This window comes from Kitasatospora sp. NPDC048365 (assembly GCF_043200835.1).
Classification (GTDB): domain Bacteria; phylum Actinomycetota; class Actinomycetes; order Streptomycetales; family Streptomycetaceae; genus Kitasatospora; species Kitasatospora terrestris.
The window spans coordinates 1-57,671 of the sequence record NZ_JBICYJ010000049.1 but is presented as its reverse complement, the minus strand read 5'-3'; the positions used below and the strand labels follow the sequence as shown (position 1 = coordinate 57,671).

Sequence of the window (57,671 nt, the reverse complement as noted above, 5' to 3'; positions counted from 1 at the left end):
GCGTGGATACGATCAGTACGGAAGTACCGCTTTCGGGCCGACCGAACCCCGGCCCGGCCCCGACGCCCTGGAAGGGGGTGCCCCGTGGGAGTCCTGAAGAAGTTCGAGCAGCGGCTCGAGGGTCTCGTGAACGGCACCTTCGCCAAGGTGTTCAAGTCCGAGGTCCAGCCGGTGGAGATCGCGGGCGCGCTGCAGCGCGAGTGCGACAACAACGCCACCATCTGGAACCGCGACCGCACGGTCGTCCCCAACGACTTCATCGTCGAGCTCAGCCCGCACGACCACGAGCGGCTGAGCCCCTACTCGAGCCAGCTCGGCACCGAGCTGGCCGGGATGGTGCGCGAGTACGCCGAGGCGCAGCGCTACAGCTTCATGGGCCCGCTCCAGGTCACCCTGGAGAAGGCGGACGACCTGGACACCGGCCTGTACCGGGTGCGCAGCCGCACCCTGGCCGCCGAGCAGGCGCCGCAGCCCCCCGCCCCGCCGGCCGCGCCCCCGGGGTACGGGCGCCAGCCCACCCCGCCCGCGCCCGGCGCACCGTGGCAGCAGCAGGGCGCGGCGCCGTACGGCGCGCCGCCGCCGCCGGCCGCGCCCCCCGCGATGCCGCCGGCCCCGCCGGCCGCCGCGGGCAACGTCCGGCCGTTCCCGGGTGCCGGGCACTCCGGCGCGGCCACCCGGCGCTGGATCGAGGTCAACGGCACCCGGCACCAGATCACCGGGAACGCCGTGGTCCTGGGCCGTTCCACGGAGGCGGACATCCGGATCGACGACCCCGGGGTGTCCCGCAAGCACGCGGAGATCCGCCCCGGGACGCCGGCGATGGTGCTCGATCTCGGGTCGACCAACGGCATCGTGGTGGACGGACAGCACACCACCCGCGCTACGCTCCGCGACGGCTCCCGAATCGTCCTCGGGTCCACCACCATCGTCTACCGACAGGTCGAAGGGTAGAGCGGGCACCGATGTCAGATTTGACCCTGACGGTCATGCGGCTGGGATTCCTCGCCGTGCTGTGGCTGTTCGTCATCGTCGCGGTGCAGGTCATCCGCAGTGACCTGTTCGGCACGCGGGTGAACCCGCGGAGCGGGCGGGCAGCGGCCCCGGCCGCCGCCGGCACCCCGGCCGCGCGGCCGTCCCAGGAGCGGCCCGCCCCGGCGCAGCAACAGCAGCAGCCGCGGCAGCGCCGCGGGGCCCCCACGCACCTCGTGGTGACGGCCGGCTCGCTGCAGGGCACCACGGTCGCCCTGCAGGGCCAGACCATCACCCTGGGCCGGGCCCACGACTCCACCATCGTGCTCGACGACGACTACGCGTCCTCCCGGCATGCCAGGATCTACCCCGACCAGACTGGGCAGTGGACGGTCGAGGATCTAGGCTCCACCAACGGCACCTACCTGGACCGGCAGCGGCTCACCACGCCGACGCCGCTCCAGGTCGGGATGCCGATCCGCATCGGCAGGACCGTCATCGAGCTACGGAAGTAGTCAGCGCATGAGGACCAGCACCCCGTCCACCCAGAGGAGGGTACGGACCGCATGACTCTCGTGCTGCGCTTCGCCGCCGGCTCGCACAAGGGCCTGATCCGGGAGGGGAACGAGGACTCCGGCTACGCCGGTCCCCGGCTGCTGGCCGTCGCCGACGGCATGGGCGGCGCGGCCGCCGGCGAGGTGGCCTCCTCCGAGGTGCTCGGCTCGATCGTCCGCCTGGACGAGGACGTGCCCGGCGCCGACCTGCTGACCCTGCTGAACGACGCGGTCCAGACCGCCAACGACCGGCTGCGGCAGATGGTCGAGGAGGACCCCCAACTCGAGGGCATGGGCTGCACCCTGACCGCGATGCTGTGGACCGGCCAGCGGATGGGCCTGGTGCACATCGGCGACTCCCGGGCGTACCTGCTGCGGGACGGCTCGCTGATGCAGATCACCCAGGACCACACCTGGGTGCAGCGGCTGGTCGACGAGGGGCGGATCACCCCCGAGGAGGCCGAGACCCACCCGCAGCGCTCGCTGCTGATGCGTGCCCTGGACGGCCGCGGCCAGGTCGAGCCCGACCTGTCGATCCGCGAGGTCCGGGCCGGCGACCGCTACCTGATCTGCTCCGACGGCCTCTCCGGCCCGGTCAGCCACGAGACCCTGGAGGCCACGCTCGGGAGCTTCTACGCCCCGCAGCAGACCGTCCAGGAGCTGATCCAGCTGGCGCTGCGCGGCGGCGGCCCGGACAACATCACCTGCATCGTCGCCGACGTGATCGACGTCGGCGCCACCGACACCCTCAGCGGTCAGCTGGTGGACATCCCGGTGGTGGTCGGCGCGGTCGCCGACGCCCCGCCTCACCCGCTGGCCGACCCGAGCGTGCTGGACACCCCCGCCGGGCGGGCGGCCGGCCTCGGCCGTCCGCAGACCCCGCAGGGCGCCTTCGGCCCCGCCGAGGGCTACGGCGAGGGCGCGGCCGGGTACGGCGCCGGCTTCGGCCCGGCGCAGGGCTACGACGAGAGCCCGGCCGGCTCGTTCGGCGACGCCGACTACGAGGACTACGAGCCGCGGGCGCCACGCAGGCGCCGCCGCCGGCGCGGCCTCAAGCTCACCGTGTCCGCGCTGGTCGCCCTCGGCCTGCTCGGCGCGGCCGGCTGGTTCGGCTACCAGTGGACGCAGGACCAGTACTACGTGGGCGCCGACGGCGAGTCCGTCGCGGTGTACCGCGGGGTCAACCAGAACCTGGCCGGCTTCGGGCTCTCCTCGGTCTTCGAGAAGCACGCCGACGTCGAGCTGAAGTTCCTGCCCGCCTACCAGCGCACCCAGGTGACCAACACCATCCAGGCCAAGAGCCTGAGCGACGCCAAGGACCAGGTCCGCAAGCTCGGCGAGCAGGCGGCCGTGTGCAAGAAGGTGGCCGCCGCCAAGGAGGCCTCCGCCCAGGCCGCCGCGGGCACCGCCGGCACCGCACCCAGCCCCGCCCCGCTGACCGAGGCGGAGCAGCAGCTGGCCGCCTCCTGCCCGGGCCAGTAGGCCGCACCAGCCGTCGGGGAGCGGCCACAGACGTGAGCACTTTTGACTTGAACGCCCAGAGCAGCAGCACCGGCCGACGCGCCAACACCACGATCACGCCGCAGGCGGCGCCGAACCGGCGCAACACCGAGCTGGCGATGCTGGGCTTCGCCGTCGCCATCCCGGTGCTGGCCTACGCCAACGTGGGCCTGGCGATGGACGGCACCCTGCCCGCCGGCATGCTCGGCTACGGCCTGGGCATGGCCGTGCTGGCCCTGCTCGCCCACCTCGCGGTGCGCCGCTTCGCGCCGTACGCCGACCCGCTGCTGCTGCCGCTGGCCACCCTGCTCAACGGGCTCGGGGTGGTGATGATCTGGCGCCTGGACAAGGCCGGCAAGCTGCTGCGCAACAACTTCCCGGCGGCCAGCAACCAGCTGATGTGGTCGGGCCTGGGCGTGCTGCTGTTCATCGGCGTGGTCTGGCTGCTCAAGGACCACCGGATCCTGCAGCGCTACACCTACATCTCGATGGTGGTCGCGCTGGTGCTGCTGGCGGCACCGGCCTTCTTCCCCTCGCGGGACGAGGACTTCGGCGCCAAGATCTGGATCCGCTTCGGCAGCTTCTCGATCCAGCCCGGCGAGTTCGCCAAGATCATCATCACGGTGTTCTTCGCGGGCTTCCTGATGGTCAAGAAGGACGCGCTGGCGCTGGCCAGCCGGCGCTTCATGGGCATGCTGCTGCCGCGCGGGCGCGACCTCGGCCCGATCCTGCTGGTCTGGCTGCTGTCGATCCTGATCCTCGTCTTCGAGACCGACCTCGGCACCTCGTTCCTGTTCTTCGGCCTCTTCGTGGTGATGCTCTACGTCGCCACCGAGCGGACCAGCTGGATCATCTTCGGCCTGGTGATGTCGATCGGCGGCGCGGCCGTGGTCGCCACCGTGGAGCCGCACGTCAAGACCCGCATCAACGCCTGGCTGGACCCGATGGCGGCGTTCGGGCCGCACCCGCCCAAGCAGTCCAGCGAGCAGATCGGCCAGACCCTGATGGCGCTGGGCTCCGGCGGCACCACCGGCACCGGCCTCGGCCAGGGCCGGTCCTGGCTGATCCAGTTCGCCGCCAAGAGCGACTTCATCCTCGGCTCCTTCGGCGAGGAGCTCGGCCTGACCGGGCTGATGGCGATCTTCCTGGTGTACGGGCTGATCGTGCAGCGCGGCCTGCGCACCGCGCTGGCCGCCCGCGACGCCTTCGGCAAGCTGCTCGCCACCGGCCTGACCTCGGCCTTCGCGCTGCAGGTCTTCGTGGTGGCCGGCGGCGTCACCGGTCTGATCCCGCTGACCGGCATGACCATGCCGTTCCTGGCGCAGGGCGGATCCTCACTGGTCGCCAACTGGGCGCTGATCGCGATCCTGCTGAAGATCAGCGACATCGCGCGGCGCCCCACCGCCGAGCCGGCCGCCGCCATCCCGGAACCGACCAGGGGACCCGTCTCGTGAACAAGCCCATCCGCCGCGTCGCGATCTTCTGCCTGGTGCTGATCCTGGCCCTGATGGTGCGGGTCAACTGGGTGCAGGGCGTCCAGGCCACCGCCTGGGCGACCAATACGCACAACGACCGCAACAAGTACGACCGCTACGCCTACCCGCGCGGCAACATCATCGTCGGCGGCCAGGCGGTCACCAGCTCGGACAAGGTCAACGGCCTGCGCTACAAGTTCAAGCGCTCCTGGGTCGACGGCCCGATGTACGCGCCGGTGACCGGGTGGTCCTCGCAGTCCTTCGACGCCAGCCAGCTGGAGAAGCTCGAGGACGGCATCCTCTCGGGCAACGACTCCCGACTGTTCTTCCGCAACACCCTGGACATGCTCACCGGCAAGCCCAAGCAGGGCGGCGACGTGGTGACCACGATCAACCCGAAGGCGCAGAAGGCCGCCTTCGAGGGCCTGGGCAACCGCAAGGGCGCCGCGGTCGCCATCGACCCGCGCACCGGGGCGATCCTGGCGCTGGTCTCCACCCCCTCGTACGACCCGGGCAGCTTCTCCGGCAGCTCCGACGCGGACTCCAAGGCCTGGACCGACCTCAACGCGGACCCCAACAAGCCCATGCTCAACCGGGCGCTGCGCGAGACCTATCCGCCCGGCTCGACCTTCAAGCTGGTCACCGCGGCCGCCGCGTTCGAGAACGGCAAGTTCCAGTCGGTCGACGACAAGACCGACACCCCGGACCCGTACGTCCTGCCGAACACCAAGACCGAGCTGAAGAACTCCAGCGCCGACGAGCCCTGCGAGAACGCCACCCTCAAGGTCGCCATGGACTACTCGTGCAACACGGTCTACGGCAAGATCGGCGCGGACCTGGGCAAGGACAAGATGCGCGCCCAGGCGGAGAAGTTCGGCTTCAACAACGACAAGCTGGACGTCCCGATCCGGCCGGTCACCAGCGTCTTCCCCAAGGCGTCCGACCCGGCCGGCACCGCGATGGACTCCATCGGCCAGCACGACACCCGGGCCACCCCGCTGCAGATGGCGATGGTCGCCGCCGCGATCGCCAACAACGGCACCCTGATGCAGCCGTACCTGGTGCAGCAGGAGCGCTCGGCCACCGACGTGATCTCCAACCACACCGAGCACCAGCTCGGCCAGGCCGTCTCGCCCGCCACCGCGCAGAAGCTCCAGCAGCTGATGGAGAGCGTGGTGCAGAACGGAACCGGCAAGAAGGCCAAGATCGACGGCGCCACGGTGGGCGGCAAGACCGGTACCGCCCAGCACGGCCAGGACAACGTGGGCCTGCCCTTCGCCTGGTTCATGTCGTACGCCAAGGGCGGCGACGGCTCCCAGGTCGCGGTCGCGGTGGTGGTCGAGGACGGTTCGCAGGAGCGCAACGAGATCAGCGGCGGGGCCCTGGCCGCGCCGATCGCCAAGGCCGTGATGCAGGCCGTGCTGAACAAGTAAGCACTGGTCGTATACGTCACAAAACGGTGGATCCGCTCCGCTCCCCGGCCGGAATTGTCACAATGGACCGGTTCCGGTCGGTACCGGTCTGGTCTCAGCTGGCAGCCTGTTCGGGCTCCATCGGACAGGGCCGGTAGCGTATCCGCCAACAGTGCGTGCGGGGAACCTACGTCACATCCTCACCGACCGGTGGGGGAGAGGGTCGGAGATATGGAAGAGCCTCGTCGCCTCGGCGGCAGGTACGAGCTCGGCGGCGTCCTAGGACGCGGCGGCATGGCCGAGGTCTACCTCGGCCATGACACCCGGCTCGGCCGCTCGGTCGCCGTGAAGACCCTCCGCGCCGACATGGCCCGCGACCCCTCCTTCCAGGCCCGCTTCCGCCGCGAGGCCCAGTCCGCGGCGTCCCTCAACCACCCCGCCATCGTCGCCGTGTACGACACCGGCGAGGACTACATCGACGGCATCTCCATCCCGTACATCGTGATGGAGTACGTCGAGGGCTCCACCCTGCGCGAACTGCTCCACTCCGGCCGCCGGCTGCTGCCCGAGCGCGCCCTGGAGATGACCATCGGCATCCTCCAGGCCCTGGAGTACTCGCACCGGGCCGGCATCGTCCACCGCGACATCAAGCCCGCCAACGTCATGCTCACCCGCCAGGGCAACGTCAAGGTCATGGACTTCGGCATCGCCCGCGCCATGGGCGACGCCGGCATGACGATGACCCAGACCTCCGCGGTCATCGGCACCGCCCAGTACCTCTCCCCCGAGCAGGCCAAGGGCGAGACCGTCGACGCCCGCTCCGACCTGTACTCCACCGGCTGCCTGCTCTACGAGCTGCTCACCGTGCGCCCGCCGTTCGTCGGCGACTCCCCGGTGGCGGTGGCCTACCAGCATGTCCGCGAGGAGGCCCAGCCGCCGTCCGCGTACGACCCCGAGGTCCGCCCCGAGGTCGACGCGATCGTGCTCAAGGCCCTCGCCAAGGAGCGCGACTACCGGTACCAGTCCGCCGACGAGATGCGCGACGACATCGAGCGCTTCCTCGACGGCCTCCCGGTCGCCGCCGCCCAGCAGGCCGCCTACGGCATGGGCGCGGCCGGCTACGGCTACGACCAGAACGGCGGCCAGTACGACCCGTACGGCCAGACCAACGTGCTGCCCCAGCAGGGCGCGGCCGGCCCGACCACCATGCTCCCGCAGGTCGGCAACCAGCAGCAGGGCTACGGCTACGAGACCGCCAACCACGGCTCGGGCGGCTCCGGCGGCGGGTACGACGACGGCTACGGCGGGGGCGGCGGCGGCCGCCGCCGCGACGACCAGCCGAAGAAGAACAACACCTCCTGGATCATCCTGGCGGTCGCCGCCGTCCTGGTCGTGGTCGGCGCCTTCTTCGTGGTCCAGGCGATGGTCAAGACCGGCGACTCGGCCGGTGGCAAGACCACCGTGCCCAACCTGGTCGGCAAGACCCTCTCCGAGGCCCAGACCGCCGCCCGCGCGCAGAACGCGAGCCTCAAGGTCGAGGCCGGCGACCCGACTGCCTGCCCCGACGCCAAGATCCAGAAGGACCAGGTCTGCACCCAGGAGCAGGCCGCCGGCACCCAGGTCTCCGTCAGCTCCACCATCAAGGTGCACCTGTCCTCCGGCCCGGCCGAGGCCACCGTCCCGGACGTCACCGGGCAGACCAAGGACGCCGCCACCGCCACCCTGCAGAAGGCCGGCTTCACCGTCACCACGACCTACCAGAACGACGACAAGGTCGACCAGGAGAAGGTCGTCTCGCAGAGCCCGACCGGCAAGGCCGCGGCAGGCGCCACCATCAACCTGGTCATCTCCTCCGGCCAGCAGAAGGTCGCCGTCCCCAACGTCGTCGGCCAGCAGCAGGACGCCGCCAGCCAGGCCCTCACCGACGCCGGCTTCACCCCCCAGGTGAAGACCGCCCCGGTCGCCGACGCCGCCAAGATCGGCCAGGTCATCGACCAGACGCCGAAGAACGCCACGGCGAAGAAGGGCACCACGGTCACCATCACCGTCGGCAAGCAGGCCGACAAGGTGCAGGTCCCCGACCTCAAGGGCAAGACCGTCAAGGAGGCCACCGCCCAGCTCAAGGCCCTCGGCCTGACCTGGACCTTCGGCGGCGCCGGCGGCAGCGACAACAACGTCGTCATCAACACCGCCCCCGGCCCGAACAACCTGGTCGACGCCAACTCGAGCGTCCAGCTGTTCACCAGCTTCGGGAAGCCCGGCGACGCCACCACGCCGCCGAACTGACCCGGCGCCGACGCCCGAGGGGCCCGCACCGACCCGGTGCGGGCCCCTCCGCGTTCTCCCCGCCGACGGGATCAGCGCAGCTCGGCCGGGAGACTGCGCCGGGCGTCCACCGGCTCCTCCCGGACCAACTCGCCGAAGACCGCCATCCGGTACCGCGAGGTGTACACCGGCGTACAGGTGGTCAGCGTGATGTACCGCCCCGGCCCGGTGAACGGCGACCCCTTCGGCACCGGCGCGACGATCCCGGTGTCGTACTTCGAGGTCTGCTCCAGCGTCCCCGCCACCCGGTACACGAACCAGCGGTCCACCGTCTCCACCACCACCGCGTCACCCGGCCCCAGCCGGTCCAGGTCGTGGAACTTCGCGCCGTGCCCGTCCCGGTGCGCCGCCAACGCGAAGTTGCCGCTCGCCGCCCAGGGCATCGCCGCCCGGTACGGCTCCTCGTACACCCCGGCCGCGCCCGCGTCGAGGGTCTCCGGCCCGGTGCCCATCCGGATCAGCACCTCGAAGTCCCTGCCCAGCGCCGGCACCCGCAGGAAGCCGATCCCCGACCCCGGCGTGAAGCTCCGGGCCTCCGGCAGCGGGCGGCCGGGCTCCGGCGGCCCGGGCGGCGGCTGCGCCGCCCAGCCCTGCCGCAGCTGCTCCCCCGCCTTCCCGGCGGCGCCCTCGGCCACCACGTCGGTCCACCACAGCGAGTACCCGACGAAGAGCGCCAGCACCAGGCCGAAGGTGATCAGCAGCTCGCCGACCGCCCCGACCGCCCCGGCGAACCTCCGCCGGCCGACCCGCCCGTCCCCGACCGATCCCATGGCGACACGCCCCTCACCGGCCGGACGGAGCGATCACTGACGGCCGGTCAGCGCGTCCGGCTGTCCCTGACTCCTCGGCCGTTCCTCGGCCATACTGCCAAAGACGATCAGCCGACCCCGGGCACTGAACTCCGGCGTGCATGTCGTCAACGTGATGTACCGACCCGGTTGGGTGAACGGCGACCCCTTCGGCACCGGCTGGATCACCCCGACGTTGGTCGGCGGCGTCTCCGGGATCCCGCCCGCCACCTTGTACGTGTAGTACGCCGTCGCGGTCTCCACCACGATCAGGTCCCCCGGCGCCAACTGGCCGATCTTGCGGAACGGCTGACCGTGCGTCGTCCGGTGCGCGGCCACCGCGAAGTTCCCCGCCGCGTCGGCCGGCATCGCGGTCCCCGTGTAGTGGCCCACCAGGCCCTTGTCGAGCACCTGCTGCTTCTGGGTGCCCTCCGCGACCGGGTACTTCAGCCCCAGTTTCGGGATGTGGATGATGGCGAAACCCTGGCCCGGCTCGAACGTCCCGGCCGGCTTGGCGCCGGGCGCGCCCGGCGCCGCGGTCGGCTGCTGCTGGCCGTTCCACTGCTGCTCCAGCTGCTGCCCCGCCGCGTCGGCCTGCTGATCGGCCTGCACGTTGGTCCACCAGAGCTGGTACGAGACGAACAGCAGCATCACCACGCCCAGCGTGATGAACAGCTCGCCCACCAGCCGGGCGGCCACCACCCGCCCGCGTTCCTTGGGACGCACCCGCGCCGGGGCACCGCGACCGGCGGCCCGGCGGCGGCCCGGGCCCGGGCCCAGCGCCCGGGCCTTCTCCGCCCGGCGCCGCTCCGCCCTGCTGTCCGGCGGCTCCTGAGCCGTGGCCGGTGCGGGCAGCCGCAGCCGCATCGTCCGGTCGTCCGGCTCCGGCTCGGCCGGCTCGTACACGCCCCAGCCGTCGCGGTCGCCGGTACCGCCCTGCGCGCCCCCCTCGGGCCGTACCGCCGTCACCGGTCAGCCCCGCCCGATCACCGGGGCCAGGCCGGCCGACCGGCCCACCGCCTCCGGGAAGCCGCACTCGGCCAGCCAGTTGGCCAGCATCCGGTGCCCGCCCTCGGTCAGCACCGACTCCGGGTGGAACTGCACGCCCTCCACCGGGAGCTCCCGGTGCCGCAGGCCCATGATCACGCCACTGCCCTCGGTCCGGGCGGTGACCACCAGCTCCTCGGGCACGGTCGCCGGGTCGACGGCCAGCGAGTGGTACCGGGTCGCGGTCATCGGCGCAGGCAGGCCCGCGAACACCCCGCCGTCCTCGTGCTCGACCAGCGAGGTCTTGCCGTGCAGCAGCTCCGGCGCCCGGCCGACCACCGCGCCGTACGCCACCGCGATCGACTGCAGGCCCAGGCACACCCCGAACACCGGAAGCCCGACCGAGGCGCAGTGGTGGACCATGTCCACGCACACCCCGGCCTCCTCCGGCGTCCCCGGGCCGGGGGAGAGCAGCACCCCGTCGAAGCCGGCCCCGCCGTCGCGAGGCACCGCGTGCTCCACCGTCACCTCGTCGTTGCGCACCACCTCGCAGGTGGCGCCCAGCTGGTACAGGTACTGGACGAGGTTGAAGACGAAGCTGTCGTAGTTGTCGACCACGAGGATCCGGGGCTGGCGGCCGGCGGAGGTCATCGGGCTCTCCTGGTGTGCGGGATCGGGCGGGTGCGGATCGGGGCAGGGGCGGCGGGCGCGGCGACCGGGCTCAGCCGGCGCCGCCCTGGTCCACCGTCACGTCGCCGAAGGGCAGCAGCGGCTCGGCCCACGGGAAGACGTACTGGAACAGGACGTAGACCACCCCGAGCACCAGCAGCAGGCAGATCACGGCCCGTACCGCGGTGTTGCCGGGCAGGTGCCGCCAGATCCAGCCGTACATGGAGCTCCTCAGTGGTTCAGGTCCGCACAAGCGTATTGGGTGCGCGGCGGGCAGCACCGCCACTTTGCTGCGGCTTCACTGGACGGGGGTGGCGTACCTGAGGTCGACCGAGCCCGCGTAGCCGGGGACGGTCAGGTCTCCGCTCTCCTGGACCTTCCAGCCCAGCCCGTAGGCCGTGACGTAGCCCAGGTAGTTCCGGATGGTCGGGTCCGCGTCCACCGCAGCCTTCAGCTGGTCGGTCCGCCCGACCGCCTTGATCACGTACGGCGGGGAGTAGACCCGGCCCTGGAGCAGCAGGGTGTTGCCCACGCAGCGGACCGCGCTGGTGGCGATCAGCCGCTGGTCCATCACCTGGATCCCCTCGGCGCCGCCCCGCCACAGCGCGTTGACCACGGCCTGGATGTCCTGCTGGTGGATGACCAGGTCGTTGACGCCGGGCTCGGGCACCCCGGGGATCCGGGCGGTGGCGTTCGGCGGGGCGTCGTTGAGCGTCACGGTCAGACCGGGGCCGCGCAGCGGGTCCAGCCCGGCGGCCTGCTCCAGCGCGTCCAGCCGGGCGGCCTCCAGCGGGCTCTGCCCCTGCTGCTGGGCCAGCCGGTCGGCCCGTTCCTGGTCCTCGCCGACCTGCTGCTCGAGCTGCTGGTTCTGGGTGGACCGCTGCCGTATCACGTCGCTCAGCTTCAGCAGCGAGTTGTCGGTCCGCAGATCGGTGCCCTTCGCGGTCTGACCGCTGATGTAGAAGAGCAGTCCGGCGAGTGCGAAGACGGCGCAGGTCAGGGCAGGTCCGACAATTCGGATCCTTCGGGGGCGCGAAGGGCCGGGCTGGGGGGGAATCGTGGAATTCGGCACCGTACCCTTATCTCCTTAACACCCGGCGAACCACTACGCTAACGGACGCCGGTGGCATGTGCGGAGTACCGCCCGTACGGACCGGTCCCCACAGCCGCCTCGCCCCGCTGCACACTGCGCGGTCACAGCGCATCGACAGGAGAACCTCTCGTGCCGAAGTCTCGACTCCGCAAGAAGTCCGACTACACCCCGCCGACCGGATCGCCGACGGCGGTGAAGATCAGTTCCGGACGCGGCTGGGTCGCCCCGCTGATGCTGGCGCTGTTCCTGATCGGTCTGGTCTGGATCGTCACCTACTACGTGACCAGTGGCACCTGGCCGGTCCAGGCCTGGGGCAACTGGAACATCCTGGCCGGGTTCGGCTTCATCGCCGCGGGCTTCGGCGTCTCCACCCAGTGGAAGTAGCGGCTCGCCCGCTCCTCACCGCCGCCACACCCGAAGCACCAGTCACAGGCGTTTCACCGGCACCGCTCCGGAACGACCCGGAGCGGTGCTTTCGGCTGCCCTCCACCGAACGTCCCACGGCCTGGCCGAACGTTTATCCACACGGTTATCCACACTGGGGAAAAGTCACTCCAGCCTGTGGATAACTTGGGCTGTCCAGCACCGCGGCCGAACTTCCGAATTCCGGCATTCGCGCAGGATAACGCGCGTAGAACGCGCCCTTTCCGCCCTGTCCCCCGGCGGCCGTGCACCGGCTGTGCACAGCCACACGCGCACTGTGGACAACCGGCACCGGTGCACAGCATGGCGCCCACCACCCGACCGGCCGGTGAGGCGCGCCGCCGACCGCCGCAGACGGCCCAGCCCGGCGTGCCGCAGGGGGGAAGCGGATGCATGATCTCCAATCAGGTGGAAATGTGCATACCGGACACCCGCCGGAATCCGCCGAGGAGGAGAAGCCGTGACCCGTATGGATACAGCGCGCGAGACCGCAGGACGGACGAAGGACGCCATCGCGCCCTACGCCGCCACCGCCAAGGACGCCGCACTGCACTACGCGGACGAGGCCAAGCACCTGATCGGCCCCAAGCTGGAGGCGCTCGGCCCGAAGGCGGCGGCCGCCGGCGCCCAGGCCCGCACCGGCGCCTCCAACGCCGCCCAGGCCGCCCGGGTGCAGTACGTCAAGCACGTCGCCCCGCGCCTGGAGAGCGCCTTCACCAGCCTTCCCCCGGAGACCCAGAAGGCCACCCTGAAGGCCGTGCACCGGGCCCAGGAGGCCGCGCTCGCCGCCAAGCTCTCCGCCACCCAGGCCGCCGGCCAGGCCCGCTCCACCGTGGTCCCCAAGGTCACCGACGCCTACAACGGCGCCGTCGAGTCGGTCACCCCCTACGCCCAGGAGGCGCAGGCCCGCGGCGCCGCCGCCCTGACCGCGCTCCAGGGGCACGTCAGCGCCGCCGAGATCAGCGAGCTGGCCGCCAAGAACATCAAGAAGGAGAACCACCACCGCAGCGGCTGGGCCACCGGCCTCGCGGTGGCCGGCACCATCGCCATCGGCACCGGCGTGCTCGCCTGGCAGTGGTACCGCAAGCAGAACAACCCCGAGTGGCTGGTCGAGCCGCCGGTGCCGGCCGCCGGCTCCGGCTCCGGCGGGCTGAACGGTGGCGGCAGCGGCACCCAGGCCTCCGCCGTGTCCGACTCCCCCGCCGGGAGCGCCACCGGCGCACCGGTCGGCGATGCCGTGATGAACGGCTCCGCCCCGCGCCCCACGGCCGAGGAGGACCCGAAGGACTCCCCCGCCCCCAAGCCCGGCCCCTCCAAGCCCACCGCACCGGCCCCCGACGACCGGCCCAAGCCGCACGACCCGCGCAAGCCGCACTGACCCCGGCCCGGTGCCCGCAACGCGAAAGGGCCGCCGACCCCGTCTACCGGGATCGGCGGCCCTCCGCCGTGTACCGCTGTGGAGCTTAGGAGATTCGAACTCCTGACATCTGCCATGCAAAGACAGCGCTCTACCAACTGAGCTAAAGCCCCGAGTGCCAAGCACCGAGCACTAGAGTACCCGCTCCGGACAGAAATCCTGAGCGGGTTCGGGTCGGCCCCGGCCGACAGCCGGGACCGACCCGCCGAAGATCGTCCGGGACCTCAGCGGCCGGCCGGGACCGGGTCGGTGGCCTCGGTCCACAGGTCCTGCTCGGCCTTGTCCGCCTGGACCTGACGGTAGACAAAGAAGCCGCCGAGGGCGACCAGGGCGACCAGGAGAAGCTTCTTCACCGCGGGACCTCGTCCTTCTTGCTTGCGTGTGGTGTACGAGCACGAACCAGCGGTCAGGCTACAGACCGCCCTGCGGCCGATGATACACACCGGTAACCCAATCAAGAGCGGCCACCACTGCGTCCAACCGGCCGATCCGAACCCGGGATTGACGCCGGCGCCAGCACCACCGCCACGCCCCCGTCCAGATCCACCCTGGTCCGCGGCGGCGCCCCCTCGCCCTCCTCGTCCCGGAGCATCAGCGTGGTCTTCCGCTGCTCGAGCTCGGCCTGCTTGCCGGCCGCGAACTGGGCGTGCAACTGTTCGAACCCGGTCGAGGACACCTGCCCCTCCCGGCCCGTCCCACGCCAGGGGATCCACCGGGCCCTTCGAGCCCCCAGCGCCAGCTGGTCGACGAACGCCAGCACCACCAGCGCGCAGACCAGCCCCGGAAGACTCATCGCCCAGAACACCGCCATGCCCCTCCAACGGCGGCGTCCCCAGCGGCGTTCCCCAGCCTGTGGAAAACCGAGGGCGTTAGAGCGACAGCGTGTCACTCTAACGCCCGGATTTAGAGTGACATCCTGTCACTCTAAAAATTGGTTACTTACGGTGACGGATCCGGGAGCGGATCAGCTCCTGCCGGAGCGCCCTCAGATCGTCGCCGTACTGGCAGACCCGCGCGCCCATCGCCGTGATCACGGCGTCCTGCGCGTCCAGCCGGCGCTCGACCGAACCGATCGAGTCCTCCTCCGGCTCGGCGAACGGGTCCAGCCCGTCGATCCTGCGCTGCCACGCCTCGGCGGCCGGGTCGCGGGTGACCACCTCGTGCTCGTCCCAGCGCAGCTCGTTCCACCGCTTCCACGGCCGCACCGGCGCGACCCTGGGCTCCCGGGCCGCCTCGACCACGTCCAGGACGTGCTGCCGCACCTGCCGGGCGACCGTACTGCCCCGCAGCAGCATCGCCACGTTCAGCACCGCCCTTCGGGTGAACAGGGCCAGCCCGGAACGGGCCTGTGGATAACCTGCGGGAAAGAGTGACATGTTGTCACTCTTAAATTCCTCCAGCTCGGAGCCCCGCAGCACGGCCATGCCGTTGCCGGTGAGCTCGGCGCGGTGGCGCTCGACGACCTTGCGGACGATCGGCTCGCTCACCTCGAAGTAGTCGGCGACCATCCGGGTGGTGATGTGCACGCCGTCCGGGAGGAGGGCGAGCGCCTTGACCTTGTCGAGGGCGTCGGTGCGCCCGGCGAGTTGCCGACGGAAGGTCGGCGATTCGAGGATGACGGCTTCCATGGACATGGGGATGCCTCACACGGTTGAAGTGATCTCTGTGAAGCGCCCTGTATCCCCAGGCGAACGGGACCGGTCTTCCGCCGGCAAGAGCAGAGGTCGCGCTACGTCCACAGATCCCATGACCGGTACTGACGCCCGGCTATCCCACCCACATGTCACCCCTGCGCACCCGGCACAACGACCACGCCCCGCCCGGGGTTACGCCGGAACGTCGAAGGGCCCGATCACCAGGTGATCGGGCCCTTCAACTTCGGTGGGGCTAACAGGACTTGAACCTGTGGCCTCTTCCTTATCAGGGAAGCGCTCTAACCGTCTGAGCTATAGCCCCTTGCCGCACTGAAAGATTAGCGGACCGATGGCCGATCTCCCAAATCCGTATCGGCGGGGTCCACCGAGCGGTGCAGTTCAGCGGGGGCGGCGAGCCACTGGGCGCGGGTGGCGGGCAGCCCGCTGGCGCCGTCGGGGCCGGGGTGGACGGCGAGGATCTGGTTGATGCCGATGCGGTTCTGCTCGAAGGCGAGGGCGGAGGCGGCCATGTAGAGGCGCCAGACCCGGGCGCGGCCGCGGCCGGACAGCCGGACGGCCTCGGGCCAGTGCGCTTCGAGGTTGGCGACCCACTCGCGGAGGGTGAGGCCGTAGTGCTCGCGCAGCGACTCGACGTCGCGGACCTCGAAGCCGGCCGCCTCCAGGAGCGAGACGATGGTGCCGACGGGGGAGAGCTCGCCGTCGGGGAAGACGTAGCGGTCGATGAAGGGGCTGGGTCGGTAGTCCTCGCCGGGCGGGGTGGGGCGGCGGGCGATCTGGTGGTTGAGCAGGCGGCCGCCGGGGGCCAGCAGCTCGTACAGGTGGGTCGCGTAGGCCAGGTACTGGGCGGCGCCGACGTGCTCGGCCATGCCGACGCTGGAGATGGCGTCGAAGGGGCCGTCGGGGATCTCCCGGTAGTCCTGGAGGCGGATCTCGATCCGGTCGTCCAGACCGGCCTCGGCGGCCCGGTGGCGGGCCAGGGCGACCTGTTCGGTGGAGATGGAGACGCCGACGGCGTGGACGCCGTAGTGGCGGGCGGCGTGCAGCACCAGCGAGCCCCAGCCGCAGCCGACGTCCAGCAGGCGCATGCCGGGCCGCAGGCCGAGCTTGCGGCAGATCAGGTCGAGCTTGGCCTCCTGGGCGGCCTCCAGGCTCTTGGCCTCGGGGGTCCAGTAGGCGCACGAGTAGACCATCGAGGGGCCGAGGACGAGCCCGTAGTAGTCGTTGCCGACGTCGTAGTGGTGGCTGATCGCTGCGCGATCGCGCAGCCGGCTGTGCAGCGGGCCGCGGTGGCGGCGGGCCTCCTCGGCCGGGGGAGCAGGCTGCGGGCCGACGAGGCCGGCGCGCAGGGCGGTGCCGAGCAGGGCGCGTCCGCGCGGCCCGAGGACCTCGCGCGGGCCGAGCTTCAGCTGCCGGATCCGCGGGTGCTCGGCGAAGGCCGCGACCGCGTCCAGGACCTCGTACAGGTCGTCGCCGGGGCCGATCTCCAGGTCGCCGGAGACGTACGCGCGGGCCAGGCCGAGTTCGCCGGGCTGCCAGAGCAGGCGGCGGGCGGCCCTCCGGTTGCGCAGCACCACCGTGGGCGCGCCGACGGGGCCGGCGAGCGAGCCGTCCCAGGCCCGCAGGCGCAGTGGCAGCGGCAGGCCGAGCAGGCCCTCCACCGCGGTGGTCAGTTGCTTCGCGAGCTCAGCCATGGCAAGACCTCCGACCCAGCCGTCCGTCCCAACCGTCCAGCACCGCCCGGCGCCCGGGCGCAGTCCTGTCCAGGCTTCCCCTCGGGTTCCTCCACTAATCCACGGCCGGGCGCGGCAGCGACGCAGGACTGGCCCCGGCACGCCGCCCGCTCACCCGATCGGAGACCGCACGGGCCCTCCGCAGCGTCCCGGGCCTCACGGGCCTCCCGAAAAGCCGCTACGACCGCCCAGGCGGCCCCTGCGAGCCCGCCAGGGCCGCCTGGGGCCCGCGAGACGCCTCAGGAGGCCCCGCCCGGAACGCAGACGGCCCCGAAGGCCGGGATGGGCCTTCGGGGCCGTCAGGAGCCCGAAACGTGCGGGGAGGGTCAGTCCTCCTCGGCGAGGGTCAGCTCGACGCCGCCGGCGAAGCCCGCGGCGGTGTTGTAGATGAACGCCGACAGGGTGGCCAGCGCGGTCATCAGCACCACGTCGACCACGGCGATCAGCGTGGTGAACATGAACACCCGGCCGAAGCCGATGTAGTCCATCAGCTTGAAGCCGCCGCCGCTGTCGTTGCCGGTGACGTCGGTCAGGGTGGAGCTGAGCGAGTCGAAGACGCCGAGGCCGTTGAGGACCATCCACAGGACGGCCGAGGCCACGATGATGATCACGCCGACGGCGAGGGACAGCAGGAAGCTGACCTTCATCACCGACCACGGGTCGACCTTGGTGACCCGCAGCCGGGCCCGGCGGGTGCGCCCGGCGGCGGCCGGGGGAGTCGCGGCGGGGCGGCGCGCGGCGGAGCCGCGGCCGCTGCCCTCGCTGCGGGCGCCGTCGGTGCGGGTGCCGCGGGCCGGCGTCGGCTGGCCGTTGGCGCCGTAGGTGGTGGGCTGGGAGAAGCCTCCCGACCCGGCGGCCGGCGGCGTGCTCGGCGGAGCCGGCGGGGTGGCCGGGCTCTGCGGGACGGCGCTGAATCCCGCGCCGTGCGTCCCGCCGCCGCCCTGCTGGGCGGCCGAGGCCACCGGCGGCATCAGCGACGTGGACGCGGCGGGGTGCTCGGTCGGACGCGGGGGCACGCCGCCGCCGTACGACGCTCCACCCTGTGGCGCGCCCGGCAGGCCGCCCGTGGCACCTCCAGCACCCGTGGCTCCACTCACCCTGGTCCTCCCGAACCGTTCTCCAGGCCGGCACCCGCCGTCCTGGTCACCTGTGCTCCGCCGTCCACCGTACGGCCCCGGCGCGGCCGGGACCGGTCAACCGGTCCCGGTCAGCGGTCGGTGCCCGCCCCGGCAGGGGGACGGGCACCGGCCCGCGGGTGGCGCGGTCAGCCCTGCTCGACCTCGCCGCCCGCCGTTGCCTGCTCGGTGGTCCCGGTCTCCGACGCCTCGGCGGCGTCCTCGCCCGGTACCTCCTCCTCGTCGGCCTCCGCGTTGCGGGCCATGCCCACCACCGCGTCGCGCTTTCCGAGGTTGATCAGTTGGACGCCCATGGTGTCACGTCCGGTTTCACGGACTTCGGAAACCCTGGTCCGGATCACGCCGCCGGAGAGCGTGATGGCCATGATCTCGTCGGTCTCCTCGACGACCAGCGCGCCGACCAGCGAGCCCCGGCCTTCGACGATCTTCGCCGCCTTGATACCGAAACCGCCGCGTCCCTGGACACGGTACTCGTCGACCGACGTCCGCTTGGCGTAACCGCCGTCGGTGGCGGTGAAGACGAAGGTGCCGGTCCGGATCACGTTCATCGACAGCAGCTCGTCGTCCTCGCGGAACGACATGCCCTTCACGCCGGAGGTGGCCCGGCTCATCGGCCGCAGCGCCTCGTCGGTCGCGGTGAACCGGATCGACTGCGCCTTCCGGGAGATCAGCAGCAGGTCGTCCTCGGCGGAGACCAGCTCGGCGCCGATCAGCTCGTCGTCCCGGCCCTCCTCGTCCTGCCGCAGGTTGATCGCGATCAGGCCGCCGGAGCGCGGCGAGTCGTAGTCCTTCAGCGGGGACTTCTTCACCAGGCCGTTGCGGGTGGCCAGCACCAGGTACGGCTTGTCCTCGTAGGTGCGGACCGCCATCACCTGGGTGATGTGCTCCTCCGGCTGGAAGGCCAGCAGGTTGGCCACGTGCTGGCCGCGGGCGTCCCGGCCGGCGTCGGGCAGCTCGTAGCCCTTCGCGCGGTAGACCCGGCCCTTGTTGGTGAAGAACAGGATCCAGTTGTGGGTGGTCGTCACGAAGAAGTGGTCGACGATGTCGTCCTGCTTCAGCTGCGCGCCGCGCACGCCCTTGCCGCCGCGCTTCTGCGAGCGGTACAGGTCGGAGCGGGTGCGCTTGACGTAGCCGCCGCGGGTGATGGTGACGACGATGTCCTCCTCGGCGATCAGGTCCTCGATCGAGAGGTCGCCGTCGGAGGGGATCAGGGTGGAGCGCCGCTCGTCGCCGTACTTCTCGACGATCGCGGTGAGCTCCTCGGAGATGATCTCGCGCTGGCGCGAGGGCGAGGCGAGGATCGCGTTGTACTCGTTGATCTTCGCCTGGAGCTCGTCGTGCTCGCTGAGGATGCGGGCGCTCTCCAGGGCGGCCAGGCGGCGCAGCTGCATCTCGAGGATGGCGTTGGCCTGGATCTCGTCGATGGTGAGCAGCTGCATCAGGCCGGTGCGGGCGGCGTCGGCGCTCTCCGAGGCCCGGATCAGCGCGATCACCGCGTCGATCTGGTCGAGCGCCTTGAGCAGCGCGCGCAGGATGTGGGCGCGCTCCTCGGCCTTGCGCAGGCGGAAGGTGGTGCGGCGGACGATGACCTCGACCTGGTGGGTGACCCAGTGCCGGATGAAGGCGTCCAGCGACAGGGTGCGCGGCACGCCGTCGACCAGGGCCAGCATGTTGGCGCCGAAGTTGGTCTGCAGGTCGGTGTGCTTGTAGAGGTTGTTCAGCACGACCTTGGCGACCGCGTCGCGCTTGAGCACGATGACCAGGCGCTGGCCGGTCCGGGACGAGGACTCGTCGCGGACGTCGGCGATGCCGGCGATCTTGCCGTCCTTGACCAGGTCGGCGATCTTCAGCGCGAGGTTGTCCGGGTTCACCTGGTACGGCAGCTCGGTGATCACCAGGCACTGCCGGCCCTGGATCTCCTCGACCTCCACCACCGCGCGCATGGTGATCGAGCCGCGGCCGGTGCGGTACGCGTCCTCGATGCCGCGGCGACCGACGATCAGCGCGCCGGTCGGGAAGTCCGGGCCCTTGATCCGCTCGATCAGGGCTTCCAGCAGCTCCTCGTTGGAGGCGTCCGGGTGCTCCAGCGCCCAGAGCGCGCCGGAGGCGACCTCGCGCAGGTTGTGCGGCGGGATGTTGGTGGCCATGCCGACCGCGATGCCGGTGGCACCGTTGATCAGCAGGTTGGGGATGCGTGCGGGCAGGACGGTCGGCTCCTGCTGCCGGCCGTCGTAGTTGGCGGCGAAATCGACGGTGTCCTCGTCGATGTCGCGCATCATCTCCATGGCCAGCGGCATCATCTTGCACTCGGTGTAGCGCATGGCTGCGGCCGGGTCGTTGCCCGGGGAGCCGAAGTTGCCGTTGCCGTCCACCAGCGGCATCCGCATCGACCACGTCTGGGCGAGGCGCACCAGGGTGTCGTAGATCGAGGTGTCGCCGTGCGGGTGGTAGTTGCCCATCACGTCGCCGACCACGCGGGCGCACTTGTAGTAGCCCTTCTCGGGCCGGTACCCGCCGTCGTACATCGCGTAGAGCACGCGCCGGTGCACCGGCTTGAGGCCGTCGCGGACCTCCGGCAGGGCACGCGAGACGATGACGCTCATCGCGTAGTCGAGGTAGGAGCGCTGCATCTCGGTCTCGAGCTCGATCGGCTCGACCCGCATGACGCTCTGGGCGGTGCTGGTGTCCTCGGGCTGCTCGGCGCCGTCCGGACGGTTGTCGTCGACCACTGCTGGTCAGTTTCCTTTCAACGATCCTTGACGGTCCGTCAGACGTCGAGGAAGCGGACGTCCTTGGCGTTGCGCTGGATGAACGACCGGCGGGCCTCGACGTCCTCGCCCATCAGGACGGAGAACAGGTCGTCGGCACGGGCCGCGTCCTCCAGGGTGACCTGGAGCAGCAGGCGGTGCGCGGCGTCCATGGTGGTGACCCGCAGCTCCTCGGCGTTCATCTCACCCAGACCCTTGAAGCGCTGGATGGCGTCGTCCTTGGGCAGTCGGCGCCCGGCCTCCACGCCGGCCGCGATGACCGCGTCGCGCTCGCGGTCGGAGTAGGCGTACTCGAAGTCGTCCTTGCCCCACTTGATCTTGTACAGCGGGGGCATCGCCAGGTAGACGTACCCGGCCTCGACCAGCGGCCGCATGAAGCGGAACAGCAGGGTCAGCAGCAGGGTGCGGATGTGCTGACCGTCGACGTCGGCGTCGGCCATCAGGACGATCTTGTGATAGCGCAGCTTGGACTCGTCGTAGTCCTCCTGGATGCCGCAGCCGAAGGCCGAGATCAGCGCCTGGACCTCGGTGTTCTGCAGGACCTTGTCGATCCGCGCCTTCTCGACGTTCAGGATCTTGCCGCGGATCGGGAGGATCGCCTGGGTGCGCGGGTCACGGCCCTGCTTGGCCGAGCCGCCGGCCGAGTCGCCCTCGACGATGAAGATCTCGCACTCGGCCGCGTCCTTGGACTGGCAGTCCGAGAGCTTGCCGGGCAGCGAGGCCGACTCCAGCAGGCCCTTGCGGCGGGTCAGGTCGCGCGCCTTGCGGGCCGCCACCCGGGCGCTGGCCGCCTGGATGGACTTGCGGACGATGTCCGCGGCCTCGTTCGGGTTGCGGTCCAGCCAGTCCGCCAGGTGCTCGTTGACCACCTTCTGCACGAAGGTCTTGGCCTCGGTGTTGCCGAGCTTGTCCTTGGTCTGGCCCTCGAACTGCGGCTCACCCAGCTTGATCGAGATGATCGCGGTGAGACCCTCGCGGATGTCCTCGCCGGAGAGGTTGTCGTCCTTCTCCCGGAGCAGCTTCTTGTCGCGCGCGTACCGGTTCATCAGACCGGTCAGCGCGGCGCGGAAGCCCTCCTCGTGGGTGCCGCCGCCGTGGGTGTGGATGGTGTTGGCGAAGGAGTACACGCCCTCGGTGTAGGACGCGTTCCACTGCATCGCGATCTCGACCGAGATCCGCTTGTCCTTGTCCTCCGCCTCGAAGTCGATCACCGAGGGGTGGACCGGCTCGCCCTTGCGGGAGTTCAGGTGCGCGACGTAGTCGGCGATGCCGCCGTCGTACTTGTAGGTGACCGAGAGGGGCTTGCCCTCCTCGTCGAGGTGCTCGACGCGCTCGTCGGTCAGCGAGATGGTCAGGCCCTTGTTGAGGAACGCCATCTCCTGGAAGCGCCGCGACAGCGTCTCGAAGGAGTAGACCGTGGTCTCGAAGATGTCGCCGTCGGCCCAGAAGGTCACGCTGGTGCCGGTGCGCTCGGTGGCCTCGTGCCGGTCCAGCGGCGCGATCGGGGCACCCGACTTGTACTCCTGCGTCCAGCGGGCGCCGTCGGTCCAGATCTCCACCGCGAGGCGGGTGGACAGCGCGTTCACCACGGAGATGCCGACGCCGTGCAGACCGCCGGAGACGGCGTAGCCGGCGCCGCCGAACTTGCCGCCGGCGTGCAGGACGGTGAGCACGACCTCGACCGCGGGCTTGTCCTGGCCGGGCATGATGCCCACCGGGATGCCGCGGCCGTTGTCGACCACGCGCACGCCGCCGTCGGCCAGGATGGTCACGTCGATGGTGTCCGCGTGCCCGGCCATCGCCTCGTCGACGGAGTTGTCCACGATCTCCTGCACCAGGTGGTGCAGGCCGCGCTCACCGGTCGAGCCGATGTACATGCCCGGGCGCTTGCGGACGGCGTCGAGGCCTTCCAGCACCTGGATCGCGCTGGCGTCGTAGGCCTTGCTGCCGGACGGGTCGGTGGGGTCTGGGGTCTGGCTGGGGTTGCCGGAATCGGCCACGAAGCGCCCTCTCTGGCACAACGCGGGCCGCCTGCCCACCCCCGATTGGGCAGGCGTGCGACCACGGCGTTTCGACTCGGTTGCTGCAAGCAACAGTGTTTGGCTTCCAGTCTACCGGTACGACTGACAGCGAGGGGCGTTTGGCAGCCCCTGAAGGCAGATGTGCCGCCCTGAAGCCCCACAGGACATGTCCCGATACTCGACCAGGGGGCTCAGAGCCCTCACGCTGGCCGCCAGGCGTTCCGGAGGAGCTCACTCCGCGTGACCCCGGCCCGGCCGGCGGGCTCACCCCCAGGTGTCGCCCGGCCCCTTGCTGCCCGGCGCCCGCAGCCGCCCGTACCCGCGCACCGGCGCGTCCGGCCCCAGCACCTTGATCACGCGGACCGTGCCGTGCCCCAGCTCGTGATTCAGGCGAGCCACCAACTGTCGCGCCAGCAAACGCAGTTGAGTCGCCCACGCGGTCGAGTCGCACTGCACCGTGAGCACCGCGTCGGCCTCCACGTACGACTTCGGCACACAGTGCGCCGCGATGTCCGGACCCACGATCTGCGGCCACCGGCCCATCACCCCGCCGACCGCCGCCGGAGCCTCCCAACCGCGCTCCGTGATCAAACGATTCAGCGCCGCCCCCAGCGGAACCGGGTCGCGCCCGTCCGACCGCGCACCGCTGCGCAGCCCGTGCCGCCGCGCCTCGCGCTTCTCCCGCACCTGCTCGCCCCGCAGCCGGGCCTGCTCCTTCGCCGCCCGCAGCGCCACCCGCGCCAGGTCCACGCCCGAAGGCTCCGGGGTCCCGGTCATGGCGCTCCTTATCCCCAGGCTGTGGACGGTGAAGTACTCAAGAGTACGGAACCCGCGGTGCCTAAGGGTCCAGACGGTCCACAGAGCCCTGCGAGACGCCGAACCGCGCCCCCTCCAGCGCCTTCGGCACGTCCTCCGCCACCGCCGCCGTCACCAGCACCTGCTCGCCCCCGGCCACCAGCTCCGCCAGCCGGTCCCGCCGCCGCGCGTCCAGCTCCGCGAACACGTCGTCCAGCACCAGCACCGGCTCCCCGCCGTCCGAGCGCAGCAGCTCGTACGAGGCCAGCCGCAGCGCCAGCGCGAACGACCAGGACTCCCCGTGGCTGGCGTACCCCTTCGCCGGCAGCGGCCCCAGCTTCAGCACCAGCTCGTCCCGGTGCGGACCGACCAGGGTCAGCCCGCGGGCGACCTCCTGGCCGCGGACCTCCCGCAGCGCCTCCAGCAGCTGCAGCTCCGCCTGCTCCCGGCTGGTCGGCAGCTCCCCCTCGAACGAGGACCGGTACTCCAGCGCGGTCTCCCCGCCCTCCGGGGCCAGCTGCCGGTACGCCTGCGCCACCAGCGGCTGCAGCGCCGCCACCAGCTGCAGTCGGAAGGCGGTCAGCTCCGCCCCGGCCCGGGCCAGGTGGCCGTCCCACACCTCCAGGGTGGACAGGTCGGCGCCCTTGCCGCCGCCGGCCCGACGGGCCGTCGCCGCGGTCTTCAGCAGCGCGTTGCGCTGCTTCAGCACCCGCTCGTAGTCCGAGCGCACGCCCGCCAGCCGGGGGGCCCGGGCGGTCAGCAGCTCGTCCAGGAACCGCCGGCGCTCGCTCGGGTCGCCCTTCACCAGGGCCAGGTCCTCGGGGGCGAACAGGACCGTCCGCAGCACGCCCAGCACGTCGCGCGGCCGGACGTTGTCCGAGCGGTTCAGCCGGGCCCGGTTGGCCTTGCCCGGGGTGATCTCCAGCTCCACCAGGGTGGTCCGGCCGCCCTGCACCACATTGGTGCGGATCACCGCCCGCTCGGCGCCCAACCGCACCAGCGGGGCGTCGTTGGCCACCCGGTGGCTGCCCAGCGTGGCCACGTACCCGACGGCCTCCACCAGGTTGGTCTTGCCCTGGCCGTTCGGCCCCACGAACGCGGTGACGCCCGGGTCGAGCGGAACCTCGACCCGGGCGTAGGAGCGGAAATCGGCGAGCGACAGATGCGCGACATGCATGGTGGAGAACTGCGCTCGCCTTCTGGTTCAGCTACTTGGACTCGACCGCGTGGCCGCCGAACTGGTTGCGCAGCGCGGCGATCATCTTCATCTGCGGCGAGTCGTCCTGACGGGAGGCGAAGCGCGCGAACAGCGAGGCGGTGATCGCCGGCAGCGGCACCGCGTGGTCGATCGCGGCCTCGACCGTCCAGCGGCCCTCGCCCGAGTCGGCGGCCCAGCCCTTGAGCTTGGCCAGGTGCTCGTCGTCGTCCAGCGCGCGGACCGCCAGGTCCAGCAGCCAGGAACGGATGACCGTGCCCTCCTGCCAGCTGCGGAAGACCTCGCGCACGTCGGTGACCTCGGGCGCCGCCTCCAGCAGCTCCCAGCCCTCGGCGAAGGCCTGCATCATCGCGTACTCGATGCCGTTGTGGACCATCTTGGCGAAGTGGCCGGCGCCGACCTTGCCCGCGTGCACCGAGCCGAACTCGCCCTCGGGCTTCAGCGCGTCGAAGATCGGCTGGACCTTCGCCACGTGCTCGGCGTCGCCGCCGTACATCAGCGCGTAGCCGTTCTCCAGGCCCCAGACACCGCCGGAGACGCCGCAGTCGACGAAGCCGATGCCCTTGGCGGCCAGCGTCTCGGCGTGCGAGATGTCGTCCGTCCAGCGGGAGTTGCCGCCGTCCACCACCACGTCGCCGGGGGAGAGCAGCTCGGCCAGCTGGTCCACGGTGTCCTGGGTCGGGCCGCCGGCCGGGACCATCACCCAGACCACCCGCGGACCCTCCAGCTTGGCGACGAGCGCCTCCAGGGAGTCGACGTCGGCGAGGTCCGGGTTGCGGTCGTAGCCGATGACGGTGTGGCCGGCGCGGCGGATGCGCTCGCGCATGTTGCCGCCCATCTTGCCGAGACCGATGAGGCCGAGCTCCATGAGAAGTCCTTAGCTGTGGTGATCTGCCTGGAGGCGGCGCCCTTGCCGCACAGCCTGAGCCTACGCCGGGAAGCGCGCTGGGCCCCTCCCGCCGAGCGGGAGAGGCCCGTACATCCCCAAGTCCGTCCCCAGGCTGTGGATGGCCGTGGACGACGGCGCGGTCGAGCGCGTGCGGTCAGCCGGAGAGGCGCACCGGCATGATCAGGTACTGGTAGGCCTCGTCGGACTCCGCGTCCACCGCCGCCTTGCCGGTCAGCAGGGCCGGCTTGGTCGGGGTGGTGAAGCTCAGCTGGGCGTAGGCGGAGTCGATGGCCTTCAGGCCCTCCTCCAGGTAGCCCGGGTTGAAGGCGATCGAGATGTCGTCGCCCTCGAGGTCGGCCTCGACCCGCTCGGACGCCTGCGCGTCGTCGCCGGAACCGGCCTCCAGGGTCAGCACGCCCTGCTCGAAGTTGAGCCGCACCGGGGTGTTGCGCTCGGCCACCAGCGAGACGCGCTTCAGCGCCTCCAGGAAGGGCTGGGTCTGCACCGCGGCGACCGCCGAGAACTCGGTCGGGAAGATCGACCGGAACTTCGGGAACTCGCCCTCCAGCAGACGGGTGGTGGTCCGCCGGCCGGCGCCCTCGAAGCCGATCAGGCCCTCACCGGCACCGCCGGTGGCCAGCGCGATGGAGACCGTGTCGCCGCTGCCCAGGGACTTGGCGATGTCCTGCAGGGTCTTGGCGGGCACCAGGGCGACCGCGTTGATGTCCGACTGCTCCGGCTTCCACAGCAGGTCGCGGACGGCGAACCGGTACCGGTCGGTGGCGGCCAGGGTGATCTTGTCGCCGTCGATCTCGACCCGCACACCGGTCAGCACCGGCAGGGTGTCGTCGCGCCCGGCGGCCACGGCGGCCTGGCTGACGGCGGCGGCGAACACGTCGCCGGAGACCGTGCCGGTCGCGGTCGGCATCTGGGGCAGCGACGGGTACTCGTCGACCGGGAGGGTCGGCAGGGTGAACCGCGAGCTGCCGCAGACCACGCTGACCCGCATGCCGTCGGTGGAGATCTCCACCGGACGGTTCGGCAGGTTGCGGGAGATGTCGTTGAGCAGACGGCCGGAGACCAGGACCGTGCCCGCCTCCTCGACGTCCGCCTCCAGCTCGACCCTGGCCGAGACCTCGTAGTCGAACCCGGAGAGCGCCAGGGTGCCCTCCTGTGCGGTCAGCAGCAGGCCGGCCAGCACCGGCACCGGCGGCCGCGCCGGGAGGCTGCGAGCAGCCCAGGCCACCGCCTCCGCGAGGACATCACGCTCCACCCGGAACTTCACCGGTAACCGCCTCCTGGCTGTCGATCGTCATCCGGCACCCGTCCTTCCAGGTGCTGGAGAACAGTCTGACGTACTCCGCCGACACTCGGGGCAGACGGGCGCAAGTCACCGAACGGATGTCGGGTTCGCGTTGTCCACAGATTTCGGCCCGCCCCACTGTTGATCAAGTTCTGAGCTCTCTATGTGCAGTAGTAGTAGTAGGGCCTGTGGAAACCGTGGATAACCCCGTTTGCGCAGGTCAGGCGCCAGATTTCATCCACAGCGCCTGTGGACCGGGAGTGTGGACAACCAGGCCCTGCTGTGGACAGCGGAGAGTTACCCACAGCCCACAGTGAGTATCCACAGGTTATCCCCAGGCTTGTCCCCAGATCATGGGTGGGTTATCCACGGCACCCTGGGCAACATCACGTGACGCCTTTCACACCTGGGTATGAACGGCCGCACAATGTTGTCGAACTGTGGACAGGGCTGTGGAGAACCTGGGGATAACTGGCCTTCCCCTGGGGACAAGCGGTGGACAACTCGAATGGCCCGCTGACGGGGCGGCAGATTTCCACATCCTGTGGATAACGCTTGTGCACAAGTCCACAGGGGTCTGACCTGCGTGGACGAGCGTAGCGCTCAGGAACCCTGTGGAGGAATTCTGGATAACTCGGGGGTCCGCAGGCTGTGGACGGGGAAGGGGCACCCGTGGCTGTGGACGACGCCGACCGCGGCCCGGACCGTTCGAATTGCCGGTCAGATGTTCGGTGCTGCGGCTCGCCTGGCGGAACGTCGGCTGACGGCATTCCTCCCCGCTTTCCATCGCCGGTACACCTGCCCGGCGGCCGTCCGGGCATTGTTTGGGCGTCGCCCGGGCCGGTGGGCGGGCCGGTGGGCGGGCGGCGGGCCGAGGGCCGAGGAACGCCGAAGGGGAGCCGGGCCGGCGGCCTGACTCCCCTTCACGGTCAACTGCGCTGCGGAGATCAGCTCTTGATGCGGTTGGTGAGCTCGGTGACCTGGTTGTAGATGGACCGGCGCTCGGCCATCAGGGAGCGGATCTTGCGGTCCGCGTGCATCACCGTGGTGTGGTCGCGGCCGCCGAACTGCGCGCCGATCTTCGGCAGCGAGAGGTCGGTCAGCTCGCGGCACAGGTACATCGCGATCTGCCGGGCCGTCACCAGCACCCGGCTGCGCGAGGAGCCGCACAGGTCCTCCACACCCAGGCCGAAGTAGGCGGCCGTCTGCTGCATGATCACCTGCGCGGTGATCTCCGGGCCGGCGTCCTCGTCGCCGCCGGGGATCAGGTCCTTGAGGACGATCCCGGCCAGCTCCAGGTCGACCGGCGCCCGGTTGAGGTTGGCGAAGGCGGTGACCCGGATCAGCGCGCCCTCCAGCTCGCGGATGTTGCGGGTGATCCGGGAGGCGATGAACTCCAGCACGTCGGCCGGCGCGTTCAGCTGCTCCTGGATCGCCTTCTTCCGCAGGATCGCGATCCGGGTCTCCAGCTCGGGCGGGGTGACGTCGGTGATCAGACCCCACTCGAAGCGGTTGCGCAGCCGGTCCTCCAGGGTGATCAGCTGCTTGGGCGGCCGGTCGGAGGAGAGCACGATCTGCTTGTTCGCGTTGTGCAGGGTGTTGAAGGTGTGGAAGAACTCCTCCTGGGTGGACTCCTTGCTGGCCAGGAACTGCACGTCGTCGACGAGCAGGATGTCCACGTCCCGGTAGCGCTTGCGGAACGCGTCCGCCTTGCCGTCCCGGATGGAGTTGATGAACTCGTTGGTGAACTCCTCGGAGCTCACGTACCGCACCCGGGTGCCCGGGAAGAGGCTGCGCGAGTAGTGGCCGATGGCGTGCAGCAGGTGGGTCTTGCCGAGGCCGGACTCGCCGTAGATGAAGAGCGGGTTGTACGCCTTTGCCGGGGCCTCGGCGACCGCGACCGCGGCGGCGTGCGCGAAGCGGTTGCTGGCGCCGATGACGAAGGTGTCGAAGAGGTACTTGGGGTTCAGCCGGGCGGCCGGCTCGTCCTTGCGGGGCCCGCCGGCCGGGGGAGCGCCGGGGGGTGCGGGCACGCCGGGGGCCGGGGCGCGGTCGGTCGGCCCGAGGCCGGGTCCGTGCTGCGCGGGGGGCCGGGCGGGGCCGCGGCGGGCGGGCGCGGAGGAGCGCGGCCGGTCCTCGTCGGGGGAGCCGAGGGCGCCGCCGAAGAGGTCGCCCTGGGCGGAGTCGGCGGTGGGCCGGCTGGTGCGCCGCGGCGCGGGATCGGGGCGGCGCTCCGGGGGAGCGGCCGGGTTCTGCCAGTCGCCGGACTGCTGGTAGCCGCCCTGGCGGTAGTCGGGCGCGGGGGAGCCGTAGGGCTCGGGCTGCTGGTAGCCGCCCTGGTAGGGCTGCTGGTAGTCCTGGGCCGGCGGCTGGGGGTAGCTCTCGGAGGTGGGCCAGGAACCGGGCTGCTGCCGGGGGTAGGCGGGGTGCGGGGGCCACTCCTCGGCGGGGGCGGGCAGCTCGGGGGCGGCCGGCGCGGCGGGGGTGGGCGGCGTGGCGCCGGCGTCCACCATCACGGCGATCCGCACCGGACGGCCGAACTCGCGGGAGAGCGCGTCGGTGAGCTGGGGGAGCAGCCGGCCCTCCAGGACCTGCTTGGCCCGCTCGTTGGGGGTGGCGAGCAGCGCGGTGTCGTGCATCATCCACATGGGCTGGGTGCGTCGCAGCCACATCTTGTCGCTGTCCGCCGCCCCGGCGTCGTTGACCAGTTGCTCGACGACCTTCGCCCAGACGAGGACGAGATCGCTGTTGACGTCAGCCACTGGAGCACGCTTTCTCGCTCCCCGGGGAGGGGGTGTCAAGGGACAGAACAAACCAGACAAGTCCTGCAACGGTAGTCAGCGGACAGAGCTGATTCAAGTTGTTGTCCACAGGCTGTGGGCGACCGGCCGCAGGGCAGCTGGTTTGACCCTCGCCCCCGCTGCCGCGTACCGTAACCAGGTCGAGTTGTCGATGGCCGCTGCCGCATGTCCGCGGGTCCGCCCGCTTCCATGACGCGCGCAGCACGGGCGCCGTGGATTGCCTCAATCCCAGCAGATCTGGGCTTTTGGGGCCGGATTTCCCATTCGAAGGGGAGATCACGCGGACGCACGGTGACGGCCAAGCGACTTCCCGTCATCCTACGATTCACCCCAGGAGCCCCCGAGTGAGCAAGCGCACCTTCCAGCCGAACAACCGTCGTCGCGCCAAGACCCACGGCTTCCGGCTGCGCATGCGTACCCGCGCCGGCCGCGCCATCCTGTCGGCCCGCCGTGGCAAGGGCCGCGCCGCGCTGTCCGCCTGATCTTCGCCAAGGGTCTGCAGTGCTGCCCACCGAGAATCGGCTGCGGCGGCGCCAGGACTTCGCGACCGCGGTGAAACGCGGTCGCCGGGCCGGTCGGCCCCTGCTGGTGGTCCACCTCCACAGAGGTGGCGAGCCGTCGGGGCCGGCCGTTCCGAACAGCGACTCCCGCCCGCACGTCGCCGAGGGGACTCCTTCGGCGCGTGCGGGTTTCGTCGTGAGCAAGGCCGTGGGCCCCGCGGTCGTGCGCAACCTGGTGAAGCGCCGACTGCGGCATCTGGTCCGTGAGCGTCTGTCCGGGCTGCCCGCAGGTAGCCTGATAGTGGTGCGTGCGCTGCCGGCTGCGGCGGACGCCCCCTACCTCGATCTGGAACACGACCTGGACGCGGCGCTGAGGCGTCTGCTCCGGGCGGAGCCGACCGGCAGTGCGCCGACAGGAGCAGGGCGATGAAGTACCTGCTGATGGGGCTGATCAGGCTCTACCAGTGGACCATCAGTCCGCTGCTCGGTCCGGTCTGCCGCTACTACCCCTCGTGCTCGCACTACGGGTACGAGGCGGTGCGCGTCCATGGCGCGATCAAAGGCAGTGGCCTGACCGCATGGCGCATTCTGCGCTGCAATCCCTGGTCCCCCGGTGGGGTCGACCATGTTCCGCCGCGCAGGCATCCGGTGTGGCATCGCCGGCTGCGCAATCTGCTGAGCCCCACGAGCGGGACCGCCGGGCCGGAGCCGGTGGCGAAGCCCGATGTCCAAGGAGTCTGACCGGTGACCTTCGGTTTTCTGAGTCCCCTCTACACGGCAGTGTCCTGGATCATCGTCCAGTTCCACTCGCTGTTCAGCCACGTCTTCGACCCGGACGGCGGTTGGGCCTGGGGCCTGTCCATCGTGATGATGGTGGTCGTCATCCGGATCTGCCTGATCCCGCTCTTCGTGAAGCAGATCAAGGCGACCCGGGCCATGCAGGCGATCCAGCCGAAGATGAAGGCCATCCAGGAGCGCTACAAGAACGACAAGCAGCGCCAGTCCGAAGAGATGATGAAGCTGTACAAGGAGGCGGGTACCAACCCGTTCTCCAGCTGCCTTCCGATTCTCGTTCAGGCGCCGTTCTTCACTGCGCTCTACGGTGTGCTGGCCTCGGTCGCCAATGACAAGCCGATCGGCGTCATCAACGAGCAGCTGCTGGACAGCGCCAAGCAGGCGCACATCTTCGGTGCTCCGCTGTCGGCGACCTTCCTGGGGTCGGACGATCTCCAGGTCAAGATCGTCGTCGCGATCATGATCATCATGATGTCGCTGTCGCAGTTCATCACCCAGCGCCAGCTGATGACCAAGAACGTCGACCTGACGGTGAAGACGCCGTTCATGCAGCAGCAGAAGATGCTGATGTACGTCTTCCCGATCATGTTCGCCGTGATGGGCATCAACTTCCCGGTCGGTGTGCTCGTCTACTGGCTGACCACCAACGTGTGGTCGATGGGCCAGCAGCTGATCGTCATCCGCAACAACCCGACGCCGGGCAGCAAGGCCTTCGCCGAGCGCCAGGATCGGCTGCGCAAGGCGGGCCGGATCAACCCGGACGGTTCGGTCCAGAAGGCCGGCCTGGCGGCGATGTTCTCCCGCGGTTCCTCCTCGTCGGCCTCCGCGGACGCCGTGGTCGAGGAGAGCGTGCACGTCCGCCGGCAGCAGCCGCGCAAGCAGAGCAAGGCGCAGCGGCAGGCGACCGGTGGCCACCAGCCGACCTCGCTGACCAAGGCCGAGCCGCAGGACGCGGCGCCCGAGGAGCACGAGGACACCGCCGAGCCGGCCGGGCAGGCGAGCGGTGGCTCAGGTCCGTCCGGTGCGGCGAAGCCGGCCGCCCGGCAGGGGCAGCGGCAGCAGCCCAAGCGCGGCGGCCAGCGGCCGAAGAAGAAGTCCTGACCGGGCCTCTCCAGGTCCTTGTACCCGGCCCCACCCGAGGGCCCATCCCTGAAGGAGTCCCCCTGTGACGGAAGGCACCACCTCCGCCGTCGACGCGCCCTCCGCGGAGGGCACCCTGGCGCGTCTGGAGCGCGAGGGTGACATCGCCGCCGACTACCTGGAGGGTCTGCTGGACATCGCGGACCTCGACGGTGACATCGACATGGACGTCGAGGGCGACCGTGCCCTGGTGTCCATCGTCAGCGAAGGAAACGACCGGACGCTGCAGCGTCTGGTGGGGCACGACGGCGAGGTGCTGGAGGCTCTGCAGGAGCTGACCCGGTTGGCTGTGCACCGGGAGACCGGTGAGCGCAGCCGCCTCATGCTGGACGTGGCGGGCTTCCGTGCGCGCAAGCGGGCCGAGCTGGCCTCGCTGGGCGCCGAGGCGGCCGAGCAGGTCCGCAAGAGCGGCGAGCAGGTCAAGCTGCGGCCGATGACCCCGTTCGAGCGCAAGGTGGTGCACGACGCCGTGGCGGCGGCGGGGCTGCGGAGCGAGTCGGAGGGCGAGGAGCCCCAGCGTTGCGTGGTCGTGCTTCCGGCCTGATGCCGGTGGCGGTCTGGTGACCGACCCCGTCCGCTTTGCGCGGGCGGGGTCGTCTCCTTTGCGCGGTGGGACGTTTCACGTGAAACAGTGCTGGTACTGCGGGTGGATACGACGGTGAGCGGAGAGGCAGAGATGGACAGGGACGGCGTGGCGGCCGGGGTTCCGGCCGAGGGTGGGCCGGTGGAGGGCCTGGCCGAGGCTCCGGCGGTGGCTGGGGAGATCTTCGGGGATCGCCTGCCGATGGCCGTGCGCTACACCGAGTTGCTGGCGACGGCGGGCGTGCAGCGGGGTCTGATCGGTCCGCGCGAGGTGCCCCGGCTGTGGGACCGGCACGTGCTGAACTGTGCGGTCCTCGCCGAGTTGCTGCCGCCGAACGTCTCGCTGTGCGACGTGGGCTCGGGTGCGGGTCTGCCGGGCATCCCGGTGGCACTGGCCCGGCCGGACGTGTCGGTGACGCTGCTGGAGCCGCTGCTGCGGCGGACCACCTTCCTGGAGGAGGTGGTCCGGGAGCTGGGCCTGGACAACGTGACGGTGCTGCGCGGCCGGGCCGAGGAGACGGTCGGCAAGCTGGCGGTGGACGTGGTGACCGCGCGGGCGGTGGCTCCGCTGGACCGGCTGGCGGGCTGGGGGATGCCGCTGCTGCGTCCGTACGGGCAGATGCTGGCGCTCAAGGGGGACACCGCGGAGCAGGAGCTGGCGGAGTCGCGGGCGGCGCTGACCCGGCTGGGTGCGGTGAATTCTTCGGTGCTGTCGGTGGGCGAGGGAGTGCTGGAGACCTCGACCCGGGTGGTGCGGGTGGAGGCCGGGGAGAGCCCCGGTGGTGTGAAGGCCGCCACTCGGCGGGCCAGGGCGGCCCGGGCCGGGCGGGGCGGCAAGGGTGGCGAAGGTGCTGCTCGGAGCGGGGGACGGCGCCGCCGCTGAGCCTTTCCCGGTGTGTCGGTCCATCAGATTTGCGACATTCCGGGCATCGTGTTTCACGTGAAACGTCCCTTTCTGCTCACGGGAATCCTCGGCCGCGCCCGGACGGCGACTGTTGACCCTCCGGTTTCACGTGAAACACTGACCCCCATGCAGGACTCGGAGATCGTCGCTCAGGTCGATGACACGCCCATCGCCCGCGCCGCCCAGGCGGCGGTGCAGGTTGCGGGACGGACGGGTGAGGCGCTGCCCAGGCCCGCCTCGACCCGGGTGATGGTGGTCGCCAACCAGAAGGGCGGGGTGGGCAAGACCACCACCACCGTCAACATGGCCGCCTCGCTGGCCATGCACGGGTTGCGGGTGCTGGTGATCGACCTGGACCCGCAGGGCAATGCCTCCACCGCGCTCGGCATCGACCACCACGCCGAGGTGCCGTCGATCTACGACGTGCTGGTGGAGGGCAAGCCGCTGGCCGACGTGGTGCAGCCGGTGGTCGACGTGGAGGGGCTGTTCTGCTGCCCGGCCACCATCGACCTGGCGGGCGCCGAGATCGAGCTGGTCTCCCTGGTGGCCCGGGAGAGCCGGCTGCAGCGCGCGATCGCCGCGTACGAGCAGCCGCTGGACTACATCCTGATCGACTGCCCGCCCTCGCTCGGCCTGCTGACCGTCAACGCGCTGGTGGCCGGTGCCGAGGTGCTGATCCCGATCCAGTGCGAGTACTACGCGCTGGAGGGCCTGGGGCAGCTGCTGCGCAACGTGGAGCTGGTGCGCGCGCACCTCAACCCGGTGCTGCACGTCTCCACCATCCTGCTCACCATGTACGACGCCCGGACCCGGCTGGCCGCCCAGGTCGCCGAGGAGGTCCGCACCCACTTCGAGAACGAGGTGCTGCGGACCGCGATCCCGCGCTCGGTCCGGATCTCGGAGGCCCCCAGCTACGGGCAGACCGTGCTGACGTACGATCCGGGTTCCAGCGGTGCGCTGTCCTACCTGGAGGCGGCCCGGGAGCTGGCGCTGCGTGGCGCCGAGGGCGCCCCGGCCGGCACGGTCGGGCCGCAGCGCAGTGGCGGCCGGCACGCGGCGCCGCCGAAGGCAGAGCAGGGCAGCACGACGATGGAGGGCAACCGGTGAGTGCACCGCGCAGAGGTCTGGGACGTGGGCTCGGGGCGCTGATCCCGGCCGTCCCGCCGGCCCAGGGGGCGCCCGCTCCGGCGGTGACGCAGCCCCGGTCCGCCGGTCCGGTCCCGCCGGCCGCGGTGCCGGTGCTGCCGGCCGACCGGGGCACGGTGGCGGCCAAGGCGGCCGCCGAGAGCCTGCGGGAGCTGGCGGGGGAGAGCGCCCCGCGCAGCGTGCTGGAGGAGACGCTGGCGCCGGTCGACGGTGCCCGGTTCGCCGAGCTGCCGCTGGACTCGATCTCGCCGAACCCGCGCCAGCCGCGCGAGGTGTTCGACGGGGACAAGCTGGCCGAGCTGGTCGCCTCCATCAAGGAGGTGGGCCTGCTGCAGCCGGTGGTGGTCCGGCAGACCGGCGCCGACCGCTACGAGCTGATCATGGGCGAGCGGCGCTGGCGGGCCTCCCGGGAGGCCGGCCTGGAGCTGATCCCCGCGATCGTCCGGGCGACCGAGGACGACAAGCTGCTGCTGGACGCGCTGCTGGAGAACCTGCACCGCGCCGAGCTGAACCCGCTGGAGGAGGCGGCCGCGTACGACCAGCTGCTGCGCGACTTCTCCTGCACCCACGACGAGCTGGCCGACCGGATCGGCCGGTCCCGGTCGCACGTGTCCAACACCCTGCGGCTGCTGAAGCTCTCGCCGGCGGTGCAGCGCCGGGTGGCCGCCTCGGTCCTGAGCGCGGGCCACGCCCGGGCGCTGCTCGGCATCACGGACCCGGAGAAGCAGGACGCGCTGGCGCTGCGGATCGTCGCGGAGGGCCTCTCGGTGCGCACCACCGAGGAGATCGTCCAGCTGATGAACCGTGAGGACGACCAGCCGCGGAAGGCCGCCGCGCCGAAGGCCGGGAAGATCGTGTCGCCGGCCTTCAACGAGCTGGCGGGCCGGCTCTCGGACCGGTTCGACACCCGGGTCAAGGTCGAGGTGTCGCAGCGCGGCGGGAAGATCGGCAAGGGCAAGGTGGTCCTGGAGTTCGCCTCCGTGGACGACCTGAACCGGATCCTGGACAGCCTCGCGCCGGGGGAGGAAGGGCTGCGGCTCTCCCAGGGCTGAGGCCCGATCACGTCAGGACGGGTGCATGTTTCACGTGAAACGTGCACCCGTTCTGCTGTCCGGCGCAGACTGGAGTCCGACGCGGAGGAGGAGGTGCGGGGCGTGGGGCGGAAGATCGTGCCGTTGACGCTGGACAACCTCGCGGACCTTCCGAACACCTGCCGATCGTGCGTGTTCTGGGAGTTGGACCCGGTGAGCGGCCGGGCCGCGGTGGAGTCCGGCAAGGCCGAGCTGGAGAAGGAGGGCTGGGTCTCGGCGGTGCTGCTGGACTGGGGGTCCTGCGGGCGGGTGGCGTACGTGGACGGCAGGCCGGCGGGATTCGTGCTGTACGCGCCGCCGGCGTACGTGCCGAGGTCGCAGTCCTTCCCGACCAGTCCGATCGCGCCGGACGCGGTGCAGCTGATGGTCAGCAGGCTGCTGCCGGACTTCCAGGGGCAGGGGCTGGGCCGGGTGCTGGTGCAGTCGGTGGCCAAGGACCTGATCGGGCGGGGCTTCCGGGCGATCGAGGCGTTCGGCGCGGTCGGGCGGGAGATCCCGAGCTGCGTGCTGCCGGCCGAGCACCTGCTGGCGGTGGGCTTCAAGACGGTGCGGCCGCACCACCGCTATCCGCGGCTGCGGCTGGAGGCGCGGACCACGCTCAGCTGGCGCGGCGACGTGGAGGGCGCGCTGGAGCGGCTGCTCGGCGGGCGGCGTAAGGAGCCGGCGCTGCGGCCGTTCTGAGCGGCGTCCGCGGTGGGTGTTTCACGTGAAACGGCGGCGGCCCCCGGTGTGGTCCGGGGGCCGCCGCCGTCTGTCGATGCGGTGCGACTAGATGTACTCGGCGAGCTCGCGCAGCAGCGCGGCCTTCGGGCGGGCACCGGTGATGGTCTTCACCAGCTCGCCGTTCTGGTACACGTTCAGCGTCGGGATGGAGATGACGTTGTACGCCGCGGCGGTCTGCTGGTTGGCGTCCACGTCGAGCTTGGCGATGGTCAGCTTGTCGCCGTGCTCGGCCGCGATCTCCTCCAGGATCGGGGCGACCTGGCGGCACGGGCCGCACCAGGTGGCCCAGAAGTCGACCAGCACGGGCTTGTCGCTCTTGAGCACCTCGGCGTCGAAGGTCGCGTCGGTCACTTCTTTGGTGGCGCCGGCCACGGGAACTCCTTGGGATCGAGGGGGTGGTTCGTCAGGAACAACAACCGGATGCGCGGTTATGTTTCTGACCTTGCCGGGGGGATGGGGCTGTCGGGGTCAGACCGCGACGACGGCGGCCTGGGACTCCAGGTCGGCCAGCGAGGCGAGGTAGCGCTCGGCGTCCAGCGCGGCGGCGCAGCCGGTGCCGGAGGCGGTGATCGCCTGGCGGTAGGTGTGGTCGACCACGTCACCGGCGCCGAAGACGCCGGGGATGTTGGTCCGGGTGGAGGGGGCGTCGACCTTGAGGTAGCCCTCGGCGTCCAGCTCCAGCTGGCCCTTGAAGAGCTCGGTGCGCGGGTCGTGGCCGATCGCGATGAACAGGCCGGTGACCGGCAGCTCGCGCTTCTCGCCAGTGGTGGTGTCGCGCAGGGTCACGCCGGTCAGCTTCGGGTCGCCGTGGATGGCGTCGACCGCGCTGTCCCACGCGAAGGAGATCTTCGGGTCGGCGAAGGCGCGCTCCTGCATCGCCTTGGAGGCGCGCAGCGAGTCGCGGCGGTGGACGACCGTCACCGAGCGGGCGAAGCGGGAGAGGAAGGTCGCCTCCTCCAGGGCGGTGTCGCCGCCGCCGACGACCGCGATGTCCTGGTCGCGGAAGAAGAAGCCGTCGCAGGTGGCGCACCAGGACACGCCGCGGCCGGACAGCTCGTCCTCGCGGGGCAGGTCGAGCTTGCGGTGCTGCGAGCCGGTGGTGACGATCACGGCGCGGGCGCGGTGCACGGTGCCCTCGGAGTCGGTGACGGTCTTGATGTCACCGGTGAGGTCGACGGCGACGATGTCGTCCGGCACCAGCTCGGCGCCGAAGCGCTCGGCCTGGGCCCGCATGTTGTCCATCAGCTCGGGGCCCATGATGCCGTCGCGGAAGCCCGGGAAGTTCTCGACCTCGGTGGTGTTCATCAGCGCACCGCCGGCGGTGACGGCGCCCTCGAAGACCAGCGGCTTCAGGGAGGCGCGCGCCGTGTAGAGAGCGGCGGTGTAGCCGGCCGGGCCGGACCCGATGATGATCACGTTACGGACGTCGCTCACTGAATCTCCTGGTTCGCATAGCGACCCGCTCGGTGGCGGGGAGGGCGGTCTGCTCCGCCGCCCGGGACAACGACTGACCAGTGTCCCGCATTCCCAGGCCGCGGCGCACCTGTCGCTCGGAGTGTGGGCGTGCGACGCCCGCGCGGCGGACGATTCAGCGGGTGAATGTCAGGTCGGACGCGGGGCCGTCAGGTCGGTCAGGGCGCCGGGACGGTGTCCCGCAGCAGCACGGTGGCGCCCGGGCAGTCCGGGGTGACCAGGTAGACGTCCAGCAGGCCGGCCCGGTCGGCGGCCGGGAAGAGCAGCACGGTGACGGTCTGCCCCGCGTACCGGCCGGAGGCGGTCGCGAGGGGCGTGTCGCCGGGGTGGCCGGTGGCGGCGGTGACGCAGCCCGGTGCGGTGACGGTGCCGGCGCCGCTGCCGGAGCTCTCGGTGCCGAGCCTGGGCGAGGAGCCGTGGGCGGCGAGCAGCTCGCGGACCCGGTCGGGCAGGTTGTCGGCGCGGTACTCGGGCAGGCCCTTGGTCGCGCCGCCGCCGTTGCCGCCGGCGCTGGGCTGGGCCGCGACGGCGGGCTTGTGGGCGCCGGTGTCGGAGGCGGCGGTGCTCGCGGTGGTGTCCTGGCGGGAGAGCAGGAGGCCGCCGAGGGTGAGCACTCCGGCCAGCGCGGTGGCGGTGCCCAGCAGCAGGGCGGCCGTGCGGCGTCGCCGGGGCCGGCCGGGGCGGCCCGGGCCGGTGGCGGCGGACGGCCGGGCCGGGCGCGGCGGGGGAGCCCCCTGGGCGCCGCCGAGGACGCCGTGGGGGCCGGCCGGGGCGGGGACGCCGGGGGTGACGGCGGAGCGGGCGGCGGACTCGGCGGCCAGGGCGGCGTCGATCCGGGCGGCGACGGTGTCGGGCAGCGGGGGTGCCTCGACCTCGCCGAGCAGTTCGGAGACCTCGGCGAGCGCGGCGAAGGTGTCGGCGCACTCCGGGCACTCGGCGAGGTGGGCGCGCAGCTCGTCGGCGCTCGCGGCGGGGAGCAGGTCCTCGGCGAGGTCGGCGATCAGGTCCAGGTCGGGGTGGTCGTGGGGGCCGGGGGAAGGCGGGTGCGGCGTCATCGCGGGGTCGCATCTCCTTCCAGGTCGGCGGTGGGCCGGGGGCGGCCCGTGGATGGGACGGACGCGGGCCGGTCCGGGTTCCCCGGCGGGGGCGATGTTTCACGTGAAACATCGCCCGGGCCGCGCGGCTCGGTGCCGTCCGACGGAGCCTGGGCGCGCAGGTGCCGGAGCAGGGGCAGCAGCCGGGCCCGGCCGCGGGCGCAGCGGCTCTTCACCGTGCCGACCGGGACGCCGAGGATCGCCGACGCCTCGGCAACCGGGTAGCCCTGCATGTCGACCAGGACCAGGGCGGCCCGCTGGTCTTCGGGGAGGGCACCGAGCGCGGCGGTCACCTCGGCGCGGAGCTCGGCGCGGACGACGGGCGCGTCGGCGGGTTCGGCGCTGCCGAGGGCACCTTCGAGTGGGCGGGGGTCCTGGTCGAGCGAGCCGGTGCGGCGGACGGCGGTGCGCCGGGCCCGGTCGAGGCAGGCGTTGACGACGATCCGGTGCAGCCAGGTCGTGACGGCCGATCGGCCCTGGAAGGTGTGGGCGCCCCGGAACGCGGAGACGAGGGCGTCCTGGAGGGCGTCGGCGGCCTCCTCGGGGTCGCCGAGGGTGCGTACGGCCACCGCCCAGAGGCGGTCCCGGTGACGGTGGACCAGTCGGCCGAAGGCGTCCGGGTCGCCGGCCACGTGCCGGGCGAGCAGCTCGGCGTCGCCGACCTCGTCCGCCATGCCCCGCCTCCTCCGGTCCTGCCGTGCCGCCACGCGGTCGTGCCGTGCCGCCGCTCGGTGCGGCGTGGTGCCGCTGTCACATCGTTGGGGATGGCGCGGTCCGGATCAAGAGGCCGGACCGGCCCGTTCGGACCGGCGCGGTGGGGCGGGACGCGCCGCACCGGTCCTGCCGCGGGGTCAGCTCCTGACCTGGATCTCGGCGACCTTGCCGCGGTAGCCGCCCTCGGGGTCGGTGGGGACGCCGGTGAGCCAGATCAGCAGGTACCGGGTGGAGACCGGGGCGGAGGGCTTGAGGGTCACCGTGGCGCCGGAGCCGGTGGCGACGGCGGGGCCGAAGCTGCGGAAGCCGGCGTCGTCGGCGGTGGGCGCCGCGGTGGTGCCGGCGGGGGCGGCACGCAGTTCGACCTTGTGGTCGCCGACGAACTGGAGGTCGACCGAGCCGACCGGCCGCTCGCTGCCCAGGTCGACCAGCAGACCGGTGCCGGGCCGGTAGCCGGTGCCGAACGGGTCGATGTAGCTCTGGGTGCTCCAGGCGGTGGCCGGGTTGCCGTCGGTGGCGAGCGGGAGCTCGGAGACGTGCTCGGCCTTGGTCTCGCCGTAGGCGTTGAACGGGGCGAGGTTGGTGATGGTGAGCTTGGCGCCGACCGGTCCGGGCAGCGGGCTGTGCGAGGCGGCGGTCGGGCCGGTGGTGACGTGGTCGCCGGTCGAGGCGTCGGTGTGGTTCAGGTGGTCGACCAGCTGCCAGGAGCCGACCGCGATGGCGGCCAGGGCGAGGACCGAGGCGGTCCACTTGCCGGCGGTCCGCAGACCGCGGCGGCGCCGCGGGGACGGCGCCGGCAGGGTCGGCTCGACGACGGGCGGCAGCACCTGGGTGGGCCGGCCGGCCGCGTACCGGGGTGGGGCGGTGGCGGGCAGCGGGCGCAGCGCGGGCGGGGCGGGCGGCTCGGGCTGGCGGATCTTCGGCATCAGGGCGATCGCCTTGGCCAGCTGCCCGGGGGTGGTGATGGGCTCCTTGTGGCCGGGCGGGTTGTCGCACAGGATCCGGGCGGTCAGCTCGGAGAGGCCCTTGTGGACGCCGGCCTTGACCTGGTCCGGCGGGACGCAGCCGAGGTCCTTGGGCAGGCCCTGGAGGTCGTAGCGGTCCTCGGGGAAGGGCCACCGGTGGGTGAGCGCGGCGTACAGCAGGGCGCCGATCGCCCGGACGTCGGTGCGTTCGGCGTCGTCGGCGGACAGGCCGCGCAGGGCGGCGTCGACCGCGATGCCGTTGATCCGGTACTGGCCGCTCTCGGTGCGCAGCACGCACTTGGGGGTGAGCCGCAGGTGCGCCTGGCCGCGCTGGTGAGCGGCGGTGATCGCGTCGGTGACCTGGCGGACCATCTGGTACGCGTCGTGGGGCTCCATCGGGCCGCCGGCGAGGAGGCCGGCGAGGTCCTGGGCGCCGGGCAGCCACTCGCGGATGACGTAGACCAGGTCGCCCTCCTGGACGGCGTCGAGGACCTGGACGAAACGGGGGTCGTTCAGCAGCGCGGCGGAGCGGGCGGCGGTCAGGACGGCCTTGGCCCGGCGGTGGCCGGCGGCCAGCAGGTGGACGCCGACGGCGCGGCGGAGCTTCTCGTCGACGGCGCGCCAGCTGCTGAAGGACTCGGACTGCGAGATGCACTCCTCCAGCCGGTAGCGGCCGGAGATCACGTCGCCGCTGTGCCGCAGCGGGGCGGGGCGCACCACAGGGAGGGTGTGGGTGTCGGCGTCCAGCGTCTCGGTGCTGACAGCCGGGGTGCGGTCCTGCTCCGGGCCGGCGGTGCGCCTGGCCTTCGCCGCGGCCGCGGCCTTGGCCTTGCGGCCGGCGGCGCCGGCGGCGAGTTCGGCGGCGATCTCCACGGCGGACAGCGGGGCGGTGGACTCCTCCTCCGCCGGCTCGTCCTCCGTCTGCTCGCCCTCCGCCGGCTCGCCCGCGGCGTCGTCCCGGCTGTCGTCGTCCGGCCGGTCGTCCGGTCCGTCACCGGCTTCGGCGTCCGGTCCGTCGCCGGTCGCGCCGGCCGGGTCGGTGCCCGGTCCGTCGGCGGGTGCGGCGACGTCGTCCGCCTCGCTGCCGAGGTCGTCCGACGGTTCGTCGACCGCCATGGCCAGCGCCGCCTCGTCCGCCGCCGACGTGTCGACGACCGCCTTGGTGCCATCAGCCACCGTGGTCCAGCCTCCCCTTGGATCGCCCCGAGTGTGCCAGGTCAATTGTGCCCACTTCTCGTCCCCTGGTACGACCGATGAGGGGGCCGGGTGGTTGCGTGATCACGCACATTCGGGGGATCCGGGAGAACGGTTGACGTCCGGTCAGCGTCCGAGGCGCCGGCGGACCATCGAGGTGAGGGCTCCGAGCTCCTCGATCCGCATCCGGCGGGCCAGCAGGAGGAAGACGCCGAGCTGGGCGCCACCCGCCACCAGCAGGGTGAGGACGCTGCCCAACCAGCCGTCGAGCAGGTTCCACATCAGCAGTTCGACGACCACGCCGACGGCGGCCGCGGGCAGCGAGGCGATGGCCAGGCGGACGTAGGTCTTGGCGATCCGGGCGGTGTCCAGGCCGCCGATCCGGACCTTCAACTTGGGGACGGCGACGGCCACGCCGACCGCGTAGGAGAGTCCGTAGCCCAGGGCCATTCCGGTGACAGCCCACTGCGGGGGGAGCACCAGCCAGCAGAGCACCGCGGTGCCGGCCTGGCTGGCGGCGACCCAGACGGTGTTGGAGAACGGGGTGCGGGTGTCCTCGTAGGCGTAGAAGCCGCGCAGCAGCACGTACTGGACGGAGTACGGGATCAGGCCGAGGGCGAAGGCGGAGAGCATGAAGCCGACCGCGGTGGTGCCGTGGGCGACCGCGCCGCCGTTGCCGAGGCCGTAGATGGCCGAGCCGATCACCGGGCCGAGCGCGAGGAACAGGAAGGCGGCCGGGACGATCGCCACCGCGGAGGTGCGCAGCCCGTACGACAGGTCGTCACGGACGGCGCCGGAGTCGTGGTCGGCGGCGGCGCGGGAGAGCCGGGGCAGGACGGCGCTCATCACCGAGACGGTGATCACCGCCATCGGCAGCTGCCAGATCAGCAGGGCGTTGGAGTAGGCGGCGAGGCCGACGCCCAGGTAGCCCTTGTCCTCGGCGGCCTGGCCGGAGGCGGTGGCGAGCTGGGTGACCACCAGGTACCCGGCCTGGTTGGCGAGGACGAACAGGAAGGTCCACTTGGCCAGCCGGGCGGCCTTGCCGAGGCCGTGGCCGCGCCAGTCGAAGCGCGGCCGGAAGCGGAACCCGGAGGCGCGCAGGTACGGGATCATCGACAGGGCCTGGACGGCGAGGCCGAGCAGGGTGCCGATGCCGAGCAGCCGGACGCCCTCGGGGGTGACGGTCGCCGGGGTGACCTGGCTGTTCTCGAAGGTGCCGTAGACGGCGATGTACATCGCGAAGGTGAAGATCACCACGATGTTGTTGAGGACCGGCGTCCACATCATCGCGCCGAACCGGCCGCGGGCGTTGAGGATCTGGCCCATCACCACGTGCACGCCCATGAAGAAGATGGTGGGCAGGCAGTAGCGGGCGAGGGCGACCGTGGTGTCGGCGCTGGCCTGGTCGCGCATCAGCGAGTGCGAGATCAGCTGGACCAGCACCGGCGCGGCCAGCACCGAGACGAAGACCACGCCGGCCAGGCCCGTCATCACCAGGGTGAGCAGCCGGTTGGCGTAGGCGGTGCCGCCGTCCTCGTCGCTCTTCATGGCGCGCACCAGCTGCGGCACGAAGACCGCGTTCAGCGCGCCGCCGCCGATCAGGATGTACAGCAGGGTGGGCAGCGTGTTGGCGGCGTTGTACGAGTCGCCCATGGTGCCGACGCCGATCGCGGCGGCGATCACCATGGTGCGCAGGAAGCCGGTGCCGCGGGAGACCAGGGTGCCGGCGGCCATCACGGCGCTGGAGTTGAGCAGGCCCGCGACCCGGCCGCCGCCACCGCCGCCGGTGGGCTCGGCGGGCGGCCGCGGGGTGCCGTCGTCGGCGGCGGCGTTGGCCTCGGCCACCGCGGCGGTGGCCTGGATCAGCGCCTCCTCCTCGGACAGCGGCGGGTCGAACTCGATCGGCGGGACGTACGGGTGGCCGTCGGCGGGCGGCTCGGCCCCGGCTCCGGTCCCGGTCCCGGCGGCCGTGCCGGGGGCGGTGGCCGGGGTGGCGCTGAGCAGGGTGTCGACGCCGACGTACTCGACCGGCTCCTCGGGGACCGACCAGCGGGCGTCGGGGTGCTCCGCGGGGTGCTCCGGCGCGGTCGCCGCGGCCGGGGCCGGGGCCGGGGCGGCGGGCTCGGCGGGAGAGGTGACGCCGGCCCAGCGGGCGGCGGGGGCGGTCAGGTGGAGCGTGGCGTCCGGGGCGCGGTCCGCCTGGCCCGGGACCGCGGCGGCGGGCTCCTCCGTGACGTCGGTGACGGCGGCGGCCCGGCCGTACGGGTCGGGCCCGGTGCTGTCCTCGAACACCTCGTCGGCGTACGGGTCGCGGGCGTAGGTGTCGGCCACGTACCAGTCGTCCTGAGCCGGTCGCTCACTCCGCTCGTTCATGCCACCAATCCAGGGCTAGAAGGTGGGGCGCCCGGGCTGGGGCAGCCTCAGTGATCCACCTTCTCATCACCGGCGACCCGATCGGGGTCAACCGACGCCTGCGGGTCGGCGGCCGGTCCGTCGCTGTCCTCCGCGGTCGGGGCGTCCACCGGGCGCTCGGGATCCTCGTCCGCCTCGCCGTTCGCGGCGCGCTTGCGGCGCTGCAGGGTGAACCGCAGGCCGGCCAGCACCATCAGCACCAGGCCGCCGCCGATCACGTACCAGACGCCGCTGGACACCGAGGTGACCTCGACGGTGAAGGTGACCGGGGCGCCGTACTTCTGCGCGTCGGGGCCGGTGGTCCACAGCTGGGCGGTCACCTGGACCGGGCCGTTGACCTGGGCCTCGGCGGGGAAGCGGAAGGTGCGGCTGGTCATGGCGTCGAGCACCACGGGCTGCTTGTCGCCGACGTTGAGGCGGTTGAGCTGGCTGGAGGTGAGCCGCAGCTCCAGGTTGCCGACCGCCTGGGTGAGGTCGTTCTTCACACTGACCAGCAGGGTCGCGTTGTCACCTGGGAGCGTGACGGTGGCCTTGCTCGGCACCTTGACCGCGGCCCTCAGCCCGTCCAGGTAGTTGTGCACGCCGACCCGGTACTGCGAGCCGGCCTTCGGCTGGTCGCGCCACTGGGTGGACATCGAGCGGACCATCGCCGCGCTGAACGGGCCGCGCACCCGCTGCGGCTGGGTGAGGATCACCATCAGCTGGTCCAGGCCGTCCTGGACGGCCATGGTGTCGGCCAGCTCACCGGCGGACAGCTCGGAGCCGGCCAGCTCGCGCGAGTAGCCGTCCGGCACGGCGGTGTTGGCCGACGGGTCGGCGGCGGCGGTGGCGACCGCCTCCAGGTTCACGGGGGCGATCCAGCCGCCGCTCCTGGCGCCCAGCACGGCGTCGTGCAGGGCGGTGGCGGTGCCGGTGGTCAGCGAGCGCGGCGGCAGCACCAGCAGGGTGCGCTGGTGCTCCGGCTCCTGCCCGGTGATCATCATGGTCTCGGCGAGGAAGCGCTGCACCGCGCCGGTGCGGGCGGTGTCGGTGGCCAGGTCGCCCTGGAACAGCGCGGAGACGGTCGGGTCGGCGACCACCGCGGTCTGCCCGTTGCCGACCGGACGGGCGGCGGACGGGGTGTAGGTGAGGTCCCGGGACTCGGGCATGCTGTCGCCGTTCACCAGCAGCAGCTGGCCGCCGGCGGTGCCGGCGGTGGCCGCGGTCGCCTTGTCCAGCCAGCCCTGGTACGGCCAGGCCACGTTCGACTTCACGTCGACCGCGAGCCGGCCCTCGGCGGTGACCTGGCCGGCGGTCGACGCCTTGCGCAGCGCGGTGTCCATGCCGTTCAGCCCGGCGCCGTTGTGCGCGATCGAGGCCAGGTCGGGGTCGGCGTAGGGCAGCGAGACGACCTGGTCGCCGGCCTTGGCGACGGCGGTGCGGAGCTTGGCCAGCCACGCGGTGGCGGCGTCCTTGCCGGTGCCGGGGACGGTGTTGTCCTCGCGCGCGGACTCGCCGCCGGTGCCCGGCTTCTGCACCCGGTAGGGCTTGGTCATCGCGTACACGGTGTCCAGCAGGTCCGGGTCGATCACCCAGGTCAGGCCGGGCAGGTCGGCGCCGATGGTGACCAGCTGGTCCAGCCGGCCGCCGACGAGCTCGCCGACCAGGCTGTCGTCGCGCAGCACCGGCATCTGGTCGTTGTCGGGCATGGTCTGGGCGACCAGGTCCGGGCTGTGGGTGATCGGCCAGACCACCGAGAGCTGGGTCGGCTTGGCGGTGGAGCCGCTCTGGTGGGGCAGGAAGGTCCGGCCGATGCCGACCGAGTGGGCCTTCTGCCCGTCGGTGGTGCCGCGGACGTCCACCGCGAGCTCGTACACGCCTGCGGACTTGATCTCCAGGTCCGCCACCGCGACGGAGGGGAGCGTGAAGGTCGCGCTCCGGCCGGGTTCGAGGTCGCCGAGGTCCTGGGTCGGGTGCGGCAGGTCGGTGCCGTCCTGGGTGACCGGCGCGGTGCGGGTGGCGACCAGGTTGAGGTCACTACGGGTCTTCAGCGGGCGCGACTGGTACGGGGCGCGGACCGCGACCGTCGGCGACTTCAGGGTGGACCGGCCGGAGTTGGTGATCTTCCCGGTGATGGTGACGCTGCCGCCGTCGGCGGTCCGCGGGGTGACCGAGGTGATCTCCACCTGGGCCGGGAAGTCGGGGGAGGCGGTGACCACCAGGTCGGGGAGGGCCAGCGCCGGGGTGGCGGCGGCCGTGATCAGCCCGCCCGCCAGCAGTACGGCGGCGGCCCTGACCGCCGTGCGCCGTCCGCGAAGCACGCGCCTTCCAACGCTCCGCCCGGTCCGCTCGTCCACGCGTCCTCGCCGTTCTCGATCGTGTTCGATCACTTCACGCACCGCCGCGGGTCGCCCGCGGCGCACACCGGGCCCCCGAGGGAGCGTCCCCCGGCATGGTAACGACGTTGCCGGGCCCGCAGTGTTGCGGGCCCGGAGCTGACCGGGTGGCCCGGGTGGTGCGGCCGGGCACCCGCGGGGAGGGAAACACGAAAGCGGCGGGGGAGGCCGGGCACGTACCCTTGTGAGCCGTGTCCACTGCCAACGCGTCCAGCGCCAATCATTCCACCGCCGCCGGCCCGGCGGCCCTCCCGGGGCTGACCGAGGCGCAGACCCTCGGCCTCCAGGAGCTGCTGCGGGTCTCCCCGGTCGCCGACGAGATCGCGACCCGCTTCCAGGCCGCGGGCCACCGCCTGGCGCTGGTCGGCGGCTCGGTCCGGGACGCCCTGCTGGGCCGGCTCGGCAACGACCTCGACTTCACCACCGACGCCCGGCCGGAGCAGGTCCTCAAGCTGGTCAAGGGCTGGGCGGACGCGGTCTGGGACGTGGGCATCGCCTTCGGCACCGTCGGCGCGCGCAAGGACACCGAGGACGGCTCCTTCCTGATCGAGATCACCACGTACCGCTGCGAGGCGTACGACCGCACCTCGCGCAAGCCCGAGGTGACCTACGGCGACACCATCGAGCAGGACCTGGTGCGCCGGGACTTCACCGTCAACGCGATGGCCGTCGACCTGCCGGGGCGCGGCTTCGTCGACCCGCACCGAGGCCTGGAGGACCTGGAGGCGCGGGTGCTGCGCACCCCCGCCACTCCGGAGGAGTCCTTCTCGGACGACCCGCTGCGGATGATGCGCGCCGCCCGTTTCGCCGCCCAGCTGGACTTCGACCCGGCGCCGGACGTGGTCGAGGCGATGACCGCGATGGCCGAGCGGATCACCATCGTCTCCGCCGAGCGGGTCCAGGCCGAGCTCAACAAGCTGCTGCTGGCCGCCCACCCGGTGAAGGGCCTGCGGCTGCTGGTGGACACCGGTCTCGCCGACCACGTGCTGCCCGAGCTGCCCGCGCTGAAGCTGGAGACCGACGAGCACCACCGGCACAAGGACGTCTACGAGCACTCGCTCACCGTCCTGGAGCAGGCCATCGCCCTGGAGACCGACGGGCCCGACCTGGTGCTGCGGCTGGCCGCGCTGCTCCACGACATCGGCAAGCCGCGGACCCGCCGCTTCGAGGCCGACGGCCGAGTCTCCTTCCACCACCACGAGGTGGTCGGCGCCAAGATGACCCGCAAGCGGATGCGCGACCTCAAGTACTCCAAGGAGATGGTCGAGGAGGTCTCCCGGCTGGTCGAACTGCACCTGCGCTTCCACGGCTACGGCGGGGGCGAGTGGACCGACTCCGCGGTCCGCCGCTACGTGACCGACGCCGGTCCGCTGCTGGAGCGCCTGCACAAGCTGACCCGCTCCGACTGCACCACGCGCAACCGGAAGAAGGCGGCGGCGCTCGCCCGCACCTACGACTCGCTCGAGGACCGGATCGAGAAGCTCAAGGCGCAGGAGGAGCTCGACTCGATCCGCCCCGCGCTCGACGGCAACGAGATCATGCAGATCCTCGGCCTCAAGCCGAGCCCGCAGGTCGGCAAGGCGTACAAGCACCTCCTGGAACTCCGTCTGGAGCACGGCCCGATGGACCACGACGCGGCCGTCGCCGCCCTGCGGGAGTGGTGGGCGGAGCAGCAGTGACCGAACGCCGCGGGCCCGCCGCGTCCCCGTGGGGGAGCGGCGGGCCCGGGCGGTGCTGCGGGGTTACTTGGTGAAGTGCAGGCAGAGGGTGTACTTCCGGCTGCCCTGCTCCTCGGTGTAGTAGCCGTCCGCCTCGGCGAACTTCTTGCACGCGGTCTTGGCGTCGGCGGTGCCGTCGACCTTGCCGACGATCCGGGCCTCGGCCTTGGGGTCGCTGCAGGGCAGGACCACCACGTCCGGGTTGCTGTCGCCGGTGTCGGACGTCGAGACGTGGCGGTTGTGGACGCAGTCGCCGACGCCGGCGTAGCGCGGCGGAGTGGGCGCGTTGACGGCGGCGGTGATGATCACGACCAGCGCGATGATCGGGAGCAGGAAGCCGAGCGCGGCCGGGCGCTGGAGCAGCGGCTTGCCGGGGTTCATCGGCATGCCGGGGGCGCCCGGGGCGGGCTCCGGCAGCTTGTTGATCTTCGCGCGCTGCGGCAGGTTGATCAGCATGGTGATCGGGTTGATGATCGCCGAGCCGATGCCCCACCAGCCCTGCAGCAGGCTCTTGGCGGTCATGTCGCGGTGCGCGGCGATGCCGCAGGTGCGGCAGAACGGGCCCTGGAGCTTCAGGAACTTCATGATCACGATCAGGCCCTGGTGGCCGCGGATCGTGGCGTCCACTGCCGGCATGCCGCCGCAGAAGCGGCAGGAGGGGCCGTACCCGGGCTGCGGCATCCCGCCGAAGCCGGGCGCCGGCTGGCCGAAGGCCTGGCCGGGCATGGCGCCGTAGGCCTGCTGCTGCGGGTCGGCCTGGCCGGGCACGCCGTACGCGAGCGGCGGCGGTGCCTGCGGCGGGGTCGCGCCGTAGCCGGGCTGCGGCGGGACCGGGGCGCCGGTGGCGTACGGGTTGGGCGCGGGCGGCGGGGTGGCGCCGTAGGGCGACTGGGGCGGCGTGGACATGAGATTTCCCCCGATTGAGACGTTTGGTGAGGCGCGCAGATGCTATCGGTAGCCGAAGACGGCGCGTCACCCGGTTTCCGTCCCGGGGGTCTTCCGGCCGGTCAGCCCTGGTGCCGGCTCACTTGCGGCGTGCCCAACGGAAGTAGAGCAGCGCACCGAGCGCGTACACCCCGGCGACGCCGAGGACGACCGCCGCGGAGCGCCCGTCGAGCGGCAGGACGACGGCGGTGACGCCGGCCGCGGCCACGAAGGAGACGTTGAACAGCACGTCGTAGATGGCGAAGACGCGGCCCCGGTACTCGTCCTCGACGGACTCCTGGACCAGGGTGTCGGCGCAGATCTTGGTGCCCTGAGTGACCACCCCGAGCAGCAGCGCGGCGAGCATGGTCGGGACCTCGGCGAAGGCCAGTCCGAGCGCGGGGACGAAGAGCGCGGCGGAGGCCAGACAGGTCGTCATCCAGCCCGCCAGGCCGAGCCGTCGGGTGGACCAGGGGCTGATCACGGCGGCGAGGAAGAAGCCGACGGCGGAGAAGACGACGGCCTGGCCGAAGCTGGCGAGCCCGCCGTCGACGTCGGTGCCGCTGTTGAAGGTGTACCGGGAGAGCAGCAGCACCATGACGATCAGGACGCCGTAGCAGAACCGGGCCACGGTGACGGCGGCCAGCGCGTGCACCGCGGGCCGGCAGTCCCTGACCAGGTGGCGCACGCCGGCGAGCAGTCCGCGCCAGGCACTGGCGAGCGCCTCGCGCAGCGCCGGCCGGTCGGGGTGGAGTTCCGGTCCCAGCAGGTCGCGGTCGATCCGCTGGGCGGCGAGTGCGGCGGAGAGGTAGAGCAGGGCGGCGACGGTGACCAGCAGGGCGTCGGTCCGCTGGCCGGTGGGCAGTACCTGGTGGACCAGGAAGCCGATGCCGGCGCCGCCGGCGGCCGCGACGGTGCCCAGGGTGGGGGAGACCGCGTTGGCGGTGACCAGTTCGACCGGGCGGACCACCAGGGGGAGGGCGGCGGAGAGGCCCGCCAGGATGAACCGGTTGAGCGCGGTGACCAGCAGTGCGGCGGTGAGGAACAGCCACTCGGGGGCCTTGCCCAGCAGCAGGGCGGCGGTGACCAGGCCCAGTCCGAACCTGGCCAGGTTGCCGAAGAGCAGCACCTGGCGGCGGCGCCAGCGGTCGAGCATCACGCCAGCGAACGGGCCGATCACCGAGAACGGCAGCAGCATCACGGCCAGGACGGCGGCGATGTCGGCGGGGGAGGACTGCTTCTCCGGGGAGAAGATCGCGAAGACCGCCAGCGAGACCTGGAAGACGCCGTCGGAGAGTTGGGAGAGCATCCGGACGGCCAGCAGCCGACGGAAGTCCTGGCCGCGCAGCAGCGCGCGCAGGCCGGTCCCTTCAGGTGCCCGTTCGGTGATCACCCGCCAAGGGTGCCACGCCCGGTGCATGTTTCACGTGAAACATCGGCCAACGGAAGGGGGCCCCGACCTGACGGTCGGGGCCCCGATCAGCACGAGAGCGTCAAGCTCAGCGCTCGACCTCGCCGCGGATGAACTTCTCGACGTTCTCCTTGGCCTCGTCGTCGAAGTACTGCACCGGCGGGGACTTCATGAAGTACGAGGACGCCGACAGGATCGGGCCACCGATGCCGCGGTCCTTGGCGATCTTCGCGGCGCGCACGGCGTCGATGATGACACCGGCCGAGTTCGGGGAGTCCCAGACCTCGAGCTTGTACTCGAGGTTCAGCGGGACGTCGCCGAACGCGCGGCCCTCGAGGCGGACGTACGCCCACTTGCGGTCGTCGAGCCACGCGACGTAGTCGGACGGGCCGATGTGGACGTTCTTGGCGCCCAGCTCACGGTCGCGGATCTGCGAGGTGACGGCCTGGGTCTTGGAGATCTTCTTGGACTCCAGGCGCTCGCGCTCGAGCATGTTCTTGAAGTCCATGTTGCCGCCGACGTTCAGCTGCATGGTGCGCTCGAGGATGACACCGCGGTCCTCGAAGAGCTTCGCCATCACGCGGTGCGTGATGGTGGCGCCGACCTGGGACTTGATGTCGTCACCGACGATCGGCACGCCGGCCTCGGTGAACTTGTCCGCCCACTCCTTGGTGCCGGCGATGAACACCGGGAGGGCGTTCACGAAGGCGACCTTGGCGTCGATGGCGCACTGGGCGTAGAACTTGGCGGCGGCCTCGGAGCCCACCGGCAGGTAGCAGACCAGGACGTCGACCTGCTGGTCCTTCAGGACCTGGACGACGTCGACCGGAGCCTCGTCGGACTCCTCGATGGTCTCCAGGTAGTACTTGCCCAGGCCGTCGAGGGTGTGGCCGCGCTGCACGGTGACGCCGGTCGGCGGCACGTCGCAGATCTTGATGGTGTTGTTCTCGCTGTTGCCGATGGCGTCGGCCAGGTCGAAGCCGACCTTCTTGGCGTCGACGTCGAAGGCGGCGACGAACTCCACGTCGCTGACGTGGTAGTCGCCGAACTGCACGTGCATCAGGCCCGGGACCTTACCGGCCGGGTCGGCGTCCTTGTAGTACTCGACACCCTGCACCAGCGAGGCGGCGCAGTTGCCCACGCCGACGATGGCTACGCGAACCGAACCCATTCCGGTTGCTCCCTGAATCTCATGAGGTCCACCGTGGTGTGGTGGTTCCTCGTTCAACATCTGTTCTGACTGTCTGACGGGCGCGCGGAGCGCCCTCACCTGCTGCGGGCACGGGGCCGACGCGCAGGTTCAGTGCTCCGTGCCGGAGCGCCCCGGTTGGTCGTGCCCCGGCGGATCCGAGGCGCGCGCCGTCCGGGTGGCCCGCTCGGTCTCGATCAGCTCGTTGAGCCAGCGGACCTCGCGCTCCACCGATTCCAGACCATGGCGCTGGAGTTCCAGCGTGTAGTCGTCGAACCGTTCGCGGGTGCGGGCGATCGAGCTGCGCATCCGCTCCAGCCGCTCCTCCAGCCGGCTGCGGCGTCCTTCCAGGACGCGCATCCGGACGGCCCGGTCGGTCTGACCGAAGAAGGCGAAACGGACACCGAAGTGCTCGTCCTCCCAGGCCTCCGGACCGGAGTCGGCCAGCAGCTCCTCGAAGCGCTCCTTGCCCTCCGGGGAGAGCCGGTAGACGATCTTCGACCGCTTGCCGTTGAGCGCGGTGGCCGGGACGTACTCGACGTCCGGGTTGTCCTCGACCAGGAAACCCTGGGCGACCAGGCTCTTCAGGCAGGGGTAGAGCGTGCCGTAGGAGAAGGCCCGGAACGAGCCCAGCAGGACGTTGAGCCGCTTGCGCAGCTCGTATCCGTGCATCGGCGCGTCGTGGAGCAGGCCGAGGACGGCGAATTCCAGAACGCCGGAGCGTCTGCTCATGCCGTCCGCCTCCCTTCTCCGCAGTATGCCGAAGCGATGTGTCGCGCCGATGTATCGGCTCGATATATCGAGAACAGTAAACCCGGGTAACGGAACGGGCAAGGGGGGCACGCGTGAAGGTGATCACAAGGTGTTCGGCAACGGGCGTGTAATGATCGGGCGTCGGTCTGTGAGCCTTTGTCGTGGATGCCCGATTGGTGCGGTTTCAGGGATGCGTACGCTGTCGCGTGTGCACGAGGACCACCTGCGGGTACCGAGGAGTGGCTGAGAGATGAGCGGACAGCGGCGGAGGCCGAACAACCCGGGCGGCGAGCAGCCCCCGGGCCACGGGCCTGACAGCGGGCATCCGTACGCCTACGGCACCCCGGTGGAGGGTGCTCCCAGCTACGGCCGCGGCCAGAACCGCGACGAGCTGCGCTCGGAGGGCATCCGACGCGGTGCGCGGGAGACCGCCCAGCAGCCCCGGATGACCCGGGCCGAGATGCGCAAGCAGGGTCGCAAGGGCGGTGGCGCCGGTGACGGTTCGGGTGCCGGTGGCGGCGGACGCCGCGGCGCGGGCACCGCTCCGGCCGGCCGCGGCGGTCGGCCCGGCAAGAAGCGCCTCATCGACTACCCGCGGTTCGGCAAGGCCGGCTTCCGGCGCTGGGTGCCCTCGTGGAAGCAGGTCCTCAGCCTGTTCCTGATCTTCTTCGGCGGCGGCGTGGCCGCGGTCGGTGCGGCGTACGCGATGACGCCGGTGCCGGACCCGAAGGACTTCATCCACGATCAGAACAACATCTACTACTGGGCCGACGGTTCGGAGATGACCCGCAAGGGCGACACCAACCGTCAGCTGGTCGAGCTCTCGGCGATCAGCCGGGAGGCCCAGGACGCGGTGATCGCGGCGGAGAACGAGACCTTCCGCAGCGACAGCGGCATCGACCCGAAGGGCATCGGCCGCGCCGTCTACAAGATGGCGACCGGCGGCGAGACCCAGGGCGGCTCGACCATCACCCAGCAGTACGTGAAGAACGCCTATCTGAGCCAGGACCAGACCCTCACCCGCAAGGTGAAGGAGTTCTTCATCACCCTGAAGATCAACGGTGACCAGACCAAGGACCAGATCCTCACCGGCTACCTGAACACCGCCTGGTACGGCCGCGGCGCCACCGGCATCCAGGCCGCGGCCCAGGCCTACTACGGCGTGGACGCCAAGGACCTGAACGCCTGTCAGGGCGCCATGCTGGCCGGCCTGCTCAAGGGCGCGGCCCTCTACGACCCGTCGATCACGGCCAACCACCAGCGCGCCGTGGACCGCTGGAAGTGGATCCTGGACCGGATGGTGATCACCAAGGCGCTCACCGCCGACCAGCGCGCCAAGTGCGCCGACTTCCCGGAGCCGATCAAGCAGAAGGCCTCGGCGAACATGAACGGCGAGGTCTACTACCTCGTCGAGACCGCCAACAAGTACCTGGCGGCCAAGGGCATTCCGCAGGCCTCCATCGACCGCGGCGGCTACAGCATCTACACCACCTTCCAGAAGGACAAGGTGGAGTCGCTGAAGAAGGCCGTGGACGAGTTCCAGTCGCAGACGCTGAAGCCGGACAAGCGCAACGAGGACAAGTTCGTCCAGATCGGCGCCGCCTCGGTGGTCCCGAACGACGGCGCGATCGTGGCGATCTACGGCGGTGCCGGCATCGAGAACGGGCACTACACCAACAACGCCGACGGCACCGGCATCCCGGTCGGCTCGACCTTCAAGCCGCTGGTCCTGGCGACCGCCATGCAGACCGGCGTGCTCACCAAGCAGGGCGAGGACGGCAAGCCGGCCCGGATCAGCCCCGAGTCGCTGTACCTGGCGGACGACATGGCGCAGATCTACAAGAAGGACGGCACGCCCGTCATGGGCGACGACGGCAAGCCGTACAAGCAGCGCAACAGCAGCCCGGGCAAGAAGGGCTACGTCTCGCTGAAGACGGCCATGCAGTACTCGTACAACGTGCCGTTCGTGCAGCTCGGCCAGGACGTCGGCGGCAAGAACGTCGAGGACATGGTGATCAAGTTGGGTCTGCGCAAGGAGAGCCTGGCGCCGTCCTCGACCCTCACCTTCCCGCTCGGCACCTCGACCCCGAGCGCGATCCGGATGGCCTCGGCATACTCGGTGTTCGCCGCCCGCGGCCAGCAGACCGACCCGTACTCGGTGGCCAAGGTGATCGAGAAGGGCAAGGAGCTGCCGCAGTTCACCAAGCCCCAGGCGAAGACCGCGCTGGACCAGCCGGTCGCCGACACCATCACCGACGTGCTGCAGAACGTGGCGAAGAACGGTACCGGCAGCAAGACCCGGGAGCTCGGCTTCCCGGTGGCCGGCAAGACCGGTACCACCGACGCCGGCACCTCGGCCTGGTGGGTCGGCTACACGCCGAGCCTGGCCACCTCGGTCGGTATGTGGCGTGAGGAGCCGGGCAAGCCCGGTCTGCTCTCGCTGGACGGCACCGCGGGCAAGAGCGAGATCCACGGTGGTGACTTCCCCGCCGACATCTTCACCCGTTACATGAAGGTGGTCGGCCCGGGCCAGCCGAAGGAGTTCCCGGTCTCCGAGCCGTTCGGTGAGAAGGTCGACTCCTCCGGAGCCCCGGTCAGCCCGTCGGCCTCCCCGTCCGACTCGGCCTCGCCGAGCGCCACGCCGAGCGCCACGGCCGAGGCCAGCCCGAGCGCCAGCAGCGGACCGAGCCCGAGCACCAGCCCCAGTCCCAGCTCCTCGCAGAGCTGCCTGCTCGGACTCTGCCCGCCCAGCCGGTCCCCCGGCGGTGGCGGCGGAAAGCCCACCCCCACCAAGACACCCAGCCCGACCGACACCACCACCGCCTCACCGCCGGCCGGCGGAGCCGGACAGTAGCGGTGCCACCGAGGGCGGTTCCTCCCGGAAGGGAGGGGCCGCCCTCGGCCGTTCCCGCCTCCGCGCGGTCGAGTGGTCTGTGCCACTCGGGGCCGACTCGGGTCAGGGGCTCGCTCGGCGGGGGAGCGGTGCGGCAGGATGTGCGCCATGACGTCGAGCACGCGTGACGAGACCCCCGGGCCCGCCAACGGGCCGACCGAGGGGCCGAGCGAGGGACCGCTGCCCAACACCGTGGTCGTCCCCGCGGACGAGGACCCGGTCTCCGCCGCAGGCAGCGAGCTGTTCGGCGGCCCGCCCGGACGGCGCGCCCTGCTCGGCGTGAGCTGGTGGACGCCCGCCAAGTTCCTGGTCCTGGTCGTCATCGTGACCTTCGTGCTGGGCCTCGCCCAGAAGGCGCCCTGCTACGAGGACGGCTGGTTCCACGGCGCCACCACCCAGTACACGCACGCCTGCTACAGCGACATCCCGCACCTGTTCTCGGGCCGCGGCTTCGCCACCGGGCTGCACCCGTACCTGGACCAGCTGCCGCAGCCCTCGCCGGACATGCAGTACCTCGAGTACCCGGTGCTCACCGGCCTCTTCATGCAGGTCGCCGCCTGGCTCACCACGCCCAACGGCACCGTGCAGGACCGCGAGCAGTGGTTCTGGATGGTCAACGCCGGGATGCTGATGATCTGCGCGGTGGTCACCGTGGTGGCGCTCTCCCGGATCCACCGCCGCCGCCCCTGGGACGCGCTGCTGTTCGCCCTGGCCCCCTGCCTGGCGCTGGACTCCACCATCAACTGGGACCTGCTGGCGGTCGCGCTGTGCGCCGTCGCGATGGCCTACTGGTCCGGCTCCCGCCCGGTCTGGGCCGGCGTGTTCATCGGCCTGGCCACCGCCGCGAAGCTCTACCCCGTCCTGCTGCTCGGCCCGCTCCTGGTGCTGTGCTGGCGCGCCGGCAAGTGGCGGGCCTTCTTCCAGGCGGCCGGCGGCGCGGTCGGCGCCTGGCTGCTGGTCGACCTGCCGATCATGATGGCCAACTGGAAGGGCTGGTCGACCTTCTACACCTTCAGCCAGACCCGCAAGGAGGACTTCGGTTCCTTCTGGCTGATCCTGATGCAGGACCGCGGCAAGCAGCTGGAGACCCTCAACACCTGGATCGGCGCCCTGCTGGTGCTGTGCTGCCTGGGCGTCGGCTGGCTGGCCGTCAGCGCCCCGCGCCGGCCGCGCTTCGCCCAGCTGGCCTTCCTGGTGGTCGCCGCCTTCGTGCTCACCAACAAGGTCTACTCGCCGCAGTACGTGCTCTGGCTGATCCCGCTCGCCGCGCTGGCCCGGCCGCGCTGGCGGGACTTCCTGATCTGGCAGGCCTGCGAGGTGCTGTACTTCCTCGGCGTCTGGTCGTACCTGGCCTACTCCGGCGACTCCAAGCAGCACGGCATCGGCCAGGACTGGTACCACCTGGCGATCGTCGTCCACCTGGTCGGCACGCTGTACCTCTGCTACCTGGTGGTCCGCGACATCCTCCAGCCGGAGCGCGACCCGGTCCGCTGGGACGGCAGCGACGACCCGTCCGGGGGCGTGCTCGACCACGCCCCGGACGCCTTCGTCCTCGGCTCCGCCCGCCGCCTGCGCGAGGAGGAGACCTACGCCGCGTACGCCCCCGAGGGCGAACTCGACTGGCTCGCCGAGGCGGAGCCCAGCAAGCGCTAGGTGTACTGACCACGGAGGTTGGTGACGGGGTTCACGGCGGTGTGATCTTGAAATGAGTGAGGGCCTTCTGGCCAGGTGTGGATTGCGACATCTGCA

At 71.5% G+C, this 57,671-nt stretch carries 48 protein-coding genes and 2 tRNA genes; 20 read left to right on the top strand and 30 right to left on the bottom strand.

Annotated features, from left to right (window positions below):
* The first annotated feature begins 84 nt into the window (after nt 1-84).
* The 6 genes from ACGFX4_RS34680 to pknB all read left to right on the top strand — a co-directional run bounded on the left by ACGFX4_RS34680 (nt 85) and on the right by pknB (nt 8,196).
* Entirely contained in the window at nt 85-951 is an 867-nt protein-coding gene (locus ACGFX4_RS34680) for an FhaA domain-containing protein (RefSeq protein ID WP_393083245.1), read from the top strand.
* Between the two features lie 11 nt (nt 952-962).
* Nucleotides 963-1,484, top strand: coding sequence for an FHA domain-containing protein (locus tag ACGFX4_RS34675; RefSeq protein WP_393083243.1), 522 nt, complete (start codon nt 963-965; stop codon nt 1,482-1,484).
* A gap of 51 nt (nt 1,485-1,535) precedes the next feature.
* Nucleotides 1,536-3,005 carry a PP2C family protein-serine/threonine phosphatase gene (locus ACGFX4_RS34670; RefSeq protein ID WP_393083240.1) on the top strand — a complete coding sequence of 490 codons (1,470 nt, stop codon included), beginning with the start codon at nt 1,536-1,538 and terminating at the stop codon, nt 3,003-3,005.
* Nucleotides 3,006-3,037: 32 nt separating this feature from the next.
* Complete coding sequence (locus ACGFX4_RS34665; RefSeq protein ID WP_393083237.1) at nt 3,038-4,477, top strand: FtsW/RodA/SpoVE family cell cycle protein; 1,440 nt, start codon at nt 3,038-3,040, stop codon at nt 4,475-4,477.
* Nucleotides 4,474-5,931, top strand: a complete 1,458-nt coding sequence (locus ACGFX4_RS34660) for a peptidoglycan D,D-transpeptidase FtsI family protein (RefSeq protein ID WP_393083234.1) — start codon at nt 4,474-4,476, stop codon at nt 5,929-5,931. The genes ACGFX4_RS34665 and ACGFX4_RS34660 overlap by 4 nt, the downstream gene beginning before the upstream one ends.
* 210 nt (nt 5,932-6,141) lie before the next feature.
* Complete coding sequence (gene pknB / locus ACGFX4_RS34655) at nt 6,142-8,196, top strand: Stk1 family PASTA domain-containing Ser/Thr kinase (protein ID WP_393083231.1); 2,055 nt, start codon at nt 6,142-6,144, stop codon at nt 8,194-8,196.
* Nucleotides 8,197-8,267: 71 nt separating this feature from the next.
* Here the strand turns inward: pknB and ACGFX4_RS34650 are convergent, their stop codons facing one another.
* The 5 genes from ACGFX4_RS34650 to ACGFX4_RS34630 form a co-directional block, all read right to left on the bottom strand.
* Nucleotides 8,268-9,005 (bottom strand): class E sortase, encoded by a 738-nt coding sequence (locus ACGFX4_RS34650; protein ID WP_393083228.1) that lies wholly within the window; start codon nt 9,003-9,005, stop codon nt 8,268-8,270.
* A 33-nt stretch (nt 9,006-9,038) separates the two neighbouring features.
* The gene (locus ACGFX4_RS34645) at nt 9,039-9,992 is read right to left on the bottom strand and encodes a class E sortase (RefSeq protein ID WP_393083225.1); all 954 of its coding nucleotides are present in this window, start codon (nt 9,990-9,992) and stop codon (nt 9,039-9,041) included.
* Nucleotides 9,993-9,995: 3 nt separating this feature from the next.
* Nucleotides 9,996-10,661, bottom strand: a complete 666-nt coding sequence (locus ACGFX4_RS34640; RefSeq protein WP_345698197.1) for an aminodeoxychorismate/anthranilate synthase component II — start codon at nt 10,659-10,661, stop codon at nt 9,996-9,998.
* A gap of 70 nt (nt 10,662-10,731) precedes the next feature.
* Entirely contained in the window at nt 10,732-10,902 is a 171-nt protein-coding gene (locus tag ACGFX4_RS34635) for a hypothetical protein (protein WP_345698196.1), read from the bottom strand.
* Nucleotides 10,903-10,977: 75 nt separating this feature from the next.
* On the bottom strand, nt 10,978-11,751 hold the full coding sequence (locus ACGFX4_RS34630; protein ID WP_393083221.1) for a DUF881 domain-containing protein: 774 nt from the start codon (nt 11,749-11,751) through the stop codon (nt 10,978-10,980).
* Between the two features lie 150 nt (nt 11,752-11,901).
* Between ACGFX4_RS34630 and crgA the strand changes: the two genes are divergently transcribed.
* Both crgA and ACGFX4_RS34620 read left to right on the top strand, forming a co-directional pair.
* Nucleotides 11,902-12,156, top strand: a complete 255-nt coding sequence (crgA, locus tag ACGFX4_RS34625) for a cell division protein CrgA (protein WP_345698195.1) — start codon at nt 11,902-11,904, stop codon at nt 12,154-12,156.
* Nucleotides 12,157-12,664: 508 nt separating this feature from the next.
* Entirely contained in the window at nt 12,665-13,573 is a 909-nt protein-coding gene (locus tag ACGFX4_RS34620) for a DUF5324 family protein (protein ID WP_393083267.1), read from the top strand.
* A gap of 79 nt (nt 13,574-13,652) precedes the next feature.
* Here ACGFX4_RS34620 and ACGFX4_RS34615 read toward each other — a convergent pair.
* The 14 genes from ACGFX4_RS34615 to dnaA all read right to left on the bottom strand — a co-directional run bounded on the left by ACGFX4_RS34615 (nt 13,653) and on the right by dnaA (nt 29,887).
* Nucleotides 13,653-13,725: transfer RNA gene (locus ACGFX4_RS34615), tRNA-Ala, on the bottom strand.
* 111 nt (nt 13,726-13,836) lie between these two features.
* Nucleotides 13,837-13,965 (bottom strand): DLW-39 family protein, encoded by a 129-nt coding sequence (locus ACGFX4_RS34610; protein ID WP_253802799.1) that lies wholly within the window; start codon nt 13,963-13,965, stop codon nt 13,837-13,839.
* A 101-nt stretch (nt 13,966-14,066) separates the two neighbouring features.
* On the bottom strand, nt 14,067-14,423 hold the full coding sequence (locus ACGFX4_RS34605; protein WP_393083216.1) for a DUF6191 domain-containing protein: 357 nt from the start codon (nt 14,421-14,423) through the stop codon (nt 14,067-14,069).
* A gap of 124 nt (nt 14,424-14,547) precedes the next feature.
* A complete protein-coding gene (locus ACGFX4_RS34600) occupies nt 14,548-15,240 on the bottom strand; it encodes a hypothetical protein (protein ID WP_393083213.1) in 693 nt (230 codons plus the stop codon).
* Between the two features lie 254 nt (nt 15,241-15,494).
* Nucleotides 15,495-15,568 (bottom strand) — tRNA-Ile (locus ACGFX4_RS34595).
* 16 nt (nt 15,569-15,584) lie between these two features.
* Complete coding sequence (locus ACGFX4_RS34590; RefSeq protein WP_393083210.1) at nt 15,585-16,958, bottom strand: class I SAM-dependent methyltransferase; 1,374 nt, start codon at nt 16,956-16,958, stop codon at nt 15,585-15,587.
* Nucleotides 16,959-17,323: 365 nt separating this feature from the next.
* Nucleotides 17,324-18,013, bottom strand: a complete 690-nt coding sequence (locus ACGFX4_RS34585; protein ID WP_393083207.1) for a DUF3566 domain-containing protein — start codon at nt 18,011-18,013, stop codon at nt 17,324-17,326.
* A 248-nt stretch (nt 18,014-18,261) separates the two neighbouring features.
* Entirely contained in the window at nt 18,262-20,796 is a 2,535-nt protein-coding gene (gene gyrA / locus ACGFX4_RS34580) for a DNA gyrase subunit A (protein ID WP_393083264.1), read from the bottom strand.
* A 104-nt stretch (nt 20,797-20,900) separates the two neighbouring features.
* Nucleotides 20,901-22,901: a DNA topoisomerase (ATP-hydrolyzing) subunit B gene (gene gyrB / locus ACGFX4_RS34575; RefSeq protein WP_393083205.1), complete on the bottom strand. Its 2,001-nt coding sequence runs from the start codon at nt 22,899-22,901 to the stop codon at nt 20,901-20,903.
* Between the two features lie 285 nt (nt 22,902-23,186).
* Complete coding sequence (locus tag ACGFX4_RS34570) at nt 23,187-23,699, bottom strand: DUF721 domain-containing protein (protein WP_393083202.1); 513 nt, start codon at nt 23,697-23,699, stop codon at nt 23,187-23,189.
* Between the two features lie 61 nt (nt 23,700-23,760).
* Nucleotides 23,761-24,894 (bottom strand): DNA replication/repair protein RecF, encoded by a 1,134-nt coding sequence (recF, locus tag ACGFX4_RS34565; protein ID WP_393083199.1) that lies wholly within the window; start codon nt 24,892-24,894, stop codon nt 23,761-23,763.
* Nucleotides 24,895-24,925: 31 nt separating this feature from the next.
* A complete protein-coding gene (gene gnd / locus ACGFX4_RS34560; RefSeq protein WP_393083196.1) occupies nt 24,926-25,801 on the bottom strand; it encodes a phosphogluconate dehydrogenase (NAD(+)-dependent, decarboxylating) in 876 nt (291 codons plus the stop codon).
* Between the two features lie 175 nt (nt 25,802-25,976).
* Nucleotides 25,977-27,107 (bottom strand): DNA polymerase III subunit beta, encoded by a 1,131-nt coding sequence (gene dnaN, locus ACGFX4_RS34555; protein WP_345698186.1) that lies wholly within the window; start codon nt 27,105-27,107, stop codon nt 25,977-25,979.
* Between the two features lie 965 nt (nt 27,108-28,072).
* Nucleotides 28,073-29,887, bottom strand: a complete 1,815-nt coding sequence (gene dnaA / locus ACGFX4_RS34550; RefSeq protein WP_393083193.1) for a chromosomal replication initiator protein DnaA — start codon at nt 29,885-29,887, stop codon at nt 28,073-28,075.
* A 383-nt stretch (nt 29,888-30,270) separates the two neighbouring features.
* Between dnaA and rpmH the strand changes: the two genes are divergently transcribed.
* The 9 genes from rpmH (at nt 30,271) to ACGFX4_RS34505 (ending at nt 36,765) form a co-directional block, all read left to right on the top strand.
* Nucleotides 30,271-30,408 carry a 50S ribosomal protein L34 gene (gene rpmH / locus ACGFX4_RS34545; RefSeq protein ID WP_253802779.1) on the top strand — a complete coding sequence of 46 codons (138 nt, stop codon included), beginning with the start codon at nt 30,271-30,273 and terminating at the stop codon, nt 30,406-30,408.
* A gap of 19 nt (nt 30,409-30,427) precedes the next feature.
* Nucleotides 30,428-30,856 (top strand): ribonuclease P protein component, encoded by a 429-nt coding sequence (gene rnpA, locus ACGFX4_RS34540; protein WP_393083189.1) that lies wholly within the window; start codon nt 30,428-30,430, stop codon nt 30,854-30,856.
* Complete coding sequence (gene yidD, locus ACGFX4_RS34535; RefSeq protein WP_345698183.1) at nt 30,853-31,167, top strand: membrane protein insertion efficiency factor YidD; 315 nt, start codon at nt 30,853-30,855, stop codon at nt 31,165-31,167. Before rnpA ends, yidD begins: the two co-directional genes overlap by 4 nt.
* Nucleotides 31,168-31,170: 3 nt before the next feature.
* Nucleotides 31,171-32,322 carry a membrane protein insertase YidC gene (gene yidC, locus ACGFX4_RS34530; protein WP_393083185.1) on the top strand — a complete coding sequence of 384 codons (1,152 nt, stop codon included), beginning with the start codon at nt 31,171-31,173 and terminating at the stop codon, nt 32,320-32,322.
* Nucleotides 32,323-32,386: 64 nt separating this feature from the next.
* The gene (locus ACGFX4_RS34525) at nt 32,387-32,905 is read left to right on the top strand and encodes a R3H domain-containing nucleic acid-binding protein (protein WP_345698181.1); all 519 of its coding nucleotides are present in this window, start codon (nt 32,387-32,389) and stop codon (nt 32,903-32,905) included.
* Between the two features lie 132 nt (nt 32,906-33,037).
* Nucleotides 33,038-33,826 carry a 16S rRNA (guanine(527)-N(7))-methyltransferase RsmG gene (gene rsmG, locus ACGFX4_RS34520; RefSeq protein WP_345698180.1) on the top strand — a complete coding sequence of 263 codons (789 nt, stop codon included), beginning with the start codon at nt 33,038-33,040 and terminating at the stop codon, nt 33,824-33,826.
* Nucleotides 33,827-33,973: 147 nt separating this feature from the next.
* A complete protein-coding gene (locus ACGFX4_RS34515; RefSeq protein WP_393083182.1) occupies nt 33,974-34,954 on the top strand; it encodes a ParA family protein in 981 nt (326 codons plus the stop codon).
* The gene (locus ACGFX4_RS34510) at nt 34,951-36,045 is read left to right on the top strand and encodes a ParB/RepB/Spo0J family partition protein (protein WP_393083179.1); all 1,095 of its coding nucleotides are present in this window, start codon (nt 34,951-34,953) and stop codon (nt 36,043-36,045) included. The genes ACGFX4_RS34515 and ACGFX4_RS34510 overlap by 4 nt, the downstream gene beginning before the upstream one ends.
* A 102-nt stretch (nt 36,046-36,147) precedes the next feature.
* The gene (locus ACGFX4_RS34505; protein ID WP_393083176.1) at nt 36,148-36,765 is read left to right on the top strand and encodes a GNAT family N-acetyltransferase; all 618 of its coding nucleotides are present in this window, start codon (nt 36,148-36,150) and stop codon (nt 36,763-36,765) included.
* 87 nt (nt 36,766-36,852) lie between these two features.
* Here ACGFX4_RS34505 and trxA read toward each other — a convergent pair whose 3' ends face one another.
* The 7 genes from trxA to ACGFX4_RS34470 all read right to left on the bottom strand — a co-directional run bounded on the left by trxA (nt 36,853) and on the right by ACGFX4_RS34470 (nt 46,959).
* On the bottom strand, nt 36,853-37,179 hold the full coding sequence (gene trxA, locus ACGFX4_RS34500) for a thioredoxin (protein WP_345698176.1): 327 nt from the start codon (nt 37,177-37,179) through the stop codon (nt 36,853-36,855).
* 96 nt (nt 37,180-37,275) lie between these two features.
* Nucleotides 37,276-38,241 carry a thioredoxin-disulfide reductase gene (gene trxB, locus ACGFX4_RS34495; RefSeq protein WP_345698175.1) on the bottom strand — a complete coding sequence of 322 codons (966 nt, stop codon included), beginning with the start codon at nt 38,239-38,241 and terminating at the stop codon, nt 37,276-37,278.
* Nucleotides 38,242-38,438: 197 nt separating this feature from the next.
* The gene (locus ACGFX4_RS34490) at nt 38,439-39,335 is read right to left on the bottom strand and encodes an anti-sigma factor family protein (RefSeq protein WP_393083171.1); all 897 of its coding nucleotides are present in this window, start codon (nt 39,333-39,335) and stop codon (nt 38,439-38,441) included.
* Complete coding sequence (gene sigM / locus ACGFX4_RS34485; RefSeq protein WP_393083168.1) at nt 39,332-40,048, bottom strand: RNA polymerase sigma factor SigM; 717 nt, start codon at nt 40,046-40,048, stop codon at nt 39,332-39,334. Before sigM ends, ACGFX4_RS34490 begins: the two co-directional genes overlap by 4 nt.
* Nucleotides 40,049-40,225: 177 nt before the next feature.
* Entirely contained in the window at nt 40,226-42,229 is a 2,004-nt protein-coding gene (locus ACGFX4_RS34480) for a protein kinase family protein (RefSeq protein WP_393083165.1), read from the bottom strand.
* A 144-nt stretch (nt 42,230-42,373) separates the two neighbouring features.
* Complete coding sequence (gene murJ / locus ACGFX4_RS34475; RefSeq protein ID WP_393083161.1) at nt 42,374-44,620, bottom strand: murein biosynthesis integral membrane protein MurJ; 2,247 nt, start codon at nt 44,618-44,620, stop codon at nt 42,374-42,376.
* A 47-nt stretch (nt 44,621-44,667) separates the two neighbouring features.
* Nucleotides 44,668-46,959: a DUF6049 family protein gene (locus tag ACGFX4_RS34470; RefSeq protein WP_393083158.1), complete on the bottom strand. Its 2,292-nt coding sequence runs from the start codon at nt 46,957-46,959 to the stop codon at nt 44,668-44,670.
* 332 nt (nt 46,960-47,291) lie between these two features.
* Here ACGFX4_RS34470 and ACGFX4_RS34465 point away from each other — a divergent pair, with 332 nt between their 5' ends.
* A complete protein-coding gene (locus tag ACGFX4_RS34465; RefSeq protein ID WP_393083261.1) occupies nt 47,292-48,713 on the top strand; it encodes a CCA tRNA nucleotidyltransferase in 1,422 nt (473 codons plus the stop codon).
* 63 nt (nt 48,714-48,776) lie between these two features.
* Here the strand turns inward: ACGFX4_RS34465 and ACGFX4_RS34460 are convergent, their stop codons facing one another.
* From ACGFX4_RS34460 to ACGFX4_RS34445, 4 genes are all read right to left on the bottom strand, one after another.
* Nucleotides 48,777-49,658: a hypothetical protein gene (locus ACGFX4_RS34460; RefSeq protein WP_393083155.1), complete on the bottom strand. Its 882-nt coding sequence runs from the start codon at nt 49,656-49,658 to the stop codon at nt 48,777-48,779.
* Between the two features lie 118 nt (nt 49,659-49,776).
* Nucleotides 49,777-51,069 carry an MFS transporter gene (locus tag ACGFX4_RS34455; protein ID WP_393083152.1) on the bottom strand — a complete coding sequence of 431 codons (1,293 nt, stop codon included), beginning with the start codon at nt 51,067-51,069 and terminating at the stop codon, nt 49,777-49,779.
* Between the two features lie 106 nt (nt 51,070-51,175).
* Nucleotides 51,176-52,258, bottom strand: coding sequence for an inositol-3-phosphate synthase (locus ACGFX4_RS34450; protein WP_393083150.1), 1,083 nt, complete (start codon nt 52,256-52,258; stop codon nt 51,176-51,178).
* Nucleotides 52,259-52,387: 129 nt separating this feature from the next.
* Nucleotides 52,388-53,008, bottom strand: coding sequence for a PadR family transcriptional regulator (locus ACGFX4_RS34445; RefSeq protein ID WP_393083147.1), 621 nt, complete (start codon nt 53,006-53,008; stop codon nt 52,388-52,390).
* A 271-nt stretch (nt 53,009-53,279) separates the two neighbouring features.
* On the opposite strand from ACGFX4_RS34445, the gene ACGFX4_RS34440 reads away from it, so the two are divergent.
* Nucleotides 53,280-55,883: a transglycosylase domain-containing protein gene (locus ACGFX4_RS34440; RefSeq protein ID WP_393083144.1), complete on the top strand. Its 2,604-nt coding sequence runs from the start codon at nt 53,280-53,282 to the stop codon at nt 55,881-55,883.
* Between the two features lie 138 nt (nt 55,884-56,021).
* On the top strand, nt 56,022-57,575 hold the full coding sequence (locus ACGFX4_RS34435) for a glycosyltransferase family 87 protein (protein ID WP_393083141.1): 1,554 nt from the start codon (nt 56,022-56,024) through the stop codon (nt 57,573-57,575).
* Nucleotides 57,576-57,671: the final 96 nt, after the last annotated feature.

What these genes read in the sequence shown, in the direction of transcription:
- ACGFX4_RS34675 (WP_393083243.1), top strand. Translation starts at nt 963, where the DNA reads ATGTCAGATTTGACCCTGACGGTCATGCGGCTGGGATTCCTCGCCGTG.
- ACGFX4_RS34670 (WP_393083240.1), top strand. Translation starts at nt 1,536, where the DNA reads ATGACTCTCGTGCTGCGCTTCGCCGCCGGCTCGCACAAGGGCCTGATC.
- pknB (WP_393083231.1), top strand. Translation starts at nt 6,142, where the DNA reads ATGGAAGAGCCTCGTCGCCTCGGCGGCAGGTACGAGCTCGGCGGCGTC.
- ACGFX4_RS34650 (WP_393083228.1), bottom strand. Translation starts at nt 9,005, where the DNA reads ATGGGATCGGTCGGGGACGGGCGGGTCGGCCGGCGGAGGTTCGCCGGG.
- ACGFX4_RS34640 (WP_345698197.1), bottom strand. Translation starts at nt 10,661, where the DNA reads ATGACCTCCGCCGGCCGCCAGCCCCGGATCCTCGTGGTCGACAACTAC.
- ACGFX4_RS34635 (WP_345698196.1), bottom strand. Translation starts at nt 10,902, where the DNA reads ATGTACGGCTGGATCTGGCGGCACCTGCCCGGCAACACCGCGGTACGG.
- ACGFX4_RS34620 (WP_393083267.1), top strand. Translation starts at nt 12,665, where the DNA reads ATGGATACAGCGCGCGAGACCGCAGGACGGACGAAGGACGCCATCGCG.
- ACGFX4_RS34605 (WP_393083216.1), bottom strand. Translation starts at nt 14,423, where the DNA reads ATGGCGGTGTTCTGGGCGATGAGTCTTCCGGGGCTGGTCTGCGCGCTG.
- ACGFX4_RS34600 (WP_393083213.1), bottom strand. Translation starts at nt 15,240, where the DNA reads ATGGAAGCCGTCATCCTCGAATCGCCGACCTTCCGTCGGCAACTCGCC.
- ACGFX4_RS34590 (WP_393083210.1), bottom strand. Translation starts at nt 16,958, where the DNA reads ATGGCTGAGCTCGCGAAGCAACTGACCACCGCGGTGGAGGGCCTGCTC.
- gyrA (WP_393083264.1), bottom strand. Translation starts at nt 20,796, where the DNA reads ATGCGGGTCGAGCCGATCGAGCTCGAGACCGAGATGCAGCGCTCCTAC.
- ACGFX4_RS34570 (WP_393083202.1), bottom strand. Translation starts at nt 23,699, where the DNA reads ATGACCGGGACCCCGGAGCCTTCGGGCGTGGACCTGGCGCGGGTGGCG.
- recF (WP_393083199.1), bottom strand. Translation starts at nt 24,894, where the DNA reads ATGCATGTCGCGCATCTGTCGCTCGCCGATTTCCGCTCCTACGCCCGG.
- gnd (WP_393083196.1), bottom strand. Translation starts at nt 25,801, where the DNA reads ATGGAGCTCGGCCTCATCGGTCTCGGCAAGATGGGCGGCAACATGCGC.
- yidD (WP_345698183.1), top strand. Translation starts at nt 30,853, where the DNA reads ATGAAGTACCTGCTGATGGGGCTGATCAGGCTCTACCAGTGGACCATC.
- rsmG (WP_345698180.1), top strand. Translation starts at nt 33,038, where the DNA reads ATGGACAGGGACGGCGTGGCGGCCGGGGTTCCGGCCGAGGGTGGGCCG.
- ACGFX4_RS34515 (WP_393083182.1), top strand. Translation starts at nt 33,974, where the DNA reads ATGCAGGACTCGGAGATCGTCGCTCAGGTCGATGACACGCCCATCGCC.
- ACGFX4_RS34490 (WP_393083171.1), bottom strand. Translation starts at nt 39,335, where the DNA reads ATGACGCCGCACCCGCCTTCCCCCGGCCCCCACGACCACCCCGACCTG.
- sigM (WP_393083168.1), bottom strand. Translation starts at nt 40,048, where the DNA reads ATGGCGGACGAGGTCGGCGACGCCGAGCTGCTCGCCCGGCACGTGGCC.
- murJ (WP_393083161.1), bottom strand. Translation starts at nt 44,620, where the DNA reads ATGAACGAGCGGAGTGAGCGACCGGCTCAGGACGACTGGTACGTGGCC.
- ACGFX4_RS34460 (WP_393083155.1), bottom strand. Translation starts at nt 49,658, where the DNA reads ATGTCCACGCCGCCCCAGTCGCCCTACGGCGCCACCCCGCCGCCCGCG.
- ACGFX4_RS34450 (WP_393083150.1), bottom strand. Translation starts at nt 52,258, where the DNA reads ATGGGTTCGGTTCGCGTAGCCATCGTCGGCGTGGGCAACTGCGCCGCC.
- ACGFX4_RS34445 (WP_393083147.1), bottom strand. Translation starts at nt 53,008, where the DNA reads ATGAGCAGACGCTCCGGCGTTCTGGAATTCGCCGTCCTCGGCCTGCTC.
- ACGFX4_RS34440 (WP_393083144.1), top strand. Translation starts at nt 53,280, where the DNA reads ATGAGCGGACAGCGGCGGAGGCCGAACAACCCGGGCGGCGAGCAGCCC.
- ACGFX4_RS34435 (WP_393083141.1), top strand. Translation starts at nt 56,022, where the DNA reads ATGTGCGCCATGACGTCGAGCACGCGTGACGAGACCCCCGGGCCCGCC.